The following is a 56,816-nucleotide window of genomic DNA, read 5'->3' as shown; positions in this document are numbered from 1 at the left end:
CTGATGATGCCGAACATGGTTCCCCCTCGCCGGTGGGCCGCTGACCAGCCCTGATCCGCCGCACATCATATGATCACCTCCCCTCCCGGGCCGAGGGGGCGGAAGAGTCGAGGCGGCGGAGGAGCCGGAGGAAGGGAGAGGGCGCGAGGAGCGCAGGGGCGCGCACCCGAACGCGGCGCGCCGTCCCGGCCGAGTCCACGCCTCCCGCCCTTCTCCACGCCCCGGCCACGGCGGCCCGCGCCCCTGGGAGTGATCTCATATCCGGGATAGCATCGCGAATATGGGAATCGAGACGGCCGCCGACGAGCGGCTCGCCAACCGGCTCGCCGAATTGAGGCTGGAACGGGGCTGGACGCTGGAGGAACTGGCCCGGCTGGCGGACGTCAGCCGTTCGACGCTGTCGCGCGTCGAACGGGCCGAGGTCAGCCCGACCGCCGCGCTGCTCGGGCGGCTCTGCGCCGTCTACGGGCGGACCATGTCCCGGCTGCTCGCCGAGGTCGAGTCGGCGCCGGCCCGGCTGGTGCGGGCCGCGGACCAGCGGATCTGGCGGGACGAGACCACCGGCTTCGTCCGCCGCTCCGTCTCCCCGCCGCACGGCTCGCTGCGCGCCGAGATCGTCGAGGGCCGGCTGCCCGCCGGCGCCGACATCGCCTACGACCGCCCCTGCCTGGCGGACCTGGAACACCACCTGTGGGTGTTCGAGGGGGTGTTGGAGCTCACCGTCGACGGCGAGCGGCACCTGCTCGGCCCCGGCGACTGCCTGCGCTACGTCTCCGGGACCAGCCGCTTCCGCGCCCCCGGCCCGGACGACGCCCGGTACGCCCTGGTGGTGGTGGAACCGTGAGGCGCCCGAAGACCCGGATAGCCGCCGGGCCCCGCGAGCGCTTCGACGCCGCCGGGCGCCGCGTCCTGCTGGTCTGCGTCGCCGGCGGCTTCACCACACTGCTCGACCAGTCCGTCCTCAACACCTCCATCCCGGCCCTGCGCGAGAGCCTGCACGCCCAACCCGCCCACCTCCAGTGGATCGTGGCCGGCTACTCGCTCGCCTTCGGCCTGGCACTGATCCCCGGCGGGCGGCTGGGCGACGTCAGGGGCCGCAAGTGGTTCTTCGTCACCGGCCTCACCCTGTTCACCCTGGTCAGCCTGGTCTCGGCGACCGCCACCGCGCCCGAGGTGCTGATCGCCGCCCGGCTGCTCCAGGGCGTGGGCGCCGGACTGGTCAACTCGCAGATGATCGGCACCCTCCAGGACGTGTTCGACGGCCAACTACGGGCCCGCGCCCTCGGCATGTACGCCGTCACGGGCGGGCTGGCCTTCGCGCTCGGCCCGCCGATCGGCGGCGCGGTCCTGGCGGCGGCCGGCCCCGAGCACGGCTGGCGGCTGACCTTCCTGCTCAACGTGCCGTTCGGCCTGGCCACCGTCGCGCTGGCGGTGCGTCACCTGCCCAGGCCGCGCCCGAGTGCCCGGCACGCCGACCTCGACCTGGTCGGCCTGCTGCTGGTCGCCGCGCTCACCCTCGCCCTGATGCTGCCGTTCGTCCAACCGCCGGGCTGGACCGGCTGGCTGGCCTTCGCCGCCGTCGCCGTCCTGCTGCTCGGGGCCCTCGCCTGGTGGCAGCGCCGCTACGCCCGCTCCGGCGGCCACCCGCTGATCCACCCGGCACTCACCCGCTCCGCGCCGTACGCGCTCGGCACCGCGACCGCGATGGCCCAGTTCGGCTCCTCGCTCGCCGCCGGACTGGTGCTCACCATGTTCCTCCAGGACGGCCTCGGGCTCTCCCCGATGGGCGCCGCACTCGTTGCGCTGCCCTCGGCGGTGGCCATGGGCGTCGCCTCCGCGCTGGCCTGGCGGGTGGTGCAGCGCTTCGGGCGGCGCACCATCACCGCGGGCATGACCGGCTCCGCCCTGGTCATGCTGGCGAGCGGACTCGTCGCGCACTGGGCGCCCGCGGCCGTCCTGCCCTGGCTGCTGGCGCTGCTGCAACTGTTCGGCGGCGCCTCGATCGGCGTGATGGGCGCCACCAACCAGGCGTACGTGCTGCGCCACGCGCCCGCCGAGGCGGCCGGGGTGAGCGGGGCCATCCTGCAGATGGCCCAGCGGATCGCGGCGGCGGTCGCGGTCTCGGCGCTGTCCGGCGTCTACCTGCGGCAGACCGCCGGGGGCGGCGACCACCGCTCCGCCTACCTGGCCACCAGCGTGGTGTGCGCGGCGGTCGCCGCCCTCGCCGTCCTGGCGTCGGTGTTCGCCGGCCGGCGGGCGGCCCGGGAGGCGACCGGCGAGCCCGTCGCGGTGAGCCGTGGGCGAACAGCGGTCCGTTAGCGCAGGCCCGCACGTACGGTGGCGGGCATGACCGAGAACCGGATCGTGGACCTGCCCGAGGTGGCGCTCGCCTACCGCGAGAGCGGCCCGCCGGACGGCCCGGCGCTGGTGCTGCTGCACGCCCTCGGGGAGCGCGCCACGGACTGGGACGTCGTCCTGCCAGAGCTCGCCCCCAGGCACCGCGTGTACGCGCTCGACCTGCGCGGCCACGGCGACAGCGGCCGCACCGCCCGGTACGGCCTGGAGGAGATGCGCGACGACGTGCTCGCCTTCCTCGACGCGCTCGGCCTGGCGCGGGTCGACCTGGTGGGCCACTCGATGGGCGGCGTGGTCGGCTACCTGGTCGCCCAGGCCCGGCCGGAGCGGATCGGCCGTCTGGTCCTGGAGGACATCCCGGCACCGCACCCGCGCCCGGCCGGCGCGGTGCCGGACGCGCCGGAGGAGCCGGTGCACTTCGACTGGGCCGTGGTGAAGGCCGTCAAGGCGCAGGTCGACACCCCCGACCCGGCCTGGCTGGCGGGGATGGCCGGGATCACCGCCCGCACCCTGGTGGTCGCGGGTGGCTCGGCGAGCCACGTCCCGCAGGAGCGGCTCGCCGAGCTCGACCGGCTGATCCCGGACTGCCGGATGGTCACCATCGAGGCCGGGCACCTCGTGCACAGTGCCCGGCCCGTCGAGTTCGTTGCCGCGGTGGCGCCGTTCCTGTCCGCCTGATGCGGGCGTCCTGATGCGGGCGTCCTGATGCGGGCGTCCTGATGCGGGCGTCCTGACCCGGGCGTCCTGACCCGGGCGTCCTGACCCGGGCGTCCTGACGCGCGGGCCCCGTTCGGGCCCGGTGCCCCCGGTCAGACGCCGAACTCGGCCGGCAGACGGCCGGCCCGCACCGCCGCGACCAGGTCGGCGTGGTCGGCCTCGGTGCGGTCCGCGTACGCGACGGCGAAGGCGGCGACCGCCTCGTCCAGCGCCTCGCTCCTGCCGCAGTAGCCGGCCAGCAGGCCGGGGTCGGCGGTGTGCGCGTGCGCCCGGGCCAGCAGTGCGCCGGTGATCCGGGCGTAGTCGTCCAGTTGGCCCGGCAGCAGCGCGGCCGGGTCGACGCTGCCCTTGCGGTTGCGGAACTGCCGGACCTGGTAGGGGAGTCCGTCCACCGTCGTCCAGCCCAGCAGGGTGTCGCTGACCACCTGCATGTGCTTCTGCCCGAGCACCACCCGGCGGCCCTCGTGGCCGTCCTGGCCGGCCACCGGGTGGCCCGCGCGCTCCAGGTACGGCAGCAGCACGGACGGGCGGGCCTCCTTCACCTGGAGCACCAGCGGCTGGTCCCGGTGGTCGGTGAGCAGCACCACGTACGAGCGGGTGCCGACGCTGCCGGTGCCCACCACCCGGAACGCCACGTCCTGCACCCGGTAGCGGGACAGCAGGGTGCGCACCTCGGCGGGCACCGTCGCCACGTACGGGCCGAGCGACTGCGCGACGGCCCGCGCGGTCGCGTCGGTCACCTCGGTGAGCACCGGCGGAGCGGCCGTGAACCGCCGTCCGCCGTCCGCCGTACGGGCGGTGCTGCGGGCGGCGAACCTGGCGCTGGTGTTGCCCAGCGCCTTCGCGCCGACCTTGCGCAGCACCTCGGCCAGGTCGTGCGCCTCGGTGAAGGAGACCAACTGCTCGTCCGCGACGGCGTTCCAGGCGTCCAGCGCGGGCAGCTTGGCGAGCGTGCGCATCGTCCGGCGGTAGGAGCCGGCCGCGTGCTGGGCGGCCTCCCGGGCGGTGGTCTCGTCGGCCCCGGTCTCGCGGCCGGCCAGCACCAGGCTCGCGGCCAGCCGCTTGAGGTCCCACTCCCACGGGCCGGGCACGGTCTCGTCGAAGTCGTTGATGTCCATCACCAGTTGCCCGCGGGCGTCCCCGTACAGCCCGAAGTTGGCGGCGTGCGCGTCCCCGCACAGCTGGGCGCCGACCCCGGTGTCCGGGGTGCCCGCCAGGTCGGCGGCCATCAGTCCGGCCGAACCGCGCAGGAACGCGAACGGCGTGGCGGCCATCCGCCCCACCCGGATCGGCACCAACGCGGCGATCCGGCCCGCGTTGGACGCCTCGATCGCCTCGACGGCCGTCGGCCGCTCGGGCCCGGGAGAGAACTCCGCGTGCCGTTCCCGGGGGATGCGCCCGCGCAGCGCCTTCCCCCGTTCCCGCGCCCGCCCGCCCCGCCCCGACGCGAACCCGGCCACCGCGAACGCCCGCCGCCCCTGCGGCGCAGCTCCGTCCACACCGGCCACGGCCCCGTCCGCCACCTCGGTCACCTCGGTCACCTCGGTCACCTGCGTCACCGTTCCCCACCCGTCCCTTCCGGCTCCCACTCGCCCGCGACCTGCGCGAACGGCTTGCAGGGGGAGTGACGTCCGACATCTGACGACGGTTCCTGAGCCCGCCGGACGCGGGACGGCCGGCGAGCAGTCGGCGGAGGTCTCCGGAGGTCTTCGGAGGTCTGCGGAGGCGGGAAGGGCGTCCGCCCGTATCCTCGGGGCACGGCCCGCCGTGGAGGCCGGGCGTGGAGCTGGTCGGGACCGGGGGGGGCAGCGGTGAGCGACGGGGGGAGAGCCCGGCGGGGCAGGCCCACGGTGAACGACGTGGCGGCGCTGGCGGGCGTGTCGATGGCGACGGTGTCGCGCGTGCTGGCGGGCGACTACCCGGTGGCCGGGGCCACCCGGGAGCGGGTGCTGCGCGCGGTGCGCGACCTCGACTACGTCGTCAACGCGCAGGCGCGGGCGCTGGCCGGCCGGCGGTCCCGGACGGTGGCGATCCTGCTGGGCAACCTCGCGGCGCCCTTCCACAACCGGGTCGCCCACGGCGTGGAGCGGCAGGCGGTGGACGAGGGCTGCCTCTGCCTGGTGGCGGCGACCGACGACGACCCCGACCGCGAACTGACGCTGGTCGAGGAGATGCGGGCGCGCGACGTGGAGGCCGTCGTGCTGGTGGGCGGGGTGGAGGACAGCCCGGGGTACCGCTCCCGGATCGCCCGGCTGGCGCGCATCCTGGACGCGGCCGGCTCCCGGCTGGTGCTCTGCGGCCGGCCGGCCCCGGGGGAGGAACTGCCGCTGACGGCCGTGCACTACGACAACGCGGGCGGCGCGCGGGCGGCCGTCGACCACCTGCTGGCGCTGGGCCACCGGCGGATCCTCTTCCTCGGCGGACCGGCTGCGACCACCACCACCCGGGAGCGCCTCGCCGGGTACGAGGCCGCGCTGGCGGCCCACGGCCTGCGCCGCCCGGCCGAACTGACGGTGGAGGGGTGCCACACCCGGGACGGGGCGCGGGCCTGGCTGCGCCGCCGCCTGGCCCAGGGGCCGCCGGACTTCTCGGCGGTCTTCGCGCACGACGACGACGTGGCGGCCGTCGTGCTGACGGTCCTGCGGGAGCACGGGATCGCCGTGCCCGGACAGGTCTCGGTGGTCGGCTTCAACGACCTGCCCGGGGCCGAGGACCTCAGGCCCGGCCTGACCACCGTGCGCATCCCGCACCTCGACCTCGGCCGCACGGCGCTGCGCCTCGCGCTGCACCGCCCCGGCCCCGAGCCGCAGCGGGCCGTCCTCGCCACCGAACTGGTGCCCCGCGGGTCGACGGGGCCGGTCGGATAGCCGGCCCTCCGGTCACGGGCCCGTGCCGGAAGCGTTGTCCTCGCGATAGAAAGCGCTTACTCTCCGGTCAGACAAGGGAGTTCGCGAGGAAGGACGGCCCGATGGACAGCTCGTGGACGGAGACCGGTGACCTGGCGGCGATACCGGTCCTGAGCAGGCGCGGACTGCTCAGGACCAGCGCCGCCGCCACCGCCGCGGCGGCCGCGTGGTGGCTCGGCGGGCCCACCGAGGCCCGGGCCGCCGACGGCTACGACGCGATGCGCGCGGCCTGGTCCGAGCAGCTGACCGGAACCGGGTACGACCCGGCCGCGCCGCCGTTCGCCCGCGCTCTCACCGCGCTGGGCGACCAGGCGCGGGGCCACCAGGCCGCGTTGAGCCCGCAGCCCGGGTCGCTCTGGCCCGACCTGCCGGTCGGCTCGGCCTCCGCCGCCGTCACGTCGACGGTCGGGCGGCTTCGGCTCATGGCCCTGGCCCTCACCCGGCCGGCCACCGGCTCGACGGGCGATCCCGGCCTCGGCGCCGCCGTCGCGACCGGCCTGGACTGGGTGCTCCAGCGCGCCTACACCGCCACCACCACGTCGTACGGGAACTGGTGGGACTGGCAGATCGGCGCCCCCCAGGCGCTGCTGGACGTGTGCGTGCTGCTCGGCGACCTCCTGACGGCCGAACGGGCGGCCGCGTGCGGTGCGGCCGTGGACCACTTCGTCCCGTCCTCGGTGGTCGACAAGTACACCGGGACCAGCACCGGCGCCAACCGGGTGGACCTGTGCCGGGTGCTCGCGCTGCGCGGTGTCATCGGCCGCTCGGCGGCCCCGGTCGCCGCCGCGCAGCGGGGGCTGTCACCGGTGTTCCGCTACGTGACCACCGGCGACGGGATCTACGCCGACGGCAGCTTCGTCCAGCACACCTGGGTGCCGTACACCGGCAGCTACGGCGAGGTGCTGCTCGGCAGCCTGGGCCGGCTGCTGCGCCTGCTCGCCGGAACGCCCTGGGCCGTCACCGATCCCGCGCTGCGGAACGTCTTCACCGCCGTGGACCGGGGGTTCCTGCCGTTCCTCTTCAACGGCCTGGTGATGGACGGGGTTTCGGGCCGCGCCGTCAGCCGGGGCGTGCAGGCCGGCGACGCGCGGCGGGCCCGCCTGGACGACCACGTGCGCGGCCACGCCCTGCTCGGGGACGTCCTGCGGCTGGCCGACTCCGGGTCGGTGCCGGCCGCCCAGGCGGCGGCCTGGCGCGCCGCCGTGAAGGGCTCCCTCCAGCGCGACCAGGTGCTCCCCTACCTGTCCAACGTCCTCGCCGACATCCCCGAACTCGCCCGCGCACAGGCCCTCCTGGCGGACTCCGGCACCCGGGCGGCGGACGAGGGCACGGGCAGCCGGGTGTTCACCATGGACCGGGCCGTCCACCGCCGGCCCGGCTGGAGCGCGCAGCTCAGCCTGTCCTCGTCCCGGACCGCCTTCTACGAGTGCGGGAACGGCGAGAACCTGCGGGCCTGGCACAGCGGCAGCGGAATGCTCTACTGGTACGGCGGCGAGCAGGGCGACGAGCAGTACAGCGACTCCTTCTGGCCCACCGCCGACCCCTACCGGCTGCCCGGCACCACCGTGTCGACGCGCCCGCTGGCCGACGGGGCCGGCGGCGACTGGGGCCAGGCCCGCCCGGCGACCGCCTGGGCGGGCGGGGCGAGCGACGGCGACTGGTCGGTGGTCGGCCAGGACGTCCGGGGCCTCGGCTCCGCCCTGGTCGGGCGCAAGTCCTGGTTCTGCCTGGACGATTCGATCGTCTGCCTCGGCGCGGGCATCGGCTGCACCGACGGCGTCGCCGTCCGCACGACCGTCGACCACCGCAACCTCGGGGCCCGCGAAGATCGGGAGTTCGTGCTGGACGGCGTCCGCCAGCCCGCCGACCCCGGCTGGAGCCGGAGGGCCGACGGCGTCCGCTGGGCGGCGCTGGCCGGGTCGGGCGCCTGGGTGTTCCCCGACGGCGCCACCCTCGACCTCGCCCGCGAACGGCGGACCGGGGCGTGGGTCGACATCAACCGGGGCGGGGCGCCCGACCCGATCACCCGGACCTACCTGTCGATCGGCCTCGACCACGGCACCGACCCCGTCGACGGGACGTACCACTACGTGCTGATGCCCGGGGCCGGCCCGGACCAGGCGGCGGCCTGCGCGGCGGCCCCGACGGCCACCGTGCTCGCCAACACGGCCGACGCCCAGGCGATCAGCGTGCCCGGACTCGGACTCACCCTCGCCAACTTCTTCGCCCCCGGCACGGTCGGCCCGCTGACCGTCTCCGCCCCCTGCTCCGTCCTGCTTCGCGAGAACGGCGGCGACCTCTCCGTCGCCGTCGCCGACCCCACCCGGAAGGCGGCCACCGTCCAGCTGACGCTGGCGCGGGACGGCTACCGGCTCGCGAGCGGCGGCACCGGCATCACGGTGCTCTCGGACTCCGGGCCGCTGGCGCTGCGCTGCGCGGTGGCGGGCACCGGGGGAGCGAGCCTGTCGGCGGTGTTCCGGCGGGGCGCCGCCTTCCAGCGAGGCGCCGCCTGACGGGGCCGCCCGCCGAGGTCAGCGCACCGGGACGGGCCTCACTGGCCGACCCGCCCGTCGAGGCACTCGCGCAACAGGTCGGCGTGCCCGCAGTGACGGGCGTACTCGTCGATCCTGTGCACCAGCAGCTCTCGCACCGCGATGCCGTTCTTCCCCAGCCGCACGCCCAGATCGGGGTGTGCGGCCAGGGCGGCGTCGGTGGCGGCCTGTTCGCGGGCGAGGTCGGCGAAGGCCGCGTCGACCTCGGCCTGCTCGGCGACGGCTCCGTCGAAGTCCGCGTCCCGCCGGCCGTAGAGCTTCGGCAGCGGATCACCGTCGCTGATCCAGCCGCGCCAGTCCCGTTCCACTTCGGCGAGGTGCCGGACGAGGCCGAGCAGTGACATCGTCGACGGCGGGACGGAGCGGCGGGCCAGCTGCTCCGGGTCCAGGCCCTCGCACTTCATCCGTAGGGTGTGGCGGTAGTTCGTCAGGAAGTCGTTCAGAGTCGGGAGTTCGCCGTCCGGGCTGACTCCCTCGCTGTTGCGGGGGTCGTCGTCCGGGTCGGCCCACATGTCGGGGTAGACGGTCGCCTGGGTCCATCGCTCGGGTTGGTCGCTCATGCGGGCCATGCTCGTTCGTGCGGGCCCGAGCCGCCAGTGAGTTTCGCCGCGATGGTGGCGGCTCCTCAGAGCGTGGACGTGGGCGTGGGTGTCGGTGTGGGCGTGGGAGCGGCGGCCGGAGGCGGGGGGCCGGGGAGGGCGCTCGCGCGGGCGGCGAGGTCGGTGACGACGCCGGTGCAGCTGTCGCCCTCCTTCTGGTGGCCGCACACCTGCAAGGTGGTGTCGCCGGGGCTCGCGTCGACCATCACGGAGTAGTTGTCGTAGCCCCAGTGGATCAGGGCGGTCTCCTGCGAGCCGTGGTTGGTGGTGATGGTGGCGCTGTCCCCGGGGGAGCCGTCGGTGATCCCCGACCAGGCGGCCCGGCAGCGCGGGCTGTAGTGGACGTAGAGGACCACCTCGCCCACGTTGCCGGTCAGCAGGGTGCGCTGGTCGACGTCGCACCGCATGTCCTGGGGGTCCTTGCCGGCGCAGCCGACGCCCTCGCAGAGCGGCGCCGACCCGGCGGTCGCCGTCGTCGCCGCCGTCTTCGGCGGGAGCGTCGCCGCCGATGCCGTGCCGTTGCCGCCGTGCGGGCCGCGCAGGTACAGGGCCGCGAACAGGATGAGCACGGCGGCGACGGCGGCTCCCACGCCGGCCGCCGGCCGCCGCCACGGGGCGGGCCGCGGTGAGGCGGGGGCGGCGTCGGGCGCTTCGGCCGCCGGCTCGGGCACCTCGGCGGGCGGTGCGGGCGCGGGTACGGGCTGGGGCTCGGGGGCCTCGGCCGGCGCTGCGGGCGCGGGCGCGGGCGCGGGGGCTTCGGCCGGCGCGGGCGCAGCCTCGGGGAAGAGCGCCTCGTCCGCGTCGCGCGCGGCCTCGGCCTTCCGCAGCAGGGAGGTGAGTAGATCGGCGTCGCACTCGACCGTGGCGATCAGGCCGGCCAGGGCCTGCGGGGTGATCAGGCGCTTCCCGTTCAGCCAGCGCTCCCAGGAGGCCTTGCTGAGGTAGGTCCTCTTCCCGAGTTCGGCCAGTGAGATCTGGTGCGCGTCCTTGACCGCGCGCAGCTCCTCGGCCAGACGCCGAGCGGGTTCCGAAAGATCGTCAGGGAGCGGCTTCCAGGACTGGCTCATCGCGGGTACCTCGGGCGGGTCGGTGGAGGATGCAAACTGATCCACTTTCGGATGATCAGTCTAATCGGTCGACTTCCCTCGGCCACCGCCCGCTTCCCCGGGCGCCGCGCCCTGCGGCGCGCCCACCCGGGGCCCGCGTCCCGGACACCGTCTCACGATGCCTCCGCCCCGGCGTCCCAAGGTGCAGCTCCGGGCCGTGGGACGACCTCGGACCGTCTCAGAACCGCCGAAGACGCTCGAAGACCGGCGGAGAATCCCGCAGAGTGGGCCGCGCCTTGGCCGGCACGCCGGCAGGCTCCCGGCCCGGGCACGGTCACAGCACAGAGCAACGGGGGAGAAGCCACATGGACCGCCACCACGCGTCGTACACCACGTCTCCAGCCCCTGCCGACGAACTCGCCAGGGAGCTCCGGTCGCTGAAGTCCGAGTCGGGCCTGACGTACGCCCGGCTCAGCGAACGCACCCACTACGCGAAGTCCTCCTGGGAGCGGTGGGTGAACGGCAAGCAGTTCCCGCCGCGCGACGCCGTGGAGAGCATCGCCTCCGTCTGCGCCGGCGACACCGACCGGCTGCTCGACCTGTGGCGCCGGGCGGACGGCTGCCGCGCCGCGGGCGCACCGGTCGGCGCACCGCCGGACACCGCCGTGCCGCCGGCACCCGGGCCGACGGGGACCCACCGCTGTCGGACGGCCCTGCTGCGGCCGCTGATCGCCCTCGTGCTGGTGCTGGCGGCGGGCCTGGTGCTGGCCGTCACCGGCCGCCGGCCGTCCCGGCCGGACAGGACCTTGGGCTGACCACGACGACGCCCCCGCGGACGCAACGGATCCGCGGGGGCGTCGGGTGGTCCGGGCCAGGGCCGGCGGGCACGGGGTCAGGCGACCAGCCGGCTCCAGGTGCGGGCGTCCACCACCCCGTCGGCGGGCAGTCCGGCCGAGGTCTGGAAGGCCGTCACCGCGGACCGGGTGCCGGGGCCGAACGCGCCGTCCACGCCCACCTGGATGCCGTGCGCCACCAACTGGCCCTGCACGGCCAGCACCGCGCCGCCCGAGGCGCCGTCGGCGAGGGGCGCGACCGCCTGGCTCCACGTCTGGTTGCCCGCGATCCCGTCCGCGGTGGCGTGCGTGAGGTTCTGCAAGGCCGTGACGGCGCTCTGCGTGGCGGGCCCGTACGCCCCGTCGACGGTCAGGCTCGCGCCGTGCTGCACCAGCAGGTACTGGAGGGTCCGCACCGTCTCGCCCGAGGCCCCGCCGGTGAGCAGCGGCCACACGGGCCCGGTCGGGTCTCCGCCGATGCGGGCCGCGACGTCGCGGCGCAGCTGCGGGATCAGCGCGTACAGGCGGTCACCGGGGCACTCGGTGTTGTTGAAGTCCCGGTGCCCGTAGATCTGGTAGGCCCGCAGCCCGTACTGGCGGCAGATGTAGGTGATCAGGTCGACCAGCGCCGCGTACTGCTCGCCGCGCGGGTCGACGGTGGTGTAGGTGCCCTCGTTCTCGATGCCGATCGCCACCGTGTTCTGCGCCGTGCAGTGGGCGGACTCGACGTGCTGGGCGCCGCCGCGCAGCGTGGACAGGCTGTTGTGGCGGCCCTCCAGGACGTACGCGCCGCGGCTGATGGTGAAGTGCTGCCCGGTGTCGATCCAGCCCTCGCTGTCCATCTGGTACGTCTGCATCGACCGGGCCAGCGAGAACGCGGCCGCCTGCGAGTAGTCCGTCACGTTGGGGGTCGCGGTGTGGTGCACGATCACCTTGTCCGGCACCCCGGCCAGGACGTTGACGGGGATGCTGGAGGGCCGGGCGCCCCACGCGGCCGTGTCGGCGACCGTCGGCCCGTCGGCGGCTCGTGCCACCCCGGCGGGCAGGGCGGACGCGAGCAGGGCACCGCCGCCGACCGCGAGGGCGCCGGTCAGGAAGGAGCGGCGACCGGGGCGGGGCGGGGTGAAGTCGGGGTACATGAACGGGGCCACCTGTTCCTTGGCGGGCTGGCGGGCGGGTCCGGGCGGGTCCGCGGGCGGTCCGCGGTCCGCACCGGTCGGACCGGTCGGCCGCCACGCTAGGAGCGCGGAGGCCCGGTCCACCATGGCTTCGCCGTCCCTCCCACGTCCCGGGACGCCGCAGCCCGGGGCGGGAGACGCGAGGGTGCGTTCCTCGGGGAGCCTTCGCGCACCCGGCGCCGATCGCCTACCATCGCGGTCGGCCGCGTCGAGCGACGGGCGGGGCGACGGGCAAGGGCGATCCGAGAGGCGCGGAGCATGGGCGACGAGCGCGGCTACCTGCTGGACAACCGGCAGCGGGAGGCGGGTCGACGGTTCGAGGGCATCGCCGAACTGTTCGACCCGTGGACGCTGGAGCACCTGGACCGGCTGGGCCCGGCCGACGGGCACCACTGCTGGGAGGTGGGTGCGGGCGGCCCGGGGATCCCGCTGGCGCTGGCCGAGCGGGTCGGGCCGACCGGCCGGGTCCTGGCCAGCGACCTCGACACCAGCTGGCTGACCGGACTGCCCGCCGACCGCGTCGAGGTCCGCCGGCACGACGTCACCCGCGACCCGCTGCCCGACGAGCTGTTCGACCTGGTGCACGTCCGCCTGGTGCTGGTGCACCTGCCGGACCGGGCCGAGGTGCTGCGACGGCTGGCGTCGGCGGTCCGGCCCGGGGGCTGGCTGGTGGTGGAGGACGCGGACCCGGCCCTGCAACCGCTCGCCTGCCCGGACGAGCACGGACCGGACCAGGAGCTGGCGAACCGGGTGCGCCGGGCGTTCCGGGCCCGGCTCGCCGAGCGCGGCGCCGACCTCGCCTTCGGCCGCACCCTGCCCCGGCTGCTCCGCGAGGCGGGCCTGACGGACGTCGCCGCCGAGGCGTACTTCCCCGTCACCTCCCCGGCCTGCCGGGAGCTGGAGGCGGCGACGGTCCGTCAGCTCCGCGACCAGCTGGTCGGCCCCGACCTCACCGCCGCCGACCTGGACCGGCACCTGGCCAACCTCCGCGACACCGAACTGGACGTGACCACCGCCCCATTGATCACCTGCTGGGGCCGGCGCCGGTAGCCGACCACCGCGGGAACGCTCAGTCCCCGACCGGCCGGGTCGTCGAGGCGACGGCGTAGCCGGTGAGCAGGGCGGTCACGATGTCGGTGAGGCGGGGTTTCAGAACTCGGAGCTGGGGGCGTCCGTGACGGGGCCGAGGTCGGGTCGGTCGCGGAGGTCGAGGGCCTCGCCGTGGCGGGTGAGTTCGAGGAGGACGAGGGTGTTGGTGCCCGGGCGCCAGAGCGGGGCGGGGGCGTAGAGGGTGCGCTGCGGTCCCTCGTCGGTGTAGCGGCCGAGGAGGAAGCCGTTGAGCCAGAGCAGGCCGCGGCCCCAGCCGGGGAGGGCGAGGAAGGCGTCGGCGGGGGTGTCGAGGTCGGTCTCGAAGCGGTGGAAGGCCGGGTCGCCGTCGGTGGCGGCGGTGGCCGGGTCGAAGGCCAGGCCGCTCAGGTCGGTGAGGGGGAGCGGGCGGATCTCCCAGTCGTGGAGGCGCTGGCGTTCGTGCGAGACGCCGCGCCGGATGCCCTTGCGGTCGTCGAGTTGGGGGCCGTAGTTGGTGCGGCCGAGCGCCTCGACCAGGATGTCCAGGGTGGCGCCGGCCGGCGTGGTGGCCAGCGGGAGGGTGGCGCCGGGGTCGTTGCGGTCGAGGGTGCCGAGGGGGTTGCCGTCGGCGAAGACCTGGGCGCGGTCGCCGAGGCCGTCGACGCGCAGCGGCAGGGTGGGGCGGGGGCCGGGGACACGGGTGCGGTAGTGGATGAGGCCGAGTGACTGGCCGAGGTTCTCCATGGGTTCCGGGACGGGCCGGTGGTGCGGGGTGGCGAGCGCGTCGAGGGAGTCGAACAGGCGGGCCCGGCCGGTCCTGCGGTCGATGCGGCGCGGGGCCAGGCGGGGCGGCTCGGCGGGGAGTTCGCCGTCGGGCAGGGGGAGGTACCGGCCGATGACGTCGCGCAGGGCGTGGAACTTGGGGGTGAGCTCGCCGGCCTCGCCGATGGGGGCGTCGTAGTCGTAGCTGGTGGTGGTGGGCTCGTAGCCCGGGGTGTCGGGGCTGGTGCCGGTGTGGTTGGCGCCGGACCAGAGGCCGAAGTTGGTGCCGCCGTGGGCCATGTAGAGGTTGACGGAGGCTCCGGTGGCGAGGAGTGCGTCCAGGGAAAGGGCGGTCTCCTCCGGGTCGCGGACGTGGTGGGGCCCGCCGACGCGGTCGAACCAGCCGATCCAGAACTCCATGGCGGCGAGCGGCCCCTTGGGCTGCTGGCGGCGCAGCACCTCGAAGCGCTCGGGGGCGCGGGAGCCGAAGGTCGCGGTGGCGAGCAGGCCGGGGATCGCGCCGCCCTGCTGCATGAAGTCCTCGGCGCCGTCGGCGGTGAACAGCAGGCAGTCCACGCCGCGCGCGAGGAGGCCGTCGCGCAGGTGGGCGAGGTAGCCGGCGTCGGTGCCGTAGCTGCCGTACTCGTTCTCGACCTGGACGGCCACGACGGGGCCGCCGCGGCTCGCCAGCAGCGGCACCAGCTCGGGCACGAGGGCGTCGAACCAGCCGTCCACGGCGGCCAGGAAGGCGGGGTCGGCGCAGCGCAGGCGCAGGCCGTCGACGGCGAGCAGCCGGGCGGGCAGGCCGCCGAACTCCCATTCGGCGCAGATGTAGGGGCCGGGCCGCAGGATGACGTCCAGTCCGTGCTGCTGGGCCAGCCGGACGAACCGGGCCACGTCCCGCCAGCCGGTGAAGTCGATCTCACCGGTGGGAAGTTCGTGGAAGTTCCAGGGGATGTAGGTGTCCACGGTGTTGACGCCGAGGGCGCGCAGGCGGCGCAGCCGGTCGTCCCAGAGCTCGGGGTGGACGCGGAAGTAGTGCAGGGCGCCGGCGACGATCCGGTGCGGGGCCCCGTTGCGGCGGAACCCGGAGTCGTCGTAGTCGAGTTCGATCGTTTCGATCATGGCGTGACCAGCTTTCGAGGGGGTGGCACGGGCTGCCAGGGTAGGGCAGGGCCGAACGGCGGACGCCCGACGGCTACCGGCGCGGCGCGGCGACCATGTGGGTGCGGTGGCGGTCGGCCACGGTGGCGAGGGTCTGCGCGCCGGGGGTGGCCCAGATCCGCTCGTTGAAGATCTCGACCTCGATCCAGCCGGTGTAGCCCGCGGCCGTGACCTGGTCGGTGAGGGAACGGAAGTCGATGTGGCCGTCGCCGACGTGGCCGCGCCCGAGCAGGACGTCGGCGGGCAGCGGCAGCGTCCAGTCGCACACCTGGTAGGCGGCGATGCGGCCGTCCCGGCCCGCCCGGTCGAGCTGTTCGGGCAGCGCCGGGTCCCACCAGACGTGGTAGCTGTCGACGACCACGCCGACCTGGGCGGCCGGGTGCGGCGCGGCGAGGTCGAGCGCCTGGCCGAGGGTGGAGACCACGGCGCGGTCGGCGCAGAACATCGGATGCAGCGGTTCGATGGCCAGCCGTACGCCGAACTGTCCTGCGTACGGGGCGAGTTCGGCGAGCAGGTCGGCGATCCGGGCGCGCGCGCCGGGCAGGTCACGGCTGCCCTCGGGCAGGCCTCCGGCGACCAGCACCAGGGTGTCGGTGCCGAGTTCGGCGGCCTCCTCGACGGCCCGCCGGTTGTCGTCGAGCGCGGCGCGGCGGCCCTCCGCTCCGGCGGCGGTGAGGAAGCCGCCCCGGCAGAGGCTGCTGACGGTCAGGCCGCTGTCGCGGACCAGCCGGGCGGCGCGGGCCGTTCCGGTCTCGGCGACCTTGTCCCGCCACAGGCCGATCGCCGGGATGCCCGCCTGCGCGCAGCCCCGGACGGCCTCGGGCAGGGACCAGTGCTTGGTGGTGATCTGGTTGAGCGAGAGCCGTTCCAGTCCGGGGGCGGCGGTGCCCCGTTCGGCGGGGTGAGGTGCGGTCACGCCGACCACCCGGCCAGGGCGAGGTAGCGGCGCATCCGGTCGGCCGCGAGCTCGGGGTCGGGGAGTACCCCGGCGGCGTCGGCGAGTCGGAGCAGTTCGACGAGGTGCGGTACGGACCGGCCGCTCTGGGCGCCGGCCACCATGGTGAAGTGCTCCTGGTGGCCGGCCAGGTAGGCGAGGAAGACCACACCGGTCTTGTACTGGTAGGTCGGCGCCGCGAAGAGGTGCCGGGCCAGCGGAAGCGTCGGGCCGAGCAGCGCGTCGTAGCGGGCGGTGTCGCCGGCGTCGAGGGCGTGCAGGGCTGCCGCGGCGTGGCCGGCGATCGGGTCGAAGACACCGAGCAGGGCGTCGCTGTGGCCGAGTTCGTCGCCCTTGATCAGTTCGGGGTAGTGGAAGTCGTCGCCGGTGTAGAGCCGCACCCCGGCGGGCAGGGCGCGGCGCAGCGCGATCTCCCGGTCGGCGTCCAGCAGCGACACCTTGATGCCGTCGATCCGCCCGGGGTGTTCGCGGATGAGGGTGAGGACGGTGTCGGTGGCCGCGTCGAGGTCGGCGGAGCCCCAGTAGCCGGCCAGTGCCGGGTCGAAGGCGGCGCCGAGCCAGTGCAGGATCACCGGCCGGGCGGACTGCCGGATCAGCCCGTCGTAGACGCGGAGGAAGTCCTCCGGGCCACGGGCGCGGGAGTTGAGGGCCCGGCTGGCCATCAGGACGGGCTGCGCGCCGGCCGCCTCGACCACGGCGAGCTGCGCCTCGTAGGCGTCCGCCACCTCGCTCAGGGCAGCGGCTGTGATGTCGCTCAAGGAGCTTGCCGGGTCGGTGAGTTGGTCGGTGCCGACACCGCAGGCGAGCCGGCCGCCGACGGCGCGGGCCGCCGCGCCGGAGCGGGTGATGAGTTCGCGGGTGGCGGCCCAGTCCAGGCCCATGCCGCGCTGGGCGGTGTCCATGGCGTCGGCGACGCCGAGGCCGAGCGACCAGAGGCGGTGGCGGAAGGCGAGGGTGGCGTCCCAGTCCAGGGCGGCCGGGGCGCCGGCGGCGTTGGCGCCGAGCGGGTCGGCGACGACGTGGGCGGCCGCGAAGGCCGTGCGGGAGGCGGGCGGGTGCGCGGGCAGGTCGAGCGGTGCGGGCTCGCGCAGCCGCAGCCGGCCGTGCCCGGGCAGGTCCAGTTCGGCCATCAGAGCACCAGCTCGGGGACGTCGAGGCGGCGGCCCTCGCGCGCCGAGCGCAGGCCGAGTTCGGCGAGTTGGACGCCCTTGGCGCCCTCCAGGAGGTCCCACGGGTAGGCGGAGCCGGTCGCCACGTGGCGCAGGAACAGCTCCCACTGCACCTTGAAGCCGTTGTCGTACTCCTCGTTCGCGGGCACCGGCTGCCACTGGGCGCGGAAGGGGTCGGTGGCCGGGAGGTCCGGGTTCCAGACCGGCCGGGGGGTGGTGGCCCGGTGCTGGACGCGGCACTCGCGCAGCCCGGCGACGGCGCTGCCCTCGGTGCCGTCGACCTGGAACTCGACCAGTTCGTCCCGGTCGACCCGCACCGCCCAGGAGGAGTTGATCTGCGCGACGACGCCGCCGGCCAGCTCGAAGACGCCGTACGCGGCGTCGTCGGCGGTGGCGGGGTAGGCCCGGCCCTGCTCGTCGACGCGGCGGGGGATGTGGGTGGCGGTGTGCGCGTACACCGTGCGGACGGGCCCGAAGAGGTTGTCCAGCACGTAGCGCCAGTGCGGGAACATGTCGAGGATCACGCCGCCGCCGTCCTCGGCGCGGTAGTTCCAGGACGGGCGCTGGGCGCTCTGCCAGTCGCCCTCGAAGACCCAGTAGCCGAACTCGCCTCGCACGGACAGGATCCGGCCGAAGAACCCGCCGTCGACCAGCCGCTTGAGCTTGCGCAGCCCGGGCAGGAACAGCTTGTCCTGGACGACGCCGTTGCGGACGCCGGCCGCCCGGGCGAGGCGGGCCAGCTCCAGGGCGGCGTCGAGGGATTCGGCGGTCGGCTTCTCGGTGTAGACGTGCTTGCCGGCGCCGATCGCGGCGCGCAGGGCGGCCTCCCGGGCGGGGGTCACCTGGGCGTCGAAGTACACCTCGGTGAGCGGGTGGGCGAGCGCCTCGTCGAGCGAGGTGGTCCAGTGCTCCAGGCCGTGGCGTTCGGCCAGGGCGCGCAGCTTGGCCTCGTTGCGGCCGAGCAGGATGGGTTCGGGCCAGAGCACCCGGCCGTCGTCGAGGTCGAGGCCGCCCTGCTCGCGGATGGCGAGGATCGAGCGGACGAGGTGCTGGCGGTGGCCCATGCGGCCGGTGACGCCGTTCAGGACGACGCCGATCACCTTGCGGTCCACGGGTGTTCTCCTTGCAGCTGGTAACGGGGGGGCGGTCAGGCCGTGCGGTGGATGCCTTCGGGGTGGACGGCGTGGGCGAACGGCAGGCCCCGCGCGTAGCGGGCGAGTTCGTCGGCCGCGGCGGCGGCCATCCGGTGCAGCTCGCCGCCGAGCGAGCCGGCCACGTGCGGGGTGAGCAGGACGTTCGGCAGTTCGTACAGCGGTGAGTCGGCGGGCAGGACCTCGGGGACGGTGACGTCGAGGACGGCGTCCAGGCGGCCGGCGACGAGTTCGTCGGTGAGCGCCTGCTGGTCGACCAGCGAGCCGCGGGAGGTGTTGACCAGGGTGGCGCCGTCGCGCATCAGGGCGAGCCTGCGGCGGTCCACCAGGTGATGGGTCTCCGGCAGTTCGGGGGCGTGCACGGTGACCACGTCGGAGGAGGCGCACAGGTCGTCCAGGCCGACGGCCCGGGCACCGAGCGCGGCGGCCTCGGCGGCCTCCACGTACGGGTCGTACAGCAGCAGGTCGAGGTCGTGCGGGCCGAGCAGTTCGAGCACCCGGCGCCCGATCCGGGAGGCGCCGACGATGCCCACTGTGCGCCGGTAGTTCCCGGCGGCGGCGTAGGCGCCCTGCCAGTCGTGCGGGGCGCGCCGGTGCCGGTAGTCCTCGCGGATCGCGAGCAGCCGCTTGTTGGCGAGCAGCACGGCGGCGACGGTGTACTCGGCGACGGGCAGCGCGTTGGCCCAGGCCGCCGAGGTCACCTGGAGGCCGCGCCGCCAACAGGCCTCGGTGACATGGTGCTTGACCGAGCCGGCGGCGTGGATGACGGCGCGCAGCCGGGGCGCGGCGGCCAGCACGGCCTCGTCCAGCGGCGGGCAGCCCCAGCCGCTGATGATGACCTCGGTGCGGGCCAGCGCGGCGGCGGCCTCGGGGGCGGCGAAGTCGTCCACGACCAGGTCGGGGTCGAGGTCGGCGAGGTCGGTGAGCCGCTGGACGGCGTGCCGGTCGAGCAGCCGGGCGGGCAGGGCGCGGTCCATTGCGAGCAGGGCGCGGGGCCTGCGGGCCGGGGCGGCGGGGGAGCGGATGTCGGCTGTGGTGGTGGTCATTTGACGCTTCCTGCGGTCAGGCCGGCCCGCCAGTGGCGTTGCAGGCCGACGAAGGCGGCCACCAGCGGGAGGACGGCGAGCAGCGAGCCGCTGACGACGAGGGGGTAGTACTCGGGGAAGGCGTGGGTCTGGGCGTTCCAGCTGAACAGGCCGAGGCTGACCGGGAAGAGCCGGTTGTCCGAGAGCATCACCAGGGGGAGGAAGAAGTTGTTCCAGATCGCGGTGAACTGGAAGAGGAACACCGTGACGAAGCCGGGCGTCATCATCCGCAGGCCGATCGACCAGAAGGTGCGCAGTTCACCCGCGCCGTCCATCCGGGCCGCCTCCAGCACCTCCCCGGGGACGTAGCCCGCGCAGAACACCCGGGCGAGGTAGACGCCGAAGGGGTTGACCAGGGAGGGCACGAAGACCGCCCAGAAGGTGTTGACCACGCCGAGGTCCGAGGCGAGCAGGTACATCGGCAGGGCCAGCGTGGTGGTGGGCACCAGCACGCCGAGCAGCACCAGGCCGAACAGCTTCTCCTTGCCGGGGAAGGCGTGGACGTGGAACGCGTACCCGGCGCAGACGCAGACCAGGGCGCAGGCCAGGGCGCCGAGCCCGGCGTACAGCAGGGAGTTGAGGTACCAGCGGAAGTAGATGCCGTCCCCGGTGGTGGCCAGCGCGTGCAGGTTGTCGCCGAGGTGCCAGGTGGCGGGGGAGAGGGCGCGCCCGCCGAGCAGGTCGCCGGTGTTCTTGGCGGCGGCGGTCACCAGCCACAGCAGCGGCAGCAGGGTGTAGGCGGTGGCGAGGACGAGGGCGCCGTTGACGGCGGCCTTGGAGAGCGTCCACGGCCGGCGGGGCGGGTGGCTGCGGGCGGCGGAGCGCTGCCGGGGGCGGCGTCCGGGGGCGAGCGTGGTCATCCGGTGGCCTCCGTCCGCCGGTCCGGGCGCGGGCGGGTGGCCCGGGTGACGAGGAAGGACAGCGCGGCGGCGGCGAGCGCGAGCAGCACCGAGGCGGCGGCGGCCAGGCCGTAGTCGCCCCGGTCGAAGGCGGCGGTGTAGGCGTACATGCTGGGCGTCCAGGTGGAGACGACGCCGGGGGAGGCGCCGTGCAGGATCATCGGTTCGGTGAAGAGCTGGAGCGAGCCGATCAGGGTGAACAGGCCGACCAGCACGATCGAGGCGCGGATGAGCGGGATCTTGACGCTGACGGCGGTCCGCAGCGGTCCGGCGCCGTCGACGACGGCCGCTTCGAGGACTTCGCGCGGGACGGCCTGGAGCGCGGCGTAGAAGATGACCATGTTGTAGCCGGTCCACTCCCAGAGCGCGATGTTGACCACGGCGGGCAGTGGCGCGCCGAACGGGTCGGGGTGGGCGCCGCCGGCGTTCAGCACGTCGATGACCGGGCTGATGCCGGGCGTGTACAGGTAGACCCAGATCAGCGCGGCGATGATGCCGGGCACCGCGTGCGGCAGGAACAGCGCCAGCTGGAAGAACCGGCGGGCGCGGGCCAGCGCCGAGTCCAGCAGCAGCGCGAGGAGCAGTGCCAGCCCCGTCATCAGCGGGATGTAGAGCAGGCAGTACTGCGCGGTGGTCCAGAAGCCCGAGCGGAACGCCTGGTCGCCGAGCGCCCGGGCGTAGTTGCCGAGGCCGGTGAAGACTGTCTCGCCGCCGCCGAAGCCGAGCCCGGACCGGTGCTCGGTGTACAGGCTGAGGTGGACGGCGTAGCCGATCGGAACGAGCGTGCAGGCCGTGAACAGGAGCACGAACGGGGCGAGCAGGACGGCCGGGGCCCCGTACCGCCCGCGCCGGCGGGCGCGGGCGGCGACGGCGGGCCCGGGCCCGGGCCCGGTGCGGGGCGGGTGGGCGGTCACTGCTTGACCTTGAGGCCGCGGTTCTTCAGCTCGGCCTGGGTGGACTGCTGCGCGGCGTCGAGGGCCGCCTGCACGGTGCCGCCCTGGGTGAGCTTGCCGAACGCGTCCTTGAGCGCGTTGTTGGTCGCGTTCATCGTCGGGCCCCACTGCCAGTTCGGCTTGATCGACTTCGCGGCGTCCGTGTAGAGCGCGTACACGTCCTGGCCGCCGTAGAAGTCGGCCTTGAAGGCCTCCTCGGCCACCGGGACGAGGGCGGGCGCGGCCGGGAAGGCGGAGGAGGTGCCGGAGGCGATCCGGGCCTTGATGCCCTCCGGCGTGGTGGTCGCCCAGGTGGCGAACTCGACGGCGGCCCCGGCCTTCTTGCTGTCCTTGGAGACGGCGAAGGTGGTGCCGCCGACCATGCCGCTGGCCGGGGTGCCGTCCCAGCTGGGCACCGGGGCGACGGCCCACGTGCCGGCCGCGTCGGGCAGGGTGCCCTTCAGCACCCCGCCGCCCCAGGAGGCGCCGAGGTAGCCGGCGGTCTCGCCCTTCTGCAGCGAGGCCGTCCACGGCTGGCTGAACGAGGGCTGGACGCGGACCAGGTCCTCGGCGATCAGCTGCTGCCAGTAGTCCGCGGTCGGTTTGGTCCCGGCGCCGTTGAGGTCGACGCTCCAGGCGTCGTCGCGGCCGGTGAACCAGTGGGCGCCGGCCTGCCAGGCCATCGCCTCGAAGGTGGCCGGGTCGTCGGGGAAGAAGGTGGCGATCCGGGTGTCCGGCTGGGCCTGCTTCAGTTTCTGCGCGGCGGTGCGGAATTCGTCCCAGGTCTTCGGCGGGGTGAGGCCGGCCCGGTCGAAGAGGTCCTTGCGGTAGTAGAAGGCCTGCGGCGAGGCGTCCAGGGGCAGCGCCCAGGTGCGGCCGCCGAGGGTGGTCAGGTCCATGGTCTGCGGCAGGTACTTCGCCCTGAGCTCGCCGGGGACGAGCTTGGAGATGTCCTGGACGGCGCCCTGGCTGACGAAGTCCGGCAGTTGGGCGTACTCGACGTTGAACACGTCGGGGGCGTTGCCGGCCTTCACCGCGTTGGAGATCTTGGCGTACCCGCCGGCCGTGCCGGAGGGTATCTCCTCGTAGACCACGTTGACGTCGGGGTGGGAGGCGTTGAAGGCGGCGACGACCTCCTTCGTCCCCTTGGACCAGGCCCAGAAGGTCAGCGTGACCGGCTTGCCGTCGTCGGCCTTCGGGGCCCCGCCGCCGCTGCCGGCGCAGGCGGCGAGGAGGACGGTGGACAGCAGGCCGCCGGCGGCCGCGCGGAGGAGTCTGCGCCGGGGGTGGGGGAGGGGGAGCGGGAGTGAGGGCATGCACGACTCCGGGAGAGGGGGGCGCGGCCGGGGGTCAGGGGGGCTGCCGGTGGCCGCGACCGGGCGGGCAAGTGGTCGCCATCCTGGGCGGGCGATCGATCGAAGTCAAGAGATCTGGATCAAATGATCCATTGCGATCAAAAGCCTTGACGAACGATCAACCGCTTTCTAGATTCCCCGCACGGGGCGCGACTCCCGAGCCCCGGGCCATGGAGGACACCGCCGTGCTGCTGCCCCCGGAAGACCACGCCCTCAGCCCCCGCACCGGCTGGACCAGAGCCCACTGGGAGGCCGCCGCCGACGGGCTGCTCGACGCCGTCCTCCCCTGGGCCGGCCCCGGACACGCGCTGATCGACCTCCCCGGCCCCCGGCCGAGCTGGTCCGGCCGCCGCTCCGACGCCCTCGAAGGCTTCGCCCGCACCTTCCTCCTCGCCGCCCTGCGGATCGCCGGCGCCGGCGGCGCCGACCCCTACGGCCTGCTCGACCGCTACGCCGCCGGACTCGACGCCGGCACCCGCCACCCCACCACCGCTCGCGACCTCACCGACGACGACCCGGCGTCCTGGCCCGTCGTCACCGACCGCGGCCAGGCCATGGTCGAGGCCGCCGCCATCGCGTTCGCCCTGCGGCTGACCCGCCCCTGGCTCTGGGACCGCCTCCCCGCCGACGTCCGGACCAGAACTGCCCGGTGGCTCGCCGAGACCCTCCACCGCACGCCCAACGACAACAACTGGTGGCTCTTCCCGCTCGCCGTCGGCGGCTTCCTCGCCGAGGCCGGCATCGAGGAGCACGCCGCCCGCGCCGCCGTCCGGCGCGGACTGGACCGCGTCGACCGCTTCTACCTCGGCGACGGCTGGTACACCGACGGCCGCCCCCGCGCCTTCGACCACTACAACGGCTGGGCCCTGCACCTCTACCCCGTGCTGCACGCCCACCTCGCCGACGACCGCGCCCTGCTCGCCGAGTACGGCCCCCGGCTCGCCGCCCACCTCGCCGACCACGCCCACCTGTTCGGCGGCGACGGCGCGCCGGTGCACCAGGGCCGCTCGCTGATCTACCGGTTCGCCGCCGCCGCCCCGCTCTGGGCCGGCACGCTCACCGGCCACACCCCGCTCACCCCCGGCACCACCCGCCGACTCGCCTCCGGCGCCCTGCGCCACTTCCTCGACCGCGGCGCCACCGACCCCGACGGCCTGCTCACCCTCGGCTGGTACGGCCCCCACCCCCCGCTCGTCCAGCCCTACTCCGGCCCCTCCTCGCCCTACTGGGCGGCCTCCGGCTTCCTCGGCCTGTTGCTGCCCGCCGACCACCCCGCCTGGACCGACCGCGAGGAGCCCGCGCCCGCCGAACGCCGCGACACCGTCCGCGTGCTGCCCGGCCCCGGCTGGCTGGTCCAGTCCACCGCGGCCGACGGCCTGGTCCGCCTCCACAACCACGGCAGCGACGACCAGCCCGCCGACCGCGTCCACCCCGACGACCCGCACTACGCGCGGCTCGCCCACTCCACCGCCACCGGCCCCGTCCACACCGGTCCGGCCGACAACCACCTCGCCCTGCTGGTCGACGGCGAACCCACCGAACGCGGCCCGATCACCCCGCTCGCCACCGGCGACGGCTGGGCGGCCTCCACCCACCGCCCCCGGGCCGGCGGACACCCCCTGCCCGGCGTCACCGTCACCTCGCTGACCCTCGCCCACGGCGCCGACGAGGTCCGCGCCCACCTGGTCGTCGGCGCCCCGCCCGGCACCCCGCTGCGCGAGGGCGGCTGGGCCGTCGCCGGAGACCACCTGCCACCCGCCCGGCCCGGCACCGCCGCTGCCTCTGCCACCGCGACCGCCCACACGCTGGACGGCCGGCTGCTGACCAGCGAACTGCGCGCCCTGCACGGCTACGCCGCCGCCCGCACCAGCCCCGTCCCGGACGGCACGGCCTTCGGGTCGGCCGCCGCCCTGCCGGTCCTGACCGGCGCCACCGGCGGGGCCGTCCACCTGCTGGTGTGCGCAGCCCGCCTCACCGCAGCCCGCCTCACCGCCGCCGCAGGCGAGCTCCCGCCGCTAGGTGGCCCGACGGCGGACGTGGCGGCCGCTCCCGACGAGGCCTACCGGCTGCGGGTGCGGTGGGCCGACGGCACCGTCCACGAGGCGGAGCTGTCGCCGGGAGCGGCCTTCGCCCGCCGACTTCCGCCCGGCGACCGAACCTGAGGAGCACCCGTGCCGCTCGCCCTGTCCACCCTCGGCCTGCCCGATCTGCCGCTCGCCGCCGCCGCGCGCCTGGCCGCCGACCACGGCTGGCACGGGCTGGAACTGCGCTGCGCCCCGGGCCAGCCGGTCCACCCCGGCCTGACCGCCGACGGGCGGCGCGCCGCGGTGCGCGCACTGGCGTCCACCGGGACGGTTCCGCTCGCGCTGGCCTCCTACCTCGGCATCGCCGCCCCGGGCGCGGACGCCCCGCTTCTCGCCGACCTCGGCGGTCACCTGGAACTCGCCGCCGACCTGGGTTGCCCGGCCGTCCGGGTCTTCCCGCGCGGCGGTGCCGCGCCCGGCCCGGCGGCGGCCGACGAACGGGCGGATGAGCGTGCCGCCCGGCGGCTGGCCGCCGTCGCCGGCCGCGCGGCCGAGCTCGGCGTCCGGGTCCTGGTCGAGACGCACGACTCGCACCCGACCGGCCGCGACCTCGCCCGGCTGCTCGCCCCCGTCGACCACCCGGCCGTCGGCGCCCTGTGGGACCTCCAGCACACCGTCCTCGGCGGGGAGCCGCCGCAGGCCACCCACCGGGCGCTAGCCGGCCGGCTGGGCCACGTCCAGGTCAAGGACGTCGCCTCGGCCGTCGACCGCACGCCGCTGCCGCTCGGCGCCGGCACCCTGCCGATCGCCGCCTGCCTCGCCCTGCTGCCGGCCGACGCCTGGGTCTGCTGGGAGTACGAGGCGCCGTGGTACCCCGAGGCCGCCCCGCTGGCTCCGCTGCTCGGCGCGGCCGCCGCCTGGCTGGCGGGACTGCGGCGGTAGCGCTCCCCGGCCCGGCCCGTGGGCGGACCGCCCTGCGAAGGTGGCAGCTGGACGGGCCCCCGGCCGGGGGCTGGGGGTTCAGCCGCCGCAGGAGGTGCGGATGCGCAGGGCCGGGAGCAGGGAGATCCGGTGCACCGGCAGATCGGGCCCGGCGGTGAGACGGCGCAGCAGGAGGCCGACGGCGGTCTCGCCGACCGCGCGGGTCGGCGGGGCGACGGCGGTCAGCGGCGGGGCCGCCAGGGCGGCGAACACGTCGTCGTAGGCGATCAGCGCGAGGTCGGCGGGCACCGCGAGGCCGCGGGCGCGGAGCAGCGGGAGCAGCTGGATCGCGTCCTGGTCGTTGTGGATGAGGGCGGCGCGGACGCCGTCGGACACGGCGTCGGCGATCAGCCCGGCGAGCCGGTCGGAGTCGGCGGGGCGGCCGTCGTCACCGAGGGTGTCCAGGACGGGCAGGGCGGCCAGTCCGAGCAGCCGGGTGCCGTGCTGGTAGCCGGCCCGGACCTCCCGGGCCGTCCAGGAGTCGCCGCGGGCCGCGAGCAGGACCCGGTCGTGGCCGAGGTCGGCGAAGTGGCGCAGCGCGAGGAGGACGCCCTGCCGGTGGTCCGAGCCGACGGAGTCCAGGCCGGCGCCGGGGCCCCCGTACTCGGGCGCGCCGCGTTCGACCAGGACGGCGGGCACCGGCAGGTCGTCCAGCCAGTCGTGGGCCTGCGCGGGCCGGCCCGGCAGGAGGTTGGGCGCGAGCAGCAGCCCGTCCAGGCCGGACTCCAGCAGCCGTTCGGCCTGCGTGCGGTCGTCGCGGGCCTCGTACGGGGCGATGCCGAGGACCAGCCGGGCGCCCGCCGCCGTCGCGGCGGCCCGGGCTCCGTTGATCAGCTCGTCGAAGTACGACCCGACGGAGGGCACGAGCAGCCCGAGGGCGCGGGTCCCGCCCTCGCCGTCCGTCGGCTTCTCCGGTGTGCGCCGTACGACGAATCCGTGTGAGCGCCCCACCCGGCCGGCCTCGGCCAGCGCGGCGACGTCCCGCCGCACGGTCACCGCCGGAATGGCGAGCCGCGCCGCCAGGTCGGCGAGCCGCAGGGGCCCGCTCGCCTCGCCGACGGCCTTGAGGATCAGGTCCCGACGTTCCTCGGCCGAGATGGTCATCGCCTGTCCCCCGTACTGCTCCGAACCGCCGCTGGTTGATCGGACCATATCTTTCGATCGACTTCCGATCAAGTATGACCGTGATGCCGCACCCGGTACCGCACCGGCCTGCCCGCGCGTCCACGGCGACGGCCCGCCCGGCCTGACCTCAGGCGCAGTCCTTCCGCCCGCCCTTCGCACTCGCGGGGAATCCGCCGCGCCCGTGCATGATCGGATTCCAGCCGCGCACTGGCGGAAAGCCACCTTGCCCACCCGTCACGTCGAGTGAGAGCGTCGACACGTTAAGTGTTGATCACCGGCCGTCGCGTTCCCGGCGGCCAACGGCTTGTGAGGTGGCGGGTTTGACGGAGGTTCAGCATCTGGCGCGGGTCTACAGCGACCGCTCCTATGTGCACACCACGACCGTGCGGCACCAGGGCAGCACGGTCGCCTTCGCGATGGACGACCAGCGGCGGATCGTCTACACGGTCCTCGACCTGTCGCAGCACGACGAGGCGCGCGGGGAGGCGGATGCGGCGTACTGGTCGGAGAACCCGCTGCCGCTGCCGTTCCCGGCGGAGCTGGCCCGGGTCGGCTACGCGGTGGCCGGTGCGGTGCGGATGCCCGTGGTCAAGCGCGGCGGGCGGGTCGAGGCGGATCCGGCGGAGCGGCTCGGCGACGACGAACTGGACCCGTTCCTGTCCAGCACGGCCAGGCTCGGTGCGGCCGCGCCCTTCCACGTGGTCTCCGACGGCACCCACCTGTACGTGCTGCGCCAGTCGATCCGGGCCGACGACGCGGACGCGGTCTTCCGGCTCGCCGACGGCACCGGCTCCTCGGCCGACCCGACCCGCACCGACTACCTCGCCGGCGGCGGTGCGGGCCGGACGCCGGTGGTCGACGCCACGCTGCTCTGCGACCGGTTCCTGCTGGTCGGCGGCGAGTTGAAGCCGGTGCTGGAGGTCCGCTACCGCCGCAGCCGGCACAAGGGCCGCCCGGACTCCGCGAAGGACAGCCTCGGCACCCGGGACATGGAGGGCCGGGCGTTCATCGAGCCGACCCAGGAGCTCAACTTCGTCCGCAACCTCTCCCGCGGCCGGTTCACCGCCCTGCTGGTGCCCACCGCCGTGCACGGCAGGGAGCGCTGGCAGATCTTCGCGCACAACGACGCCACCGCCCGGATCGACGGCTTCAGCGTCGAGCGCAGCCGCGACGGGCTGTTCAACACCCAGGGCTCGCAGGCCTGGACCAGCCCCGACGAGCGCTACCGCGAGGCCGTCTACGAACCCGCCCCCGGCACCTGCCCGTTCACCGGCCGGCCGCTGGTACCGGCGGTGAGCGAGAGCGGCCACGCCGAGACGGCGCTGCGCTTCGACGGCGTCGACGACGTGGCCGAGCTGCCCGCCAACGCCCTCCAACTCGCCGACGCGGACTTCACCGTGGAGTTCTGGGCCCGGCGCACCGCGACCGGCGGCCGGGAGGACTTCCTGATCGGGCACGGCGCGGCCGCCGGCGCCCGGCTGCGCAGCCTGCACATCGGCTTCCGCTCGGACGACACCTTCGCCTTCGCCTTCTACGCCGACGACCTGAACGTCGGCCGGCGCACCAGCGACACCGACTGGCACCACTGGGCCTGCGTCTTCGTCCGCGCCACCCGCGAGCAGATCGTCTACCGCGACGGCGTCGAACTCGGCCGCCGCACCACCGACATGCCCTACGCCGGTCTCGGCCCGCTGACCCTGGGCCGCGCCCTCGGCTCGTTCGGCCGCGCCGAACTGGACGAGGTCCGGATCTGGAACCGCCCCCGCAGCGGCGACGAGCTGGCCGCCGACCGCGGCCGCCGCCTGATCGGCAACGAGCCCGGCCTGGCCGTCTACTACCGCTTCGACGAGGGCGCCGGCGACACGCTGTACGACCAGACGGACAACGCCCGCAACGCGGCTCTGCGCGGCGGGCCGGCCTGGATCACCTCCGAGGCCCCGATCGGCGACAACCCCGGGGTGCGCCGCGACAGCTTCGCCTTTACCGGGCGCACGGTGGTCTCCGGCCTCTCCGCCGTCCTGCACCACCAGCAGGAGGCCTCCCCGGCCGGGTACGACGGCGCGGCCAAGCCCGTCAAGCGCCAGGCCCGGGTGCTGCTCGCCTGCGCCACCGGCGGGCCCGACCCGGTGACCGGCAAGGCCACCGACGACGCCTACCTCGCCACCCTCGACCTGGGCGTCGGCGGGGACGGCCGGCTGGCCGAGATCCCGGACCGGGTGGCCCTGCCGGTGCTCGCCGCCCCCGACTCCAGCGGCGCCGTGGACGCCGTCGGTGACCTGGACGCCCAGGTGGCCAAGCTCGTCCGGGACGTGGCCAACTCCGAGGCGGAGATCGCCCGCCTCCAGCAGGAGACCGCCGAGGTCCCGGAGTTGGAGCGCCGGCGCGCCGAACTGCGGGCAGGCCAGGACGACGACGTCACCCTCTGGCGCTACCGGCTGCGGTTCAGGCTGCCCAAGGACGGCCGGGACCAGTACCTCGCGGTGGAGAACGACCGCAAGGACGCGACGGCCCCGCTGGTGCGCACCGCCAACCGGACGGCCGCCTCCACACTGTGGACCTTCGAATCCACCGGCACCAACCTCAACGGCGTCCCCTGCTACTTCCTGCGCAACGTCGACTCCGGTCTGGACATGAACCTCTCCGGCGGGAAGACCGACAACGACACCCCGCTGATCCAGTACCGCCGGGAGGCCGACAACGACGCCACCCACTTCGCGCTGGACAGCTGGAACGGCCGAGGCCTGGTGGTCCGCCGCAGCGGCAAGCTGGTCTGCGCCCGGGACAGCCAGGGCGACCGCATCGTGCAGTACGACTACGGGACGGTCAACGCCTCCGGCGAGGGCGTCATCGTGCTGGAGAAGGACGGCGCCTCCGGCAGGCCGGGCGCGAGTGCCGCCCAGCGGAACCAGCAGATCCTGGACATCGACAATCGGCTGCTGACACTGGGCGGAAAGCAGGACGCGCTCGCCCGCCACCGCCGCGACCTGCCGGCCCGGCAGGCCCTGCTGGCAGCCAAGCGCGAGGAGCTGGGCCGGCTCACCGGCGGCGTGCGCGGCTCCGACGACATCGCCCTGCCGATGTCCCAGCTCTCCGTCGACCGCACCGGCCTCAGCAGCTCCGGCGCGCTGCTCGCCTTCGCCCGGGGCAGTGACCGGCCGTTCCTGCTGGACAGCGCCACCGGCAGCCTGGTGCTCTACTTCCGGGGCGCCAACGGCCAGTTCTTCGCCGGCTACTACGACACGCAGGTGCTGCGCTCCTCCCGGCGGCTGACGGCCGGCGGCAAGGCGCTCGCCTTCACCGCCCGCGATGCCGCCACCGACCTGGCCGCGGCGGAGATCACCGTCGAGGTCGGCGACAACCCGGCCCAGGTCAAGCTGACCATCCGCCGGGACGGGCAGAGCGAGCAGTGGTCCCACCTGCCCCGCCGGGCCGAGGACTTCGCCGCCGTGGTCAACGGCGCGGCCGAACAGCCGGTGCCGATCGGCACCGTGCTGCGGATCGACGGCGGCGTGGTGGAGTTCACCGAGGGCACCCTCGCCCGGCTCGCCGGCCCCGGCTTCGTCACCGTCGGCGGCCACGGCTTCCGCTTCGAGGGCGACCACCCCGCCGGCAGCAAGTCGCTGAAGCTGGGCGCGGGCGCGGACCCGACGGTGCTGAAGCCGGGCATGGGCGTGCAGCGGGTGCGCTACGACCAGCGCTGGGCCACCGCCTCCGCGCCCGGTGTGGCGCTCTCGTCCGGCTCCCGGCTGGTCACCGTCGACCCCGGCGGCCTCGCCGAGATCCCGGTCGGCACCGCCGGCGACCTGCTGCGCGGCCACGGCGGACGCTGGCGCGCCGACATGCCCGGCCGCGCCTACGCCTTCGACGGGCAGGGGCGCTTCCTGGCCCTGCCCGCCGAGCAGCTGCCGCGGGCCGCCACCCCCGGTGACCTCACCCTGGAGGCCTGGGTGAACCCCGAGCGGGTCGAGGGCCCGGTGCGGCTGGTGCACGCCAACGCGGGCGACACCCCGTACGGCCTGGGGCTGCTCGGCGGCCCCGCCGCCTCGGCGCTGGCCTACGACGGGGTGAGCGCCGCCGCGGTGGTGCCCGGCGCGTTCGGCTTCGGCGACGGCGACTTCACCGTCGAGTTCTGGGCCCGCCGCACCGCCGTCGACGAGCGCGACCACTTCGTCCTCGGGCACGGCGGCGACCAGGGCCGCAACAACGAGAGCCTGCACATCGGCTTCCGGTCGAACGGCAAGTTCACCTTCGCCTTCTTCGGCGACGACCTGGACACCACCCAGCGGTTCGGCGACACCCAGTGGCACCACTGGGCCTGCGTCTTCGAACGCGGCACCAGCCAGCAGGTGGTCTACCGGGACGGCCAGGAGATCGCCCGCCGCACCGCGAGCGCCCCCTACCGGGGCCAGGGCAGGCTCTCCCTGGCGCAGGTGCCCTTCCAGGCCACCAAGTTCGCCTCCCTACAGATCGACGAAGTCCGGCTCTGGTCCAGCGCGCGCGGCGGCGACGACGTGCGCGCCGCGATGAAGCGCCGGCTCACCGGCGGCGAGACCGGGCTGCTCGGCTACTGGCTCTACTCCGCCCCGGCGGCCGGTGCGCAGCCCGTGCTGGCCGACCGTTCCGGCAACCAGCGGCACGCCGAACTGCGCGGCAAGCCGGGCCCGGTGCCCGCGCCGTCGCCGATCGAGGGCGGCCGCTACTGGGCCGTCGCCACCGTCGGCGATCGCCGGGTGGTCAGCCGGGAGACCTTCCCGCTGAGCGAGTGGAGCCACTTCGCCGCCGCCTACCAGCAGTCCTGGGCCGTCCGGTTGGACGGCGAGGCCTACCTGGAGGTCGCCGACGACGACGCCCTCGACATCGCCGACGACCTGACGCTGGAGGTCTTCGCCCGCCTCGACCGGCTCGGCGAGACCCAGGGCCTGCTCTCCAAGGGCCGCACCGCCGACGGCGCGGGCGGCAGCGTGCCGTACCGCCTGGCGGTGCTGCCCGACGGCAGGCTGGAGTTCGCCTTCGAGGAGCCCGAGGGCCGGGCCGTGCGGTACACCTCCACCGAGGGCGTCAAGGCCGGGGCGTTCCACCGGATCGCGGTGGTCCGCAAGAGCGGGCGCTCGATGCAGGAGCAGAAGGGCACCCGCCAGATCACCGCGGCCGGGGCCGACGGCAAGCCGGTGACCCAGAGCGTCGAGCTGGTCGAGTCGGTGGCGGTCCGCGAGTGGCAGGACATCCGCTTCCACCTGGACGGCCGGGAGATCGGCACGGCCCGCTACGAGGGCCCCGGCCCGCGCGGCAACGACGCGCCGCTGGAGCTGGGCCGGGCCCGCGACGGCTCCGTCGTGCAGCGGCTGACCGGCGTGCTCGCCGAGGTCCGGATCTGGGGCGCCGCCCGCGACGCCGCCCGGCTCGGCACCGCCGTCACCGCCCGCGACCGGGGCCTGATCGCGCACTGGCGGTTCGAGGAGAACGCCGGCGGCACGGCGGCCGACGCCACCGGCTCGCACCCCGCCCGGCTGCGCGGCGCCCGCTGGGTCCGCAACCCCGACCCGCGCGGCAGCGTCTTCCGGCTCTACCGCAACGGCGTCGCCGTGGCCTGCGACCCGGCGGGCACCCCCGGCGCCCCCGACAGCGCGGCCCTCGCCGACGCCGGCGACGCCCAGCTGACCCTGGGCGCGGTGATCAGGGGCGGCAAGGCCGCGGAGTCGTTGAACGGCGTGCTGGAGGAGGTGCGGATCTGGCGCACCGCCCGCACCCACGAGCAGTTGCTCGACAACCTCTTCACCCGGCTCAAGGGCGAGAAGGAGGACCTGGTCGCCTACTGGCCGTTCGACCGCGACTCCACCGAGCCGGACGTCGCCCAGGTCCGCGACGACGGCCTGCGCGGCAACCACCTGCGCCTGGGCGCCGAGGCCACCCGCCCGCGCACCGTCCTGTCCAGCGCGCCGGTCTCCACCGACACCGCGCAGGTCCGCTCGGCGCTGGCCGGCATGCGCACCCCGTTCCACGAGACCGTCTCCGCCGCCCCGGCCGTGGCCGAGTACGCCGACATGCAGTACGGCGCCCGCGGCGAGGCGTTCGGCGTCCTCAAGCGCGCCTACAGCTACCTGCGGGACGGGCGCTGGCACCTGGTCACCGGCTACAAGGTCGGCGAGCTGGTGAGCGAATGGGTCAGCCAGATCCAGTTCGACCCGCAGCTCGTCGGCTACGTGGAGGGCGCCCCGCCGGTCCCCTCGGAGAACCTCACCGCCGGGCTCACCGACCCCGGCAGCGACACCTTCGAGGGCGCCTCCTCCGTCCAACTCACCGAGGCCGAGCAGGTGGTGCGCTCGCTGTCCTCCGCCAAGGAGCGCAGCGTCGACGCCGCCTTCGGGTTCGCCCTGTCCAACGAGGTGGACGTCGACGTCTGGATGATCACCGCCCCGCTCGGCTTCGGCATCGCCAAGGCCATCGCCAAGGGCGGCGTCTCCGCCGGCGTGCGCGGCAACCTGGAGTTCTCCAACAGCTGGGCGGAGGAGACCTCCGTCTCCCAGGGCGAGAACACCGCCCGCACCACCAAGGTCTCCCTCACCGGCCACTGGGAGGACCCGGGCCGCCTGCTCAACCCCGCCACCGGCCGCCGCTACGTCCCGGCCAACACCGGCTTCGCCGTCGTGCAGTCCCAGACCGCCGACGTCTTCGCCCTGCGCCTGGCCCACAGCGGGGCCCTGGTCGCCTACCGCATCCAGCCCAACCCCGACATCCCCAAGGACTGGAACGTCATCCCGTTCCCGATCAACCCCCGCTACACCAAGCAGGGCACCCTCGACGGCACCGTCGGCTTCGACGAGCGCGGAAAGGTCGCCGACCCCGACTACCGGGGCACCCGCGAGCGCGGCGAGTACAGCTACTTCAAGCCCCGCGAGGCGTACGCGCTCAAGCGCCGCATCCAGCGCGACCAGCAGCGCCTGCACAGCTACTACGACACCGTCTCCACCGAGACCCACGCCCCCGACCCCACCGCCCAACGGGCCGGCCGGGTACTCGGCGGCGCGATCGGCACCGACGCCTCGCCGGCCCGCGAGCGGGGGACCACCGACAGCGCCACCGGCCAGGGCTTCTCCCGCCGGGACCTGGTCAACACCTACGTCTGGACCGCCGCCGGAGGGTTCTTCGCCGAGACCACCGAGACCACCGACGTGGTCAGCGAGACGACCTCGGGCTCGTACTCGCTGTCCGGATCGGTCGGCACCTCGGTCGGCACCTCCTTCCAGATCGCCGGCATCGGCATCGGCGCCCAGCTGGACGCCTCCGTCGGCGGCGGGATGACCGCCACCCGCGCCCGGGGCAAGGAGGCCACCCGCTCCTTCGGACTGAACGTGGAGGTCAACCCCGCCACCAACCTCCAGCGCTACGACCAGGACCGCAAGCCCGTCTTCGACCAGGACGGCCAACCCGTCAAGGTGCCCGGCAAGGTGGACGCCTACCGCTTCCTCAGCTTCTACCTCGGCGAGGACAGCGAGCACTTCGAGACCTTCTTCCACAAGGTCGTCGACCCCACCTGGCTCGCGAACGGCAACGACCCCAACGCGGCGGCGCTGCGCCAGGCCCGCCAGTCGGACCGCAAGCCCCCGTGCTGGCGGGTGCTGCACCGGGTCACCTTCGTCAGCCGGGTGCTGCCCGCCGTCCCGCCGGCCGGGGCGCCGCCGCTGGAGAAGGCCATGCGCCAGCTCGACGTGGAGAGCAACTACGAGCTCATCCGCCGCCTCGACCCGTACGTGAAGGGCGCCGCCACCGGCCTGCCCGAACTCGCCGAGGCCACCCGCTCCGCGCTCGCCGCCCAACTGCCGGAGCTGCTCCCGCACGCGGCGGACGTGACCGGCTTCCTCGCGCAGTACTACGGCGTGGACGCCTGAGCACCACCACCGTGGGCTGACCGGCACGCTCAAGGCCTCGCCGTCGGCGAGGCCTTGAGCGGTGTTCAGGCCTCCCTGCCCGCTCGCGCGCGGCCGTTGGAGCAGCAGGTCGGCCTGGAGCCTGCTGGTCACGCCGAGTTCGGTGTTGATCCGGAGACGATTGGTTGACACCCGCACCCGCAGGGGCCCGGCGCGGTGTCAGTAGTTCGTGGACTCCTCCAGGACCCACCAGGCCCACAGGCTGAACGGGGTGCCGATCCCGCCCACGAGGACCGCGATCCACAGCGGCCAGTAGCCGCCGTCGGTGACGGGATCCCGCTGCGGGTGGACGGGATCGATCCGCACGTCGACCCGGTGCCCGTCGGGCCACTGCACGTCCGTGCCCTCGGCGGCGCGGTACTCGTGCCCGTCCGCCGTCCAGAGGAAGGTGCACTCGGTACTGGTGTCACCGCTGTTGTGGCAGCCGGTGACGGTGGCGGACACCCGCAGCGTGGCGTGCAGGTCGCGGTCGTGCTCGTGGAACCAGCCGCTGAGGGAGAAGGCGAAGCAGCCGGCGAAGGTGCAGAGCATCAGGGCGAGCATGGCGCCGTGGAACAGGGCGGCGACGGAGCCGGAGCGCGGGCTCTCGCCCAGGGCCGACCGCACCGGTGAGGCCAGCGCCGCGAGTGCCGCCGCACCGGCCGCGCCGATCCAGCCGGTGTACCAGGGCGTGGATCCCCACGGCGTGCAGGCCGTCGTCACCGCGCCGGCCAGCGTGGTGGCCCAGGCCGCCCGTTGGATCAGACGCGTGGCGGCGCGCGCCCGGCGGCGCAGCCCGCCGGAGGGGGCAGGAGGAGGGGCGGGGGGTCGCTCGTCCGCGATGGTGGTCACCCGGCCACGCTGGCAGAGGGCCGGGCCGGGCACCAGCAAGCGGCACTCACCCCTGGCGTTCAGCAGCGCTTACGGTGTCGCGACGGGCGGGTCGGCGGGCGTGTTCGGCTCGCTGGGGTCGACCAGGTGGCCGTTCACGCGCGGCTCACTCTCGGTCAGACCCTGAGCCGCCAGCCGCTCGCTCGCCGCCAGCAGCGCGCTCTGCAGCGCCTCGGCCGCCGCCCGCACCGCCGGCGGCGCCCCCCACGGTCCGGTGCGGCGCAGCAGGCGCACCAGGTAGGTGCCCGGTACCGGCAGTGTGGTGACGGTGCCGGCGCCCGGTCCGATCAGGGCGGCGGCGTTCGCGGGCAGGATCGCCGCGCCCAGACGGGCGGCGAGCATGGTGTAGACGGCGAAGCGGTAGCGGGCGGTGTGCTCGACCAGGGGCACGATGTCGTGCCGGGCTGCCAGGCGTCGGAAGGCCAGCTGCCGGGGTGAGCCGGTCGGGGCGGCGATCCAGGGGCGGCCGGACAGCTGGGCGGGGTCGGCGAGCGGGGGCCAGTCGGAGGGGACGACCAGGCGGTAGGCGTCCTCGAACATGACGCTCGCCTCGACGCCGGGCGGCAGCGGGGTGGGTTCCTGCCGGTCGTCCTCGATGACCAGGACGTCCAGTTCGCCCAGGCGCAGGGCGCGCAGGCCCTCCTGCCGTCCGGTCTCCACCAGGCGGGGGGCCAGGTCGGGGTGGGTGCGGGCGAGCAGGTGGACGGCGGTGGTGGCGAAGAACGTGATGGCGGGCGGCGGCACACCGATGGCGACCGGGCCGGCGGCGGCGGCGCCGAGTGCGCGCAGGTCGCGGGCGGCGTCCTGGAGCGCCTGGCCGATCCGGTCGCCGTAGCCCGCCAACAGGCGGCCGGCGGCGGTCAGTTCGGCCCGTCCACCGGTGCGGTCCACCAGGGGGACGCCGACCTCGCGTTCCAGCCGGCCCAGTTGCTGGGACACCGCGGAGGGGGTGTGGCCCAGCGCGCGCGAGGCGCCCGCCACGCTGCCGGCGTCGGCGATCTGGCGCAGGATCAGCAGCCTCTTCGGGTCGAGTTCCACCACTGTGCCGCCCTTTCGCCGCGCCCGGGGTCGAGGACGCCCATCCTGGCAGAGGCCGGACGCGGCGGCGGCGGCCGGGCGGCGGGCCTGCCGGTCGGTTTGAGGGCGAAGCCGTTCGCCGGGCACCTCTCCTCGCTCTTCCCGAAGGGCAGGCAGGCGCGCCGCTGCCCGTCGGCCGGCCGCTCCCGGCGCGAGGGGCGGGACTCCAGCGGGTCGTCCCACACGCCGCGTGCGCAAACAGTCACCGGCGTGCCGCCGGAACCATCCGATCGAAGCCGGGCGCTGGCTCGCGGCCGACGAATCGTCGGGAAAGCGCTGCTGCGGCCGCCATGCGAGGTCCGGGCCTGGCGGAGAGTAGCCTGGACATCACCGAAGGCACCTCGCATGCCGGGCAAGACAACTGGCGTCGTCTCCGGCGAACGACGATGCCGGATCCGGCCCGAGGCCGGGTCCGGGGACAGGTCTTCGATCATGACCACGACCCTCGATCGCGCGATGGCGCCCACCGCCCCGGTACCCGCAGCACGGCTCTCCCGGGTGCCCGAGGGCACCCGGCCCGGTCGGCTGGACGGCGCCTGGTGGCCCCGCTCGCGTGATCTTCTCCTCGAACTCCCTTCCCTCGCCGCAGCGTTGGACGGTCCGTGGGGGCGGGTCACCCGGGCCACCGTGAACCCCGCGCAGTGGCCGACCGTCCCGCACCGGGCCCCGGTCGCCGGGCACACCGTCCACGTGGGCTGGTTCACCGTCGAGCAGGACGAGCACCTGATCGTGGTCTGCTCGTACGCCCCGCTGCGGCTGAACCTGCTGGTCGTACCGCCGGAGACGGACGCCGTCACCGCCGAGCGGCTGATGGCCCGGGCGGCCGACCCCGCCGACAGCCGGACCGCGAGCGAACTGCTTGCCTCGGAGCCGGCCCGCGGCGCGACCGGACCGGAACCCGGTACCGACGTCCTGCCCTCGGCGGTCGTGCCCGCCACCGGCGCGGGCGAGGCCGGCCGGCGGGCGGACGTCGCCCGAAGCCGCGCCGCCTCCTGGCCCGCCGGCGCGTAGCGGTCCGGGTGCGGACACGCTGGACAGTCCTCAGACGTGGAACGGGACGGTGGTGACGACGATCTTCGGCAGTGGGCGGAGCGCCCTGCGCAGGCGGGGGGCGAGTCGGTTGTGCAGCAGGCGGTGGCGCCGGTGCCGTACGACGATCTCCGGGAGGACGACGGTCAGGGTGAGGTCCGGGCGCTGGTCGTGCAGGGCCTCGATGTAGTTGACCAGGGGCGCGACGATCGTGCGGTAGGGGGAGAGGAGGATCTTCAGGGGCAGGTGGTCGCCCCACAGGTTCCAGTACGCGCGGAAGCGCTGGGCCTCCTCCTCGCTGGCGCTGATGTGCAGGGCGAGGACGGGCTGGCGGAGCGAGGCGGCGTAGGCGAGGGCGCGCATGCCGGCCAGGTCCAGTGCGGCGATCGGCACGATCAGCAGCGGGTGGATCTCCTCGGGAGTCTCCTCGCTCTCCGCCTCGCGCTCACACTCCGCTTCCGCCTCTGCGGAGGGCGCGGGCGCGCCGTCCCGTGGGCGCGGGCGGGTGAGGGCGCGGCCGGGGACCTCGACGGCGTGCGGGTGCAGGGCGAGCGCCGCGGCGACCTGCTCGTAGTGGTGCCGGATCCTGGTGGCCACCAGGATGAACAGGCCCACCACGAGCGCGGCGAACCAGGCGCCCGAGGTGAACTTGGTGATCGCGGCGGTGACGAGCACGGTCGCCGAGAGCAGCGCGCCGACGGCGTTGAAGATCAGGCTCTTGCGCCAGTGGCGGTCGCGCAGGCGCCACCAGTGCACGACCATGCCGGTCTGCGACAGCGTGAAGGCGAGGAAGACGCCGACCGCGTACAGCGGGATCAGCGGCGCCGTCATGCCGTCGAACGCCGCGTAGATCGCGGCCGCGGCGACCGAGAGCACGACGATGCCGTTGCTGAAGGCCAGCCGGTCGCCCAGCCGTAGGAAGATCCGCGGCGCCTGGTTGTCGCGTGCCAGGAGGTAGAGGACGCGGGGGAAGTCGTTGTAGGCGGTGTTGGCCGCCAGGAGCAGGATCGCGGCCGTGGCGGCCTGGGTGAAGACGTAGCCGAAGCCCGGGCCGAAGGCGCGGTGGGCGAGCTGCGACAGCACCGTCTCCTGGGCGTCGGGGACGACGCCGTCGAGGTGGACCAGCGCGACCGTGCCGGCGAAGAGCACGATCAGCAGGCCGACCATCCAGGTCAGGGTGGTACGGGCGTTGCGCCACTCGGTGGGCTGGAAGGCCGGGACGGCGTTGGAGATCGCCTCGATGCCGGTCATCGCCGTCGAGCCGGAGGCGAAGGCGCGCAGGACCAGGAGCACGCCGACCCCCTCGGTCGCGGTCGACTGCGGAGCCGCGGTGGGCTGGAAGCCGTGGCCGGCCGCGTCGTACAGGCCGAAGGCGATGAGGGCGAGGATGGCGAGGACGAAGGCGTAGGTCGGTGCGGCGAACAGGGCGCCCGCCTGCCGTACGCCGCGCAGGTTCCCGGCGAGCAGCACGCCGATCACGGCGAGGCCGATCGGCACGGCGTCGCCCCGCAGCGAGGGGATCGCCGAGGTGACGGCCTCCATGCCGGAGGCGATCGAGACCGCGACCGTGAGGATGTAGTCGGTCATCAGACCGGCGGCCGCCGCCAGCCCGGGGAGGCGGCCGAGGTTCGCGGTGGCGACGATGTACGAGCCGCCGCCGTGCGGGTAGGCGCGGATCGTCTGACGGTAGGACACCCCGACCGCCAGCATCAGGAACGCGATCGTCGCGGCGATGGGCACCGAGTAGCGCAGACCGGCGGTGCCGGCCAGGACCAGGACGGCCAGCATCGCCTCGGGCCCGTAGGCGACGGACGAGAGCGCGTCGGCGGAGAGCACCGGCAGCGCCACCAGCTTGCGCATCCGCTCGTGCGCGATCGCGGTACTGCGCAGCGGGGCCCCGAGCAGCACGTGCCTGACCCCGGCGCCCGCCCGGCCGAGTCGGGAGGTCCGGGTGTCCTCGCCGCCCGCCTCGACGGGCGACGGCTGCCCGCCGACCGTGGCCACCCGCACGAAGCGGCCGAAGCGCACCGGCCGGATCTCGGAGGAGGCCGGAAAGCGGCCGAGCTCCGGGTCCACCGGCAGTGCCCGGCGCCAGGCCTGCGGATCCCCGGCCGCCCGGCCCCATTCCCGGCCCACCCGGCGCAGGACCCCGACCTGCTCCCGGTCGAGGGCCGGCAGCGGGGCGTCGGGACTGGGCGCACCGCCCGCCCCCGCGCCACCGTCGTCATTCTTCGCATTCGACACAACACACAGTGTTACGCATCGCGGCTCCCGGTGACGCGGGGCCGGCCCCGGGCCGTCGAGCAGGGCCGCCCCTCCCCGCGCAGGCGTCCGCCGGCGCCCGTTCGGCCCCGGTGCGGTCGGAGTACCGTGGGAGGGCGGGGCGGCCCAGTTGCTGGAACCGAAGGGCCGGCCCCGTTCAGCGGGCCCGATCCGCGCCCGCGGAGAGGTGGCGAGCCATGTCGGACGATGCCGGTGCCCCGCACCCCGGGCTTCTGCCGGACCGCTTCCGGCAGGCGGTGAAACCGGGGACGGTCCTGCTGCGCCTGGAGACCACGCGGTCCCGCGAGGGCGCACTCGATGGCGCCTGGTGGCCGCGGTCACGGAACATCGGCGCCGAACTGCCCGGCCTGGTCGGCGCGTTGACCGAACACCTCGGCCCCGTGGTGAGCGTGGGCCTGGACGCGGACGCCTGGGACGAGGTGCCGGCCCGGATCGTCGTCGAGGGCCGGTCGGTGCGCATCGACCGGTATCCGGTCGGCGACGACACGGTGATCGTCACGCGGGGCGACCGTGATCACTTCAGTCTGCTCGTGGTTCCGCCGCAGGCGGGCCGGGAAGCGGCCCTGGCCTCGATGGCCCGTGCGGTCCGGGCCGGCGGCACCGACTCGGCGCGGCAGATCCTCCTGGCCACCGGCATCGGCTCCGAGCCCACGACCGAACTGCACTGACCGGACCGCACGGACCGGACAGCACCGAGGAACGGCCCCGGGCCGGAGGAGGTCAGGATGCGGCACTACCGATGGGTCCTGGAGACCCAGGACGACGACGGCGACTGGGCCCGGCAGAGCGGCGCGCCCATGCCGAACCCCCTGGAGTACGACGGGCCGCCCCAGCAGGCCGCCAACCACGTCCGGGAGGTGTTCGTGCGCACGCTCTCCCGACCGGCCCCGGGGCCCCGGGCGGTCAGGGTCCGGGTCTGGGGCGGGTCCGACGCCGTCGGCGAGCCCGAGGCCGAGACCGAGTGGTCACGCGAGTGACGTGCCCGGTCCCGGCCCACGGGCGGTGTCCGTGGGGTCGGATCAGGAGCATCCCGAGCTGATCTCGTGGAAGTTGGCGTAGTGGTCGTCGCTGTACCAGACGTGGTCGGTGGCGGGGTCGCGGACCAGGCGTTCGGCGTCGCGGTGCTGGCCGGGCTGGCGCGGGTTGACGTCGTACTCGCGGTAGTGGCCGTCCTGGGGGAGGTCGCCGCTGCGGTTTCCGTAGACGTTGCTGCCGCGGATCACGAAGGGGGAGCCGGCCACCGGGTAGTCCCGGGGGGCGTTCGCGGTCGGCCACTGCAGGTCGTGCCAGATGTGGCACGCCTCCTCGACCTGGGGCGGGAACTGGTCGACGGGCAGCGGGGGTTCGAGGATGCCGCGGACGATCCGCGGCGCGGGGTGGGCCGCGGCGGCGGCGCCGGCCGGAGCGGCGGAGGGAACGGTGACGGCCGTCAGGAACAGTGCGGCGGCGGCCATCCGGAGCAGGCTTCGGTGTGCGGTCACGCAGCGGCCAACGACGCCCGGGCGTCACGGATGCGGGAGGTCACCCGGACGGCCCAGCCCTGGACCCGGCGGCCGGGCCGTAGGGTGGGGCGGGTGGATGATCTCTGGGGGCGCCTGCGGGTGCGGGTGGTGCCGCTGCTGGCGGCCGGGGCGACGGTGGCGGCCGGGCTGGGCGTGCGGGCCGTGCTCGGCGGGGACGTCGCGAAGTACGCCGGGGACGCGCTCTACACGGTGCTGGTGTACGCGCTGGTGGTGCTGGTCGCGCCCCGTGTTCGGCCGGGGCGGGCGGCGGTGGTCGCGGCGGGACTGAGCTGGGCGGTGGAGCTGTTCCAGATCACCGGGGTGCCCGACGAGTTGGGGCGGCGCAGCGAGCTGGCCCGGCTGGTGCTGGGGTCGACGTTCAATCCGCCGGACCTGTTCTGGTACGTGGTCGGTGCCGCGTTCGCCGCGCTGGCGCACCGGGTGCTGCGGACCGCGAAGGCCGCGCGGACCGCGAGGACCGCAAGGGCTGCGAGGACGACCGCAGCACCCGGTGCCGCCTGACGTTTCGTCAGAGCGGAAGCAGGTCAGGCCGCTTGGCCTCGACGTGGTCCCCCGAGGACTCCCCGCGCAGCCGTCGGCCGACCCAGGGCAGCAGGTACTCGCGGGCCCACTGGAGGTTCTCGCGCCGCTGGTCGGCGGCGGACGGCTCCGGGGTGGCCGGCCAGGGCGCCTCCGGGTCCTGCTCGGTGCGCAGCCCCAGGGAGCGGGCGGCCAGCAGGGCGACCCGCTGGTGGCCTTCGGGGGAGAGGTGCAGCCGGTCCTCGCTCCAGGCCCGGCGGTCCTGGACGGCGCGCAGCGACCACAGGTCGGCCACCTTGCAGCCGTTGCGGTCGGCGACCGCCCGCATGTGCCCGTTGTACGTGGCGATCTTGCCGCGCAGGTGCTTGAACAGCGGTACGTCCCGGGTGTCGAAGCCGGTGCAGATCAGCACCGTCCCGGCGGAGGCGGTGAGTTGGACGATGGCCGCCTCGAAGCGCTCGGCGACCTCGTCCGGGTCGCTGCCGGGCCGCAGGATGTCGTTGCCGCCGGCGCAGAAGGTGGCCAGGTCGGGCTGGAGCCGGCGGACCTGCGGCACCTGCTCGGCCATGATCTGGTCCAGCAGCCGGCCGCGCACCGCCAGGTTGGCGTAGCGGAACCCGCCCGGCGGCCGTCCGTCGGCGAGCAACCCGGCCAGGCGGTCGGCCCAGCCGGCGAAGGCGCCGTCGGCACCGGGGTCGTTCAGGCCCTCGGTGAAGCTGTCGCCGAGGGCGGCATACGAACTGAGGTCAAGGGTCTCCTGGAGGTTCGGCATGAAGGAGATAGTTCACCCATTCAAGTGACCTACGCCACCGTAGGTGACCCCGCCGGCACGTGAGATGGGCCACGTGCCCCACCCGGAATACAACCGGAGTGCAGAGCGGCGGCCCCCGGAAACCACAAGATCCCGCCCCCCTTCCGCTTTTGGGCCCGCCCGGACGATGCTCGAAGGACGGCGGCCGGCCCGGCCGCCGTCCTTCCAGGGGGAAGACATCCATGGCTCTGAATCCGACCTCCGGTCTGTCCGGGCAGTGGTCCGTCGACGACCGCTGCACCAACTGCGACGTGGCCCGGCAGCTCGCGCCAGGACTGATCCGTGAGCGCGCCGGCCGCTCCGAGCTGGTCCGCCAGCCGCGCGACGAGGCCGAGCACCGCCAGCTGCTCGCCGCCGCCCACGCCTGTCCGACCCGCTCCATCCGGCCGGGCACCGGCCCGCTCGACCCGGCCACCGACCCCTTCCCGCTGGCCCTCGACGACGGCCTGCTGCTGCTCGGCCACAACTCCCGCCACAACGCCGGGGCCAACTCCTACCTCTGCCGCCGCCCCGCGGGCTGGCTGATGGTCGACACGCCCCGCTACGCCGAGCCGCTCGCGGCCCGGTACGAGGTCCTCGGCCCGGTCACCGACATCCTGCTGACGCACCGCGACCACGCGGCGCACGGCCGGGCGTACGCCGACCGGCTCGGCGCCCGGCTCTGGATCCACGAGGGTGACCTGGACGCCGCGCCCGACGCCGACCGGGTGCTGCGCGGCGTCGAACCGGTGGAGGTCGCCCCCGGCGTCACCGCCCACCCCTTCCCGGGCCACACCCGCGGCAGCGTGCTGTACCTGGTCGACGAGCGGTACTGCTTCACCGGCGACACCCTGTACTGGTCCCGCACCACCGGTGACCTGGAGGTGTACGACACCGTCACCTGGTACTCGATCGAGGAGCTCTCCGCCTCGCTGGACCGCAGCCTGGACGCGCTGCGCTTCGAGTGGCTGCTGCCCGGCCACGGCCAGCGGCACCGGATGCCCGCCGAGGAGGCGGCGGCCCGGCTGCGGGCGCTCGCCGACCGCTGCCGGGGCCTGCGGCCCGCGCCGGTGGACTTCGGCGCGGTCCGCTGGTGACACCTCGGCGCGGCCCGTCCTCGTGACGTTCGGAGCGGCGCGTCCCCACGGCGCTCGGTGCGGTCCGGCCCGTGGCGATCGGCCGCGCGTGCGCCGGAGCCCGCGCCGGGTGCGCGGGGGCCTGCGCCCGCCGGGGGCGCCCGCGCGGGTGTGCGAACAGCCCCGCCGGGGCAGCGGCCTGGGGAACGGAATCCCCGAACTCCCCTGCACCCGAGGACGGTTGAGGAATGCCCATGCAGACCCCGGAGCGCACTGCCAGGCCGCGGCGCTACCTGATGTGCCGGCCGACGTACTTCACCGTCGACTACGCGATCAACCCGTGGATGGACCCGGCGCAGCCCACCGACACCGCGCTCGCCATCCGCCAGTGGGAGCGGCTGTACTGGCTGTACCGCCGCCTCGGCCACACCGTCGAGCTGATCGACCCGGTGCCCGGCCTGCCCGACATGGTCTACGCCGCCAACGGCGCGACCGTGCTGGACGGCCGGGCGCTGGTCGCGACCTTCCGCTACCCGGAGCGGGCCGCCGAGTCCGAGGCCTACCAGGCCTGGTTCCGCTCGCACGGCTACCGCGAGGTGCACCGCGCCGGGCATGTCAATGAGGGCGAGGGCGATCACCTGGTGGCCGGCGGCCGGGTGCTCGCCGGGACGGGCTTTCGCACCTCCCGGGCCGCGCACGCCGAGGCGGGCGAGTTCTTCGGCGTCCCGGTGGTCGGCCTGACCCTGGTCGACCCGCGCTTCTACCACCTGGACACGGCGCTGGCCGTGCTCGCCGACGACCACGTCATGTACTACCCGGAGGCCTTCGACGCCGACAGCCGGGCCGTGCTGCGCACCCTGTACCCGGACGCGATCCTCGCCGACCGGGCCGACGCCGAGGTGTTCGGCCTCAACGCGGTCTCGGACGGGCGCCGGGTGCTGCTGCCCGAGGCCGCGAAACACCTGGCCGGGCGGCTCGTCGAGCACGGCTACCAGCCGGTCCCGGTGGACGTCTCGGAGCTGCTGAAGGGCGGCGGCGGAGCCAAGTGCTGCACGCTGGAGCTGCGGCCCGCCTGAATCGGACCCTGCCGTCCGCACTGCCGTCCGCACTGCCCTTCGCGCTGCCCTTCGCGCTGCCCTCGCGGACCTTCCCGGCCGCCCCGCCGTCCGGTAGAGGTTGGCCAGGGCATCCGGGGCGGTGCCGTGCCGACAGGAGGGCCACATGCGCGATCAGGCTTCCGCATCCGAGGACGAGGCGGCGCGGCGGCGCAGGGCCGCGTCCGAGCGCCGGAGCACGGACCTCCCGGCCGAGGGCGCCCGGGAGGCCGCGGCCGTCGGCCCGCTGTCCCCTTCGACGGCGCTGCCCCTGCAACGCACCCTCGGCAACGCCGCGGTGGCCCGGCTGGTCGAGCAGCAGCGACACGGCCACGACGCCTCCGGCGGCGCGGGGGTGTCGGTCCAGCGGGCCCCCACGCCCGGAGCCGGGCCGGCGACGCAGATCGCGCTCACCCATCTGACGGCCGACGACCTGGAAGGCGAGTGCGGCTACTTCGAGCGCAGGCGGCAGTTGAGCGTCGCCGCGCCCCAGCAGGGCGTCATCATCCAGGAGATCAACCGCGTCTTCGCCGTGGAGGAATGGGACGGCACGGACTGGAACGCGATGTCGGGCAGCCGGATCGACTCGTACATCACCGCGAAGGGGTCGAGCGCCCACGCCACGGTCGCCCGCTACTGGGAGCTGTGGACGGTCGACGCGGCGGGCAACGTCTCGGACGGTGCCGAGGACACCTTCTCGCTGTGCTCGGTCATCCCCGGCCGCAAGCGCAAGGACACCACGCGGGGGACGTACACGATTACGGGCCGGGCGGTGTTCTACCCCACGGCCGTCGCGCCCGCGGACCTTGGCTTCACACCTGGCGGCGCCCCGCCGGCGGGCGGCCTGTTCAGCACGCTGGCCGACCCGTCGGCGGCCATCGCGGGGCAGGGACTGGCCGCTTCCGGGCGGCCGGTCGACTGCCGGGTGCAGGTGGCCTGGGACAGCTCCCAGGGCGACCGGTACAGCGAGGTGACGATGAGCTGAGTCGCCGCGGCCCCGGTCGGCGCGGTCAGCCGTCGACCAGCAGCACCTCCAGGGTGCGCGGGCCGTGCACGCCCTCGACCCGGTCGAGCTCGATGTCGCTGGTCGCGGACGGCCCGGAGATCCAGGTCTGCGGGCGGGCCGGGTCGAGCCGGGGCAGTGCGAGCGGCACGGAGGCGACGACCTGCCCGGGTGCCCGGACGACGCACAGGTGATGGTCCGGGACGAGGGTGAGCAGCCGCCGCCCCTGGCCCGGCCCGGCGTCCAGCACGATCGTCCCGGTCTCGGCGATCGCGAGCGCGCAGCCGGTGACGACGCTGTCCACGGCGTCGAGCCGGGCGGCGGTGAGCGTGCCGTCGTCGGGGACGGCCGTGACGGCGGTGGCGCTGAGCCAGGCGGGCGGCAGGCCGGGCGGCACGGCGACCGTGCGGCTGCCCCGTTCGGCCAGCAACCGGGCCAGGACGGCGGGCAGTTCGGCCTCGGTGCAGCGGTGCACCCGGGCCCGGTAGTCGGCCAGGTTGTGGTGCAGCAGGTCGAGCAGGGCCGCCGGATCGTCCGGACTGTGCGTGCGCAGGTAGTCCCGGGCGACCGGCCCCTCCGCTGCCCGGTCCCGGCCGGGGGCGGGGTCGGCGAGCGCGGCGCGGATCCGGGCGAGGATCAACTCCCGTGAGGTCATGAGCGGTTCCTCCGCCACCAGTCGCGGAACGGCTCGGCGGGCAGCTCCGGGAGGTCCCGGGTGTCGGTCCAGGCCCGGCCCGGGCCGGGCAGTCGGCGAGGGTGCAGCGCGCGGGTGCGCCCGGCGAGCCGCTCGGCGGCCGCGAGCGCCGCCGGGTGGTCGAGCACGTACCCGGCGGCCGCGATCGCGGCCCGCTCCAGCGGGTGCCCGCCCTGCTCGGCGACCCGCTCGCGCAGGTGCACCAGCACCTCGGGGATGTCGATCGCCACCGGGCAGACCTGGTAGCAGGCCCCGCAGAGTGAGGAGGCGTACGGCAGCGAGGCGTCCAAGGGGCTGGTGGTGCCGCGCAGTTGGGGTGTCAGGATGGCGCCGATCGGGCCCGGGTAGACCGAGCCGTAGGCGTGGCCGCCGGCCCGCTCGTACACCGGGCAGACGTTGAGGCAGGCCGAGCAGCGGATGCAGCGCAGCGCTTGGCGGCCGACCTGGTCGGCGAGCACGGCGGTGCGCCCGTTGTCGAGCAGCACGAGGTGGAAGGCGGACGGGCCGTCGCCTTCCGTGGTGCCGGTCCAGAGCGAGGTGTACGGGTTCATCCGCTCGGCGGTGGAGGAGCGGGGGAGCAGCTGCAGGAAGACCTCCAGGTCCTGCCAGGTCGGTACGACCTTCTCGATCCCGACCACGGAGATCAGCGTGCGCGGCAGGGTGAGGCACATCCGGCCGTTGCCCTCGGACTCGACGACCACCAGGGTGCCGGTCTCGGCGACCATGAAGTTGGCGCCGGAGACGGCGACCCGGGCGCGCAGGAACTTCTCCCGCAGGTGCAGCCGGGCCGCTTCGGCGAGTTCGGCGGGGGAGTCGGTCAGCCCCTCGGGTGCGGGGCGGCCCCAGGCGGCCATCCGTTCGGCGAAGATCTCCCGGATCTCGGCGCGGTTGCGGTGGATCGCGGGCACCAGGATGTGCGAGGGCCGGTCCTCGCCCAACTGCACGATGAGCTCGGCGAGATCGGTCTCGTACGCGGTGATCCCCTCGGCGGCGAGCGCCTCGTTGAGCCCGATCTCCTGGGTGGCCATCGACTTGACCTTGACGACCTCCGTCTCTCCCGTGGCGCGGACCAGGTCGGCGACGATCCGGTTGGCCTCCTCGGCGTCGGCCGCCCAGTGCACGATGCCGCCGGCCGCGGTGACGGCCTCCTCCAACTGGACGAGGTAGCGGTCGAGATGGCGCAGCGTGTGGTCCTTGATCGCCTTGCCGGCCGCACGCAGTTCGGCCCAGTCGTCGAGTTCGGCGACGGCGCGGGCCCGTTTGTCCCGGATGGTGTGGGTGGCGTGCCGCAGGTTGGCGCGCAGCCGTTCGTCCCGGACGGCCGCCGCTGCGGCCTGTGGGAAGGTCGCCTGCGGAGAGGCCGCCTGCCGGAAGGCGGGCATGCCGAGGAAGGCGCCGGTCATGCGGGCCTCCACGGGTGTTCCTCGGTGCTGGCGAGGATCTCCGCCAGGTGTAGCGGGCGCAGGGCCGCGCCCCGGCGGCGCAGCGTGCCGCCGAGGTGCAGCAGACAGGAGTTGTCGGCGCCGCACAGGACTTGGGCGCCGGTGCCGAGCGCGTGGGCGATCTTGTCCTCGGCCATGGCCGCCGAGACGGCCGCGTTCTTGACCGCGAAGGTGCCGCCGAAGCCGCAGCACTCCTCGGCGCCGGGCAGTTCGACCAGTTCCAGTCCCCGGACGGCGCGCAGCAGCCGCAGCGGCCGTTCGCCGAGGCCGAGCACCCGCAGGCCGTGGCAGGAGGGGTGGTAGGTGACGGTGTGCGGGAAGTGCGCGCCGACGTCCTCGACGCCGAGCACATCGGTGAGGAACTCGGTCAGTTCGTACACCCGGGGCGTCAACGCGGCGGCCATGGAGTCGAGTTCGCCGCCCCGGCCGTCGGCGGCGGCCCGGGCTCCGATCCGCGGGTAGTTGTCCCGGACCATGGCCACGCACGATCCGGAGGGCGTCACCACGTGCTCGTACCCGGCGAAGGCCCGTGCGGTGCGCCGCAGCAGCGGCTCGCACGCCCGCCGGTAGCCGGTGTTGTACTGCGGCTGCCCGCAGCAGGTCTGCCCGGCGGGGAAGTCCACGGTCACGCCGAGGCGTTCGAGCAGCCGGACGGTGGCGACCGCCGTGGCGGGGAACAGAGCGTCGTTGACGCAGGTGGCGAACAGTGCGACCCGCATCGGCCCTCCCTTCGTCCGGCGACACCGGCCGGCCCGCTCGCGATCGTACCGAGCGGGCCGGCCGGGGCGGGGGATCTCGGGGACGTCGTGGGGTCCCAGGGGATCTCAGGCGAGCCAGAGGTCGGGGCCGAACACCTCGTAGTGGATGTCCGCCGCCGGGACGCCCGCCGCGAGGAGCTGCTCGCGGACGGCGCGCAGGAAGGGCAGCGGGCCGCACAGGTAGGCGGTGGTGCCGGCCGGGACGTCGACGGTGGCGAGGTCGACCAGGCCGGTGCGCTCGGCGGGCCAGTCGCCGAGCGGCCGCTCGTAGAAGACGTGGGCGGTGGCGTTCGGCAGCTTGGCGGTGAGCTGGGCGAGGTCGGCGCGGAAGGCGTGGGTGAGCTGGTCGCGGTCGCCGTGCACCGAGACGACCTGCCGGGCGGAGCCGGTGGCGGCGAGGTGGTCGAGCATGGCGGTCATCGGGGTGTTGCCGATGCCGGCGGAGGCGAGCAGCACCGGCCCGTCGCCGTCGGCGAGGGCGATGTCGCCGAGCGGGGGCGCGAGGTGGACGAGGCCGCCGGTGTGCAGGTGGTCGTGCAGGTGGGCGGAGACCTCGCCGCCGGGCTCACGCTTGACGGTGAAGCGCAGCGCGCCGTCGGCGGTGCCGGAGAGGCTGTACTGGCGGATCTGCCGGGCGCCGTCGGGCAGTTCGGTGCGCACCGAGACGTACTGGCCGGGCCGGGCGGCGGGGACGGGGCCGCCGTCGGCGGGGCGCACCAGGAAGCTGGTGACGGTGTCGGTCTCCTGGTAGCGGGCGACGACGGTGTAGGGGCGCCAGAGGTCGGCCTGGTCGCCGCCGGCGGCGGCCTCGGCGCGCAGCCGGTCCTCGACGGCGACGAGGGCGTTGGCCATCAGCCAGTACACCTCGTCCCAGGCGGCGGCGACCTCGGGCGTGACGGCTTCGCCGAGCACCTCGACGATGGCGGCGAAGAGGTGCTCGTGGACGATCCGGTACTGGCTGCTGTCGATTCCGACGGAGACGTGCTTGTGGGCGATCCGGGCGAGCATCGCGTCCGGCCGCTGGTCGGGGTGGGCGACCAGCGCGCCGGCGAAGGCGGCTATCGACCCGGCGAGCGCCTGCCGCTGGGTGCCGTTGGCCTGGTTGCCGCGGTTGAACAGGTCGCGCAGCAGCTCCGGGTGGGCGGCGAACATGCGGTCGTAGAAGAGCGGGGTGATGTCTCCGATGGCGCCGCCCACGACGGGCAGGGTGGCCTCGATGACCTCGGCGGACTTGGCGGACAGCATCAGTCCGGCTCCTAACTGGTATGTGAGATTCGTATTAAAGGCCGTGCGTGAGCCCGGCCCCGGGGGGTGGGGGATCAGTCGGTGGGTCTGGCGGTGAGGCCGAGCAGCACCGGGCCGGTGGGTGCGGCCACCAGGTCGTCGATGCTGAGCGGGTCGAGTGCGGCGAAGAACGCCTCCTGCGCGGTCCGCAGCGCACCGCGCAGACGGCACGCGGCCCGCAGCGGGCACGGCGGGTCGTCCTCGCAGCCGACCACGTCGCCGACCCCCTCCAGCTCGCGCAGGAGCAGCCCGAGTGAGCCGGTCCGCCCGGCGAAGGTGAGCAGCAGCCCGCCGCCGCGCCCGCGCCGGGCCTCCACCACGCCGAGGTGCTGCAGGCGGCTGACCACCTTCGCCGCGTGGGTGTACGGCACGCCGACCGCCTCGGCCACCTCGCGGGTGGTCGGGTTGGCGTCCTCGCTCAGGACGGCCAGCCGCATGGCGATCCGCAGGGCGATGTCGGTGCTCTTGGTCAGCCTCACGTTCGAAACGCTATCGAATGCGACTCCACAACTCCAATTTCCTGCACGCCCCCGCCCCGACCGGCCCCCGACCGGCCCATGACCCATCCACGGTCGGCCCGCGCCCCGCCCCCGGCCGGTCCCTGGTCGCGACGGGGCGCGGCCGGCGGGGTGGCTGCTGTCCGAATCTCGGTCGAATCTGAACAGTTGGCGACATTACCGATCAGCCCCTGACGGATGGTCATACCGGCTTCTACGCTTCGTGCGGCTCCGGATCCGCAGGGGGCTGGAGCGACCGGCGTTGCATCCCTTGACCGACCATGCTGGAGAGACTCGTGAGAACACGTCGCGCACCCGGGCGCACCTGGACGGCCGTGACCGCGATAGCCGCGGCCACGGCCGCACTGCTGTCGCAGCCCGCCACCGCCGAGGCCGCCACACCGCCGCCGACCGTCAAGGCGCACGTGCCGGTGGCGCCCTACCCGGCGGGCGTGGCGCTCACGCCGGACGGCGGCCACGCCTACGTGACGAGCCAGAGCAGCGGCACCGTGAGCGTGCTGGACACCGCGAGCAACACGGTGGCCGCCACCTTCACCGCCGGCACCGGCTCCTACGCGGTCGCCCTGTCCCCCGACGGGCACCGGGCGTACCTGACCCACCACCTCGACGGCACCGTCAGCGTCGTGGACACCACGAGCAACACCGTGACGGCCACCGTCCCGGTCGGCGCCCAGCCGTGGGGCCTCGCGCTCTCCGCGGACGGCTCGCGCGCCTACGTCGGCAACGCCGGGGCCGACACCGTGAGCGTGCTGGACACCACCACCAACACGGTCACCGCCACCGTCCCGGTCGGCGCCGAGCCGCACGGGCTGGCCGTCTCGGCGGACGGCAAGCGGCTCTACGTCGCCGCCTCCGGCGCGAAGGCGGTGAACGTGATCGACACCGCGAGCAGCACGGTGAGCGCCACCGTTCCCGTCGGCCACAGCGTCTTCGGCCTCGCGCTCAGCCCGGACGGCACCCGGCTGTGGGCCGCCGACGCCGACGACGCCACCGCCAGCGTCCTCGACACCACCGGCAACACGCTCGTCGGCACCGTCGCCGTCGGCGCCGGCCCGTACGCCGTCTCGCTCGCCCCGGACGGCAGCGCCGCGTACGTCTCCAACTACGCCGACAACACGGTCAGCGTCGTGGACACCGCCAGCCGGACGGTCACCGCGACCGTCCCGGTCGGCGCGAGCCCGTACAGCCTGGCGATCACCGGCGACGGCCGGCGCGGCTACCTCACCGACTTCACCGGCGGCGCCGTCGACGTGCTCGACTTCCCGCTGCCCGTCCCGGCCGTCACCGGGATCAGCCCGTCCGGCGGCTCGGGGGTCGGCGGCACGACGGTGACCGTCACCGGGACCGACCTGAACGGCGCCACCGCCGTGACCTTCGGCGCGGCGGGCGCCGCCACCGCCTTCAACTGCACCAGGACCAGCTGCACCGCCACCGCCCCCGCCACCGCGGTGACCGGGCCGGTGGACGTCCGGGTCACCACGCCCGGCGGCACCAGCGCCGCCGTCGCCGCCGACCGCTTCAGCTACACGGCCCCCAGTGCCCACCTCGGCGTCGCCCTGACCGCCACGCCGGTGTCCAACCTGCTCAGCGGCCGGGTCGACTACACCGTCACGCTGACCGGCCAGGGCCCCGACGTGCTGACCTCGGGCACCGTCTCCGCCGACCTCCCGGCCGGCCTCGCGGCGACCTCCAGCGACTGCACCATCGCGGGCACCAAGCTCACCTGCAAGCTCACCGGGCCGCTCGCCAAGGGGGCGAGCACCACCCGGCACTTCTCGATCTCGGTCGGCCTGCTCAGCCTGATCCGCAGCTTCGACGTCACGGTGGCCCGCACCGCCGGCGTGCCCGCCGACCCGACCCCGGCCACCAGCCGGGACACCCGCAGCTGCACCGCCGTCCTCGGACTGCTGATCACCTGCCACTGACCCTCCCCGAGCACCGAAGGCCCCGCCTGCGTCGGCGGGGCCTTCGTCGTCGCCGCAGGTGCCGGATGCCCGGACGAAACGCCTGAACGAAACGCCTGAACGAAACGTCGCGGATGAATCGTCTGGACTAAACGTCTTGCCTGGACGTACAGTCCGAGCATGACCACCGAAACCCCCGACCCGCGCGTCCGGACCTGGACACCGGTCTGCCGCGCCGTGGCCCTGCTGCTCGGGCCGTACGCCGAGGTGGTGCTGCACGACGCCACCGCCGACCGGGTGCTGGCCATCTGGAACCCGATGACCCCCCGCACCCCCGGTGACCCGTCGCTGCTCGGCGAACTGGACACCCTCGACCCGTCCGCCCCGGACGTCTACGGGCCCTACGAGAAGCTGCTGCCCGACGGGCGCCGGCTCTCCTCCGTCAGCGCCGTGCTGCGCGACGACGCCGGACGGCCCTCGGCGGTGCTCTGCGTCAACCTCGACCGGGGCCCGCTGGAGCACGCCGCCGCCCTGCTGGCGGGTTTCGCCGCGCCCACCGCGCCCCGCCCCGAACCGCTCTTCGAGCGCGACTGGACGGAGCGGATGAACGACGTGATCGGCGGCTACGTCCGCGCGCACGGCCGCCCGCTCGAACGCTTCGGCCGCGAGGACCGGCTCGCCGTCCTGCGCGAACTCGACCAGGCCGGGGTGTTCGCGGTCCGCCGCGCCGTCCCGGCCGTCGCCACCGCACTGCGGGTCTCCCGTTCGACCGCCTACACCCTGCTCGCCGAACTCAAGCAGGCCCCCGAGCTCAAGCAGGCCCCCGAGCCCCGGCAGGCCCCTGAGCCCTGGCAGGCCCCTGAGAACCAGCAGGCCCCCGAGCCCCAGCGCCGGCACCCCGGCGCCGGCGCCGACGAGAGCGAGTGACAGAGAGATGACCAGGCTCCCCGACTTCCGACTCGAAACCTACTTCTCGCGCTGGGAGTTCAGCGCCCGCCACCACCTCGCCGCCTCCGACGCCCAGACCATGACGATGGCCGAACTCCTCGCCCTGGCCGGCCCCGAGGACCGCCGGGCCTGGGACGGCCTCGCCCTCGGCTATACCGAGACCTACGGCGATCCGGAGCTGCGCCGCGCCATCGCCGGGATGTACCAGGAGGTCGACGCCGACGACGTGCTCTGCTTCGGCGGCGCGCAGGAGGGGCTCAACCTCGCCATGCAGGTGCTCCTCGACCGGGGCGACCACGCCGTGGTGGTGACCCCCAACTACCAGTCCGCCGAGACCATCCCGCTCTCCCTCTGCGAGGTCACCGGCGTCGCCCTGGACGAGAAGGACGACTGGGCGCTCGACCTCGACGCGGTCACGGCCGCACTGCGCCCGAACACCCGGGTGCTGTCGGTGAACTTCCCGCACAACCCGACCGGCAAGGTCATCGACGCGGCCGACTTCACGCGTCTGGTGGAGCTGTGCGACGAGCGCGGCATCCGGCTCTTCTCCGACGAGGTCTACCGCGGTCTGGAGCGCGACCCGGCCCGGGCGCTGCCGCAGGCCGCCGACCTCTCCGCACGCGCCCTCTCGCTCAACGTCACCTCGAAGTCGCTCGGCCTGCCCGGCCTGCGGATCGGCTGGATCGCCTGCCGCGACCGGGAGTTGCGCTCCCGGCTGGAGCGGGCCAAGCACTACACCACGATCTGCAACTCGGCGCCGAGCGAGGTGCTGGCCCGCATCGCGATCAACGCCCGCGAGCAGATCCTGGCGCGCAACCGCGCGATCATCGCGGAGAACCTGCCGCGGTTCGACGCGTTCTTCGCCGAGTTCGGCGACCTCTTCGAGTGGCGCGCCCCGGACGGCGGCTGCGTCGCCTACCCGCGCTACCTCGGGGCGGACGGGGTCGAGGACTTCTGCACCGCGCTGGTCGAGCAGGCGGGCGTCCTGCTGCTGCCCGCGAGCATGTTCCACTCCGACCTGACGCCCGCTCCCGCCGACCGCTTCCGGATCGGCCTGGGGCGCCGCGATCCGGGCCCCGCCCTGGCGGCCTTCGGCGACTGGCTCCGCACGCGCTGACCGCCGGGCGCTGCCGGGAAGGAACGTGGGTCGGGCCCGTGCGGGAGGCGACTGCCTCCCGCACGGGCCCGCCGACCTCAGAGCTTCTGCCAGGCCGGCTTGGCGGCGTAGGTGTCGCGGAAGTAGTCGGCGAGCTTGAGGCCGGAGGCGGCGGCCTCGTCGACCACCACGGTGGCGTGCGGGTGGAGCTGCAGCGCCGAGGCGGGGACGGCAGCGGACAGCGGGCCCTCGACGGAGAGGGCGACGGCCTCGGCCTTGGCCTCGCCGGTGGCGAGCAGGACGAGGTGGCGCGCCTCCAGGATGGTCCCGATGCCCTGGGTGATGACGTGGTGCGGGACCTCGTCGAGGCTGTCGAAGAACCGGGCGTTGTCCTCCCGGGTCTGCCGGGTGAGCGTCTTGATCCGGGTCCGGGAGGCCAGCGAGGAGCAGGGCTCGTTGAAGCCGATGTGGCCGTCGGTGCCGATGCCGAGCAGTTGGAGGTCCACGCCGCCGGCCGCGGCCAGCGCGCGGTCGTAGGCGGTGGCCGCCGCGGCGATGTCCGTCGCGTTGCCGTCCGGGCCGAGGAAGGAGTCCTCGGTCAGGCCCAGCGGCTCGACGACCTCGCGCAGCACCACCGAACGGTAGGACTCGGGGTGGCCGGCGGGCAGGCCGACGTACTCGTCGAGCTGGCAGATGCGCGCCCGGGAGGCGTCGAGCCGGCCGTCGCGGACCCGCTCGGCGAGGGCCTGGTAGATCGGCAGCGGCGTCGAGCCGGTCGCCACGCCGAGCAGGGCCTCGGGCTTGCCGGTCAGCAGATCGGTGATCGCCGCGGCGATGAGTTCGCCGGCCGCTGAGGCGTCAGGGACGATCACGATTTCCATACTGGTCCACCGTTCTGAGCCGGGTGCTTGGTCTAGACCCTTGAGGTCTAGACCAGTTTGCCGTGAACGGGTGCCCCAGGTCCACTCGGGCCCTGGTCGGAGCCGCTCTGCCGGCCCCGGACCGCCGGGAGCCGACCTGCGAGGGCGCCGCATGCCGACGGGCCGGCCGCCGGGTGCGCTGGCGGCCGGCCCTGGAGCCGGGGCGCGGGCGCCCCGGCGGATGGGGTGGGTCGGGTCGATCGAGGGCCCCGGTGCTGGTGGAGCGGCGGGGTCCGTCAGAACGGGTTGGTGCAGGTGGTGACCTGCTGGGTCGCCTCCAGCGCCGGGCCGGCGGTGGCGCAGATGATCCGCAGGTCGGTGGTGACGACGCGCGGGGTGACCGCCTTCGCGGAGCCCAGGCGCACGGTGGTCGCGGAGGCGATCGTCTCCCACGGGCTGCCCCAGGCCTTCTGGGTCCGCACCTCGACCTGAACCATCGTCAACTGGCGCGGGTCGGCGGAGACCTGGGCGACGCCGAAGAAGCCCTCACCGTCGTGCTGGTGCGAGATGCAGGGCTTGTTGAGCACGGAGGCGCAGGCCACCGCTTCGTTCTCGGTCGTCGCCGGGGCCGCGATGGCCGGTCCGGCCGCCAGGCCTGCTATCCCTGCCACCATCATCGTCACAGCTGCGATCCGAGCGCGCATGATATGAACCTCCTTGGAAATTAAGGGGATCTCACTCCTTGAGATGAGTCTTGCACAGAACGTGGACATGCCGTGTGTGTGTTGCGTCACACTCAAGGTGACCATTCAACTACGTGCTGCAACCACCCGTCGAGCGGTCGACGGACCGGCAGGTGGGCGGCCCGGGGGCAACTCGGCGACGCCCGGGTCGGGTTGGCGGTGTCCCTTCACTCGTCCGAGTGGCGAACTGCCGTCGGGGCGAATCGGGCCGTTAGCATCGACCCGAACCACGGAGGTGTCGGCGTGGACACGGTCATCGTGCAACTGCCCGACCGGGAGCCCGTGATGGCACCCGGCGAACCGCCCGGCCTGCTGCGGATGGGCCCCGGCGAGGCCGCGGCGTTCGGGCGCGGCGAGCCCGGCCGTCCGGCCCCCATCCCCCTGCCCGACCAGGGCGTCTCCCGGCGCGCGGGGGAGGTCACCGCCGCCGAGGACTACTGGCGGCTGTCCAACTTCAGCACCTCCGCCACCTACGTGGTGGAAAACCTGGAGGGCGCGGGCGAGCACGTCAAGGTGGCGCCCGG

At 74.7% G+C, this 56,816-nt stretch carries 47 protein-coding genes (2 of these 47 cut by a window edge); 21 read left to right on the top strand and 26 right to left on the bottom strand.

Features of this window, described 5'->3' with window-relative positions; genetic code table 11:
- Positions 1–17: the beginning of a DUF5685 family protein gene (locus ACIOGZ_RS06085; protein WP_400985039.1), read on the bottom strand. It extends 1,303 nt beyond the left edge of the window; 17 of the gene's 1,320 nt are visible here — the first part of the coding sequence; its start codon is at positions 15–17; the stop codon falls past the left edge of the window.
- Positions 18–280: 263 nt separating this feature from the next.
- Between ACIOGZ_RS06085 and ACIOGZ_RS06080 the strand changes: the two genes are divergently transcribed.
- The 3 genes from ACIOGZ_RS06080 to ACIOGZ_RS06070 are packed head-to-tail and all read left to right on the top strand — an operon-like array spanning position 281 to position 3,033.
- On the top strand, positions 281–844 hold the full coding sequence (locus ACIOGZ_RS06080) for an XRE family transcriptional regulator (protein ID WP_363586485.1): 564 nt from the start codon (positions 281–283) through the stop codon (positions 842–844).
- Entirely contained in the window at positions 841–2,319 is a 1,479-nt protein-coding gene (locus tag ACIOGZ_RS06075) for an MFS transporter (RefSeq protein WP_363586484.1), read from the top strand. The genes ACIOGZ_RS06080 and ACIOGZ_RS06075 overlap by 4 nt, the downstream gene beginning before the upstream one ends.
- A gap of 27 nt (positions 2,320–2,346) precedes the next feature.
- On the top strand, positions 2,347–3,033 hold the full coding sequence (locus tag ACIOGZ_RS06070) for an alpha/beta fold hydrolase (protein ID WP_363586483.1): 687 nt from the start codon (positions 2,347–2,349) through the stop codon (positions 3,031–3,033).
- Between the two features lie 131 nt (positions 3,034–3,164).
- Here the strand turns inward: ACIOGZ_RS06070 and ACIOGZ_RS06065 are convergent, their stop codons facing one another.
- Positions 3,165–4,622: a DUF2252 domain-containing protein gene (locus ACIOGZ_RS06065; RefSeq protein WP_400985037.1), complete on the bottom strand. Its 1,458-nt coding sequence runs from the start codon at positions 4,620–4,622 to the stop codon at positions 3,165–3,167.
- 300 nt (positions 4,623–4,922) lie between these two features.
- Here ACIOGZ_RS06065 and ACIOGZ_RS06060 point away from each other — a divergent pair, with 300 nt between their 5' ends.
- Together ACIOGZ_RS06060 and ACIOGZ_RS06055 are read left to right on the top strand one after the other, a co-directional pair.
- Complete coding sequence (locus ACIOGZ_RS06060; RefSeq protein ID WP_363586482.1) at positions 4,923–5,939, top strand: LacI family DNA-binding transcriptional regulator; 1,017 nt, start codon at positions 4,923–4,925, stop codon at positions 5,937–5,939.
- 101 nt (positions 5,940–6,040) lie between these two features.
- Positions 6,041–8,491 carry a polysaccharide lyase 8 family protein gene (locus ACIOGZ_RS06055; RefSeq protein WP_363586481.1) on the top strand — a complete coding sequence of 817 codons (2,451 nt, stop codon included), beginning with the start codon at positions 6,041–6,043 and terminating at the stop codon, positions 8,489–8,491.
- A 38-nt stretch (positions 8,492–8,529) separates the two neighbouring features.
- Here ACIOGZ_RS06055 and ACIOGZ_RS06050 read toward each other — a convergent pair whose 3' ends face one another.
- Entirely contained in the window at positions 8,530–9,099 is a 570-nt protein-coding gene (locus ACIOGZ_RS06050) for a DinB family protein (RefSeq protein WP_363586480.1), read from the bottom strand.
- Positions 9,100–9,155: 56 nt separating this feature from the next.
- Positions 9,156–10,241: a DUF2690 domain-containing protein gene (locus ACIOGZ_RS06045; protein WP_363586479.1), complete on the bottom strand. Its 1,086-nt coding sequence runs from the start codon at positions 10,239–10,241 to the stop codon at positions 9,156–9,158.
- Between the two features lie 299 nt (positions 10,242–10,540).
- Between ACIOGZ_RS06045 and ACIOGZ_RS06040 the strand changes: the two genes are divergently transcribed.
- Positions 10,541–10,990 carry a helix-turn-helix transcriptional regulator gene (locus ACIOGZ_RS06040; RefSeq protein WP_363586478.1) on the top strand — a complete coding sequence of 150 codons (450 nt, stop codon included), beginning with the start codon at positions 10,541–10,543 and terminating at the stop codon, positions 10,988–10,990.
- Positions 10,991–11,067: 77 nt separating this feature from the next.
- On the opposite strand, the gene ACIOGZ_RS06035 is transcribed toward ACIOGZ_RS06040, so the two are convergent.
- Positions 11,068–12,159 (bottom strand): N-acetylmuramoyl-L-alanine amidase, encoded by a 1,092-nt coding sequence (locus tag ACIOGZ_RS06035; RefSeq protein WP_400985034.1) that lies wholly within the window; start codon positions 12,157–12,159, stop codon positions 11,068–11,070.
- Positions 12,160–12,444: 285 nt separating this feature from the next.
- Here ACIOGZ_RS06035 and ACIOGZ_RS06030 point away from each other — a divergent pair, with 285 nt between their 5' ends.
- A complete protein-coding gene (locus ACIOGZ_RS06030) occupies positions 12,445–13,236 on the top strand; it encodes a methyltransferase domain-containing protein (RefSeq protein ID WP_400334283.1) in 792 nt (263 codons plus the stop codon).
- A gap of 99 nt (positions 13,237–13,335) precedes the next feature.
- Here ACIOGZ_RS06030 and ACIOGZ_RS06025 read toward each other — a convergent pair whose 3' ends face one another.
- The 8 genes from ACIOGZ_RS06025 to ACIOGZ_RS05990 all read right to left on the bottom strand — a co-directional run bounded on the left by ACIOGZ_RS06025 (position 13,336) and on the right by ACIOGZ_RS05990 (position 22,687).
- Positions 13,336–15,141 (bottom strand): beta-galactosidase, encoded by a 1,806-nt coding sequence (locus ACIOGZ_RS06025; RefSeq protein WP_400985032.1) that lies wholly within the window; start codon positions 15,139–15,141, stop codon positions 13,336–13,338.
- A 73-nt stretch (positions 15,142–15,214) separates the two neighbouring features.
- Positions 15,215–16,096: a sugar phosphate isomerase/epimerase family protein gene (locus ACIOGZ_RS06020; RefSeq protein WP_363630497.1), complete on the bottom strand. Its 882-nt coding sequence runs from the start codon at positions 16,094–16,096 to the stop codon at positions 15,215–15,217.
- Complete coding sequence (locus tag ACIOGZ_RS06015) at positions 16,093–17,265, bottom strand: dihydrodipicolinate synthase family protein (protein ID WP_363586473.1); 1,173 nt, start codon at positions 17,263–17,265, stop codon at positions 16,093–16,095. The genes ACIOGZ_RS06020 and ACIOGZ_RS06015 overlap by 4 nt, the downstream gene beginning before the upstream one ends.
- Entirely contained in the window at positions 17,265–18,368 is a 1,104-nt protein-coding gene (locus tag ACIOGZ_RS06010) for a Gfo/Idh/MocA family protein (RefSeq protein ID WP_400806159.1), read from the bottom strand. Before ACIOGZ_RS06010 ends, ACIOGZ_RS06015 begins: the two co-directional genes overlap by 1 nt.
- Positions 18,369–18,451: 83 nt before the next feature.
- The gene (locus tag ACIOGZ_RS06005; RefSeq protein ID WP_400805931.1) at positions 18,452–19,501 is read right to left on the bottom strand and encodes a hydroxyacid dehydrogenase; all 1,050 of its coding nucleotides are present in this window, start codon (positions 19,499–19,501) and stop codon (positions 18,452–18,454) included.
- Complete coding sequence (locus ACIOGZ_RS06000) at positions 19,498–20,400, bottom strand: carbohydrate ABC transporter permease (protein ID WP_363586471.1); 903 nt, start codon at positions 20,398–20,400, stop codon at positions 19,498–19,500. Before ACIOGZ_RS06000 ends, ACIOGZ_RS06005 begins: the two co-directional genes overlap by 4 nt.
- The gene (locus tag ACIOGZ_RS05995) at positions 20,397–21,353 is read right to left on the bottom strand and encodes a carbohydrate ABC transporter permease (RefSeq protein WP_400805926.1); all 957 of its coding nucleotides are present in this window, start codon (positions 21,351–21,353) and stop codon (positions 20,397–20,399) included. Before ACIOGZ_RS05995 ends, ACIOGZ_RS06000 begins: the two co-directional genes overlap by 4 nt.
- On the bottom strand, positions 21,350–22,687 hold the full coding sequence (locus tag ACIOGZ_RS05990) for a sugar ABC transporter substrate-binding protein (protein WP_363630501.1): 1,338 nt from the start codon (positions 22,685–22,687) through the stop codon (positions 21,350–21,352). Before ACIOGZ_RS05990 ends, ACIOGZ_RS05995 begins: the two co-directional genes overlap by 4 nt.
- 209 nt (positions 22,688–22,896) lie before the next feature.
- Here ACIOGZ_RS05990 and ACIOGZ_RS05985 point away from each other — a divergent pair, with 209 nt between their 5' ends.
- Together ACIOGZ_RS05985 and ACIOGZ_RS05980 are read left to right on the top strand one after the other, a co-directional pair.
- Complete coding sequence (locus ACIOGZ_RS05985) at positions 22,897–24,888, top strand: DUF2264 domain-containing protein (protein ID WP_400985030.1); 1,992 nt, start codon at positions 22,897–22,899, stop codon at positions 24,886–24,888.
- Between the two features lie 9 nt (positions 24,889–24,897).
- Entirely contained in the window at positions 24,898–25,692 is a 795-nt protein-coding gene (locus ACIOGZ_RS05980; RefSeq protein WP_363630504.1) for a TIM barrel protein, read from the top strand.
- Positions 25,693–25,770: 78 nt separating this feature from the next.
- Here the strand turns inward: ACIOGZ_RS05980 and ACIOGZ_RS05975 are convergent, their stop codons facing one another.
- Entirely contained in the window at positions 25,771–26,835 is a 1,065-nt protein-coding gene (locus ACIOGZ_RS05975) for a substrate-binding domain-containing protein (protein ID WP_400985028.1), read from the bottom strand.
- A 341-nt stretch (positions 26,836–27,176) separates the two neighbouring features.
- Between ACIOGZ_RS05975 and ACIOGZ_RS05970 the strand changes: the two genes are divergently transcribed.
- The gene (locus tag ACIOGZ_RS05970; RefSeq protein ID WP_400985026.1) at positions 27,177–34,742 is read left to right on the top strand and encodes a LamG-like jellyroll fold domain-containing protein; all 7,566 of its coding nucleotides are present in this window, start codon (positions 27,177–27,179) and stop codon (positions 34,740–34,742) included.
- 198 nt (positions 34,743–34,940) lie between these two features.
- On the opposite strand, the gene ACIOGZ_RS05965 is transcribed toward ACIOGZ_RS05970, so the two are convergent.
- Both ACIOGZ_RS05965 and ACIOGZ_RS05960 read right to left on the bottom strand, forming a co-directional pair.
- Positions 34,941–35,612 carry a DUF3592 domain-containing protein gene (locus ACIOGZ_RS05965; RefSeq protein ID WP_400985024.1) on the bottom strand — a complete coding sequence of 224 codons (672 nt, stop codon included), beginning with the start codon at positions 35,610–35,612 and terminating at the stop codon, positions 34,941–34,943.
- Positions 35,613–35,681: 69 nt separating this feature from the next.
- Complete coding sequence (locus ACIOGZ_RS05960; RefSeq protein WP_400985022.1) at positions 35,682–36,689, bottom strand: LysR family transcriptional regulator; 1,008 nt, start codon at positions 36,687–36,689, stop codon at positions 35,682–35,684.
- Positions 36,690–37,160: 471 nt separating this feature from the next.
- On the opposite strand from ACIOGZ_RS05960, the gene ACIOGZ_RS05955 reads away from it, so the two are divergent.
- The gene (locus ACIOGZ_RS05955) at positions 37,161–37,739 is read left to right on the top strand and encodes a DUF5994 family protein (RefSeq protein WP_363586463.1); all 579 of its coding nucleotides are present in this window, start codon (positions 37,161–37,163) and stop codon (positions 37,737–37,739) included.
- Between the two features lie 30 nt (positions 37,740–37,769).
- On the opposite strand, the gene ACIOGZ_RS05950 is transcribed toward ACIOGZ_RS05955, so the two are convergent.
- Positions 37,770–39,617, bottom strand: coding sequence for an APC family permease (locus tag ACIOGZ_RS05950; RefSeq protein ID WP_363586495.1), 1,848 nt, complete (start codon positions 39,615–39,617; stop codon positions 37,770–37,772).
- 599 nt (positions 39,618–40,216) lie between these two features.
- Here ACIOGZ_RS05950 and ACIOGZ_RS05945 point away from each other — a divergent pair.
- Together ACIOGZ_RS05945 and ACIOGZ_RS05940 are read left to right on the top strand one after the other, a co-directional pair.
- Complete coding sequence (locus ACIOGZ_RS05945) at positions 40,217–40,708, top strand: DUF5994 family protein (protein ID WP_363586462.1); 492 nt, start codon at positions 40,217–40,219, stop codon at positions 40,706–40,708.
- A 57-nt stretch (positions 40,709–40,765) separates the two neighbouring features.
- The gene (locus ACIOGZ_RS05940) at positions 40,766–41,017 is read left to right on the top strand and encodes a hypothetical protein (protein WP_363586461.1); all 252 of its coding nucleotides are present in this window, start codon (positions 40,766–40,768) and stop codon (positions 41,015–41,017) included.
- Positions 41,018–41,059: 42 nt separating this feature from the next.
- Here the strand turns inward: ACIOGZ_RS05940 and ACIOGZ_RS05935 are convergent, their stop codons facing one another.
- Positions 41,060–41,494 (bottom strand): ribonuclease domain-containing protein, encoded by a 435-nt coding sequence (locus tag ACIOGZ_RS05935; protein ID WP_363586460.1) that lies wholly within the window; start codon positions 41,492–41,494, stop codon positions 41,060–41,062.
- Between the two features lie 120 nt (positions 41,495–41,614).
- On the opposite strand from ACIOGZ_RS05935, the gene ACIOGZ_RS05930 reads away from it, so the two are divergent.
- A complete protein-coding gene (locus tag ACIOGZ_RS05930; RefSeq protein ID WP_363586459.1) occupies positions 41,615–42,064 on the top strand; it encodes a DUF2809 domain-containing protein in 450 nt (149 codons plus the stop codon).
- 7 nt (positions 42,065–42,071) lie between these two features.
- Here ACIOGZ_RS05930 and ACIOGZ_RS05925 read toward each other — a convergent pair whose 3' ends face one another.
- Positions 42,072–42,854, bottom strand: coding sequence for an SGNH/GDSL hydrolase family protein (locus tag ACIOGZ_RS05925; protein WP_363630515.1), 783 nt, complete (start codon positions 42,852–42,854; stop codon positions 42,072–42,074).
- Positions 42,855–43,075: 221 nt separating this feature from the next.
- On the opposite strand from ACIOGZ_RS05925, the gene ACIOGZ_RS05920 reads away from it, so the two are divergent.
- From ACIOGZ_RS05920 to ACIOGZ_RS05910, 3 genes are all read left to right on the top strand, one after another.
- Positions 43,076–43,969, top strand: a complete 894-nt coding sequence (locus ACIOGZ_RS05920) for a 4Fe-4S domain-containing protein (RefSeq protein WP_400985020.1) — start codon at positions 43,076–43,078, stop codon at positions 43,967–43,969.
- A 233-nt stretch (positions 43,970–44,202) separates the two neighbouring features.
- Positions 44,203–45,024, top strand: coding sequence for a dimethylargininase (ddaH, locus tag ACIOGZ_RS05915; RefSeq protein WP_400805910.1), 822 nt, complete (start codon positions 44,203–44,205; stop codon positions 45,022–45,024).
- Between the two features lie 145 nt (positions 45,025–45,169).
- Positions 45,170–46,027 (top strand): hypothetical protein, encoded by an 858-nt coding sequence (locus ACIOGZ_RS05910; protein WP_363630518.1) that lies wholly within the window; start codon positions 45,170–45,172, stop codon positions 46,025–46,027.
- 25 nt (positions 46,028–46,052) lie between these two features.
- Here ACIOGZ_RS05910 and ACIOGZ_RS05905 read toward each other — a convergent pair whose 3' ends face one another.
- The 5 genes from ACIOGZ_RS05905 to ACIOGZ_RS05885 form a co-directional block, all read right to left on the bottom strand.
- Positions 46,053–46,700 (bottom strand): lactate utilization protein C, encoded by a 648-nt coding sequence (locus ACIOGZ_RS05905; RefSeq protein ID WP_400805908.1) that lies wholly within the window; start codon positions 46,698–46,700, stop codon positions 46,053–46,055.
- On the bottom strand, positions 46,697–48,142 hold the full coding sequence (locus tag ACIOGZ_RS05900; RefSeq protein WP_400806156.1) for a lactate utilization protein B: 1,446 nt from the start codon (positions 48,140–48,142) through the stop codon (positions 46,697–46,699). Before ACIOGZ_RS05900 ends, ACIOGZ_RS05905 begins: the two co-directional genes overlap by 4 nt.
- A complete protein-coding gene (locus ACIOGZ_RS05895; RefSeq protein WP_363586452.1) occupies positions 48,139–48,900 on the bottom strand; it encodes a (Fe-S)-binding protein in 762 nt (253 codons plus the stop codon). The genes ACIOGZ_RS05900 and ACIOGZ_RS05895 overlap by 4 nt, the downstream gene beginning before the upstream one ends.
- Before the next feature lie 105 nt (positions 48,901–49,005).
- Complete coding sequence (locus ACIOGZ_RS05890; RefSeq protein ID WP_363586451.1) at positions 49,006–50,184, bottom strand: globin domain-containing protein; 1,179 nt, start codon at positions 50,182–50,184, stop codon at positions 49,006–49,008.
- Between the two features lie 74 nt (positions 50,185–50,258).
- On the bottom strand, positions 50,259–50,702 hold the full coding sequence (locus ACIOGZ_RS05885; protein ID WP_363586450.1) for an Rrf2 family transcriptional regulator: 444 nt from the start codon (positions 50,700–50,702) through the stop codon (positions 50,259–50,261).
- A gap of 314 nt (positions 50,703–51,016) precedes the next feature.
- Here ACIOGZ_RS05885 and ACIOGZ_RS05880 point away from each other — a divergent pair, with 314 nt between their 5' ends.
- The 3 genes from ACIOGZ_RS05880 to ACIOGZ_RS05870 all read left to right on the top strand — a co-directional run bounded on the left by ACIOGZ_RS05880 (position 51,017) and on the right by ACIOGZ_RS05870 (position 54,710).
- Complete coding sequence (locus ACIOGZ_RS05880; protein WP_400985018.1) at positions 51,017–52,666, top strand: beta-propeller fold lactonase family protein; 1,650 nt, start codon at positions 51,017–51,019, stop codon at positions 52,664–52,666.
- 159 nt (positions 52,667–52,825) lie between these two features.
- On the top strand, positions 52,826–53,572 hold the full coding sequence (locus ACIOGZ_RS05875) for a transcriptional regulator (RefSeq protein ID WP_400985017.1): 747 nt from the start codon (positions 52,826–52,828) through the stop codon (positions 53,570–53,572).
- Positions 53,573–53,579: 7 nt separating this feature from the next.
- Complete coding sequence (locus ACIOGZ_RS05870) at positions 53,580–54,710, top strand: aminotransferase class I/II-fold pyridoxal phosphate-dependent enzyme (protein WP_400985016.1); 1,131 nt, start codon at positions 53,580–53,582, stop codon at positions 54,708–54,710.
- Positions 54,711–54,787: 77 nt separating this feature from the next.
- On the opposite strand, the gene ACIOGZ_RS05865 is transcribed toward ACIOGZ_RS05870, so the two are convergent.
- Together ACIOGZ_RS05865 and ACIOGZ_RS05860 are read right to left on the bottom strand one after the other, a co-directional pair.
- Complete coding sequence (locus ACIOGZ_RS05865; protein WP_363586446.1) at positions 54,788–55,570, bottom strand: glucosamine-6-phosphate deaminase; 783 nt, start codon at positions 55,568–55,570, stop codon at positions 54,788–54,790.
- 275 nt (positions 55,571–55,845) lie between these two features.
- Complete coding sequence (locus ACIOGZ_RS05860; RefSeq protein WP_363630528.1) at positions 55,846–56,253, bottom strand: hypothetical protein; 408 nt, start codon at positions 56,251–56,253, stop codon at positions 55,846–55,848.
- Between the two features lie 282 nt (positions 56,254–56,535).
- On the opposite strand from ACIOGZ_RS05860, the gene ACIOGZ_RS05855 reads away from it, so the two are divergent.
- Positions 56,536–56,816, top strand: partial view of a serine/threonine protein kinase gene (locus ACIOGZ_RS05855; protein WP_400985014.1) — the beginning only. The gene runs 478 nt beyond the window's last position; only the first 281 of its 759 coding nucleotides appear in the window; its start codon is at positions 56,536–56,538; its stop codon lies beyond the right edge, outside the window.

It is taken from the genome of Kitasatospora sp. NPDC088160, from assembly GCF_044741445.1.
Classification (GTDB): Bacteria; Actinomycetota; Actinomycetes; order Streptomycetales; family Streptomycetaceae; genus Kitasatospora.
The sequence above is the reverse complement of the archived record's forward strand: the minus strand, read 5'-3'. Positions and strand labels throughout refer to the sequence as shown.

Coding starts and splice junctions, on each gene's coding strand:
- ACIOGZ_RS05935 (WP_363586460.1), bottom strand. CDS start 41,494: ATGGCCGCCGCCGCACTGTTCCTGACGGCCGTCACCGTTCCCTCCGCC.
- ACIOGZ_RS05860 (WP_363630528.1), bottom strand. CDS start 56,253: ATGCGCGCTCGGATCGCAGCTGTGACGATGATGGTGGCAGGGATAGCA.
- ACIOGZ_RS05895 (WP_363586452.1), bottom strand. CDS start 48,900: ATGCGGGTCGCACTGTTCGCCACCTGCGTCAACGACGCTCTGTTCCCC.
- ddaH (WP_400805910.1), top strand. CDS start 44,203: ATGCAGACCCCGGAGCGCACTGCCAGGCCGCGGCGCTACCTGATGTGC.
- ACIOGZ_RS05945 (WP_363586462.1), top strand. CDS start 40,217: ATGTCGGACGATGCCGGTGCCCCGCACCCCGGGCTTCTGCCGGACCGC.
- ACIOGZ_RS06040 (WP_363586478.1), top strand. CDS start 10,541: ATGGACCGCCACCACGCGTCGTACACCACGTCTCCAGCCCCTGCCGAC.
- ACIOGZ_RS05905 (WP_400805908.1), bottom strand. CDS start 46,700: ATGACCTCACGGGAGTTGATCCTCGCCCGGATCCGCGCCGCGCTCGCC.
- ACIOGZ_RS06055 (WP_363586481.1), top strand. CDS start 6,041: ATGGACAGCTCGTGGACGGAGACCGGTGACCTGGCGGCGATACCGGTC.
- ACIOGZ_RS05875 (WP_400985017.1), top strand. CDS start 52,826: ATGACCACCGAAACCCCCGACCCGCGCGTCCGGACCTGGACACCGGTC.
- ACIOGZ_RS05900 (WP_400806156.1), bottom strand. CDS start 48,142: ATGACCGGCGCCTTCCTCGGCATGCCCGCCTTCCGGCAGGCGGCCTCT.
- ACIOGZ_RS06005 (WP_400805931.1), bottom strand. CDS start 19,501: ATGACCACCACCACAGCCGACATCCGCTCCCCCGCCGCCCCGGCCCGC.
- ACIOGZ_RS06015 (WP_363586473.1), bottom strand. CDS start 17,265: ATGGCCGAACTGGACCTGCCCGGGCACGGCCGGCTGCGGCTGCGCGAG.
- ACIOGZ_RS05870 (WP_400985016.1), top strand. CDS start 53,580: ATGACCAGGCTCCCCGACTTCCGACTCGAAACCTACTTCTCGCGCTGG.
- ACIOGZ_RS05955 (WP_363586463.1), top strand. CDS start 37,161: ATGACCACGACCCTCGATCGCGCGATGGCGCCCACCGCCCCGGTACCC.
- ACIOGZ_RS05890 (WP_363586451.1), bottom strand. CDS start 50,184: ATGCTGTCCGCCAAGTCCGCCGAGGTCATCGAGGCCACCCTGCCCGTC.
- ACIOGZ_RS05910 (WP_363630518.1), top strand. CDS start 45,170: ATGCGCGATCAGGCTTCCGCATCCGAGGACGAGGCGGCGCGGCGGCGC.
- ACIOGZ_RS05985 (WP_400985030.1), top strand. CDS start 22,897: ATGGAGGACACCGCCGTGCTGCTGCCCCCGGAAGACCACGCCCTCAGC.
- ACIOGZ_RS06050 (WP_363586480.1), bottom strand. CDS start 9,099: ATGGCCCGCATGAGCGACCAACCCGAGCGATGGACCCAGGCGACCGTC.
- ACIOGZ_RS06030 (WP_400334283.1), top strand. CDS start 12,445: ATGGGCGACGAGCGCGGCTACCTGCTGGACAACCGGCAGCGGGAGGCG.
- ACIOGZ_RS05940 (WP_363586461.1), top strand. CDS start 40,766: ATGCGGCACTACCGATGGGTCCTGGAGACCCAGGACGACGACGGCGAC.
- ACIOGZ_RS06080 (WP_363586485.1), top strand. CDS start 281: ATGGGAATCGAGACGGCCGCCGACGAGCGGCTCGCCAACCGGCTCGCC.
- ACIOGZ_RS05950 (WP_363586495.1), bottom strand. CDS start 39,617: ATGCGCAAGCTGGTGGCGCTGCCGGTGCTCTCCGCCGACGCGCTCTCG.
- ACIOGZ_RS05925 (WP_363630515.1), bottom strand. CDS start 42,854: ATGCCGAACCTCCAGGAGACCCTTGACCTCAGTTCGTATGCCGCCCTC.
- ACIOGZ_RS06000 (WP_363586471.1), bottom strand. CDS start 20,400: ATGACCACGCTCGCCCCCGGACGCCGCCCCCGGCAGCGCTCCGCCGCC.
- ACIOGZ_RS06010 (WP_400806159.1), bottom strand. CDS start 18,368: ATGGGCCACCGCCAGCACCTCGTCCGCTCGATCCTCGCCATCCGCGAG.
- ACIOGZ_RS05920 (WP_400985020.1), top strand. CDS start 43,076: ATGGCTCTGAATCCGACCTCCGGTCTGTCCGGGCAGTGGTCCGTCGAC.
- ACIOGZ_RS06025 (WP_400985032.1), bottom strand. CDS start 15,141: ATGATCGAAACGATCGAACTCGACTACGACGACTCCGGGTTCCGCCGC.
- ACIOGZ_RS05865 (WP_363586446.1), bottom strand. CDS start 55,570: ATGGAAATCGTGATCGTCCCTGACGCCTCAGCGGCCGGCGAACTCATC.
- ACIOGZ_RS05990 (WP_363630501.1), bottom strand. CDS start 22,687: ATGCCCTCACTCCCGCTCCCCCTCCCCCACCCCCGGCGCAGACTCCTC.
- ACIOGZ_RS05975 (WP_400985028.1), bottom strand. CDS start 26,835: ATGACCATCTCGGCCGAGGAACGTCGGGACCTGATCCTCAAGGCCGTC.
- ACIOGZ_RS06070 (WP_363586483.1), top strand. CDS start 2,347: ATGACCGAGAACCGGATCGTGGACCTGCCCGAGGTGGCGCTCGCCTAC.